Here is a 56634-nt window from a genome sequence, read left to right on the forward strand (position 1 = left end):
ACATCTCGCTATTTGATTCAAGAGTTGGGTCGTGAGCCCACCCCTGAAGAGATCGCGGATAAGATGGACATGCCGGTTGATAAGGTTCGCAAGGTCTTGAAGATCGCTAAAGAACCAATCTCTTTGGAAACTCCAGTGGGTGAAGAAGAAGATTCTCACTTAGGGGACTTTATCGAAGACAAAAAGGTGATCAATCCTGCGGAAGCGATTGTGAACCTGAACTTGGCGGAACAAACTCGCCGTGTTCTTTCGACTTTGACTCCAAGAGAAGAAAAAGTTCTGCGTATGCGTTTTGGTATCGGGGAAGAGTCAGACCATACTTTGGAAGAAGTGGGTCAGGACTTCAACGTGACTCGTGAACGTATCCGTCAGATCGAGGCCAAGGCTTTGAGAAAGCTGCGCCATCCTTCTCGCTCGAACAAACTCAAAGCGTTTGTCGACAGCTAGGATTTAGTAAAAATTGAATGCTAAAAAGGGGTCTTTCAAAGACCCCTTTTTTATTTTATTATATGCGTTCTTGTTTGGTTTTGGCTCTTTAGAGACGAAGGAAGGGTATGAAATCTATGGTTTGGGGTGTTGTCATTATTGTCGTAGGCCTTTGTGTCCTTTTGGGGGCCATCTTTGGAATTAATATTCCGATCATCAAGATTCTTTTCGGTCTTTTCTTAGTTTATTTGGGTGTGAAGGTGATCTTCGGAGCCTTTTCCTGGAATTTTGATTTTAAGGCAGAGAAACGCTCTTCCGATCACGAAGCGGTCTTTGCCAAGGCGCAGTTCCAGTATCCCAATGCCAAAGAGGCGCGGGAGTATGTGACGGTGTTTGGCTCTTCCCAGTTGGATTTATCCGAGGCTGAGGATCTGACCGAACAAAGTCTTGAAACGGTCACTGTGTTTGGGGAGAGCGAGATCGTGGTGAAGAAGGGTCTGCCTCTTCGAGTGGAATCCAATACGGTTTTTGCAAAGTCTGAATTTCCCGGAAAAAATATTTCCGCTTTTGGACAATTCCACTATACGACCCCAGGGCTGAAAGAGGGTGATCCCGCTTTGAACCTTAAGGTGACGGTGGTTTTTGGTTCCTTGAAAGTGACTGAAAAAGACTAATGCAGTGTGATTTGGCTAGAGTCCAAGGTGTTTGGTACTCTGCCTCTGTTTTTCATCTATGGGGAGTTAGCTTAGTTGGTTAAAGCAGCCGGCTCATAACCGGCGGATCGGGGGTTCAAGTCCCTCACTCCCTACCATTTTCGAAGCCACCTATCGGTGGTTTTATCGTAATTAAAATAAGTAGAATAATAACAACAGGTTGAGCCAATAGAGGCTTCTAGCTTCATTTTGTCCAATATCCCGCAAAAACCCGCGAAATAACGGCAGTTGATAGAGTTTTGTAGTAGTCGCTGTAGCAGTCGTCATGATTGCTACAGTTGTCTTTTGCAAGATCTACGGATGTACCCCAGGGGGTGTCCTCGAACGTCTACGAACTTACCCTACCATCGCGACGCAAGCGTGTGTGCGTGTGTGGTGAATTTTGGGGGTATATCCCCTCAGCTTCTTTCTTCTATTTAGCTGCTCGATTTCAAAGAGCGTTTGATCGAAATGGGAGGCAATTTGAACTCAGTCAAACGTCTTGTGAAAATCCGAGTGGCCGTGATTTTTACTATGGTTAAGCGGATTTGTGTATTTCATGACGGATTAAGTCTGCCCTGTCACACAAATCACATTGAGGATGAGTTGTGGAATTAAAATCAATTTTACGAAAACTCATCAAGGAGAAGGGGCTTACAGTTGCAAGCCTTTCGAGAGGTACAAAAGTGCCTGTACAAACACTTCATGGATGGCTTCATGGTGTAGAGCCAAAAAGTGTTCGCCAGTTAAAGATTGTGGCCGATTATCTTGATGTTAATCTGGACTACCTTTGTTTTGGTATTAAACATAAAGTAGATTATCCCAAAATTGAAAAGTTTGAAGATGAAATCAATGCTGGTGTTTTTGAGGTGGTTCTTCGGAGGATAAAGAAGTGAAAGATACACAATTATGGCACTGATTCAATGTAAGGAATGCAGTAAGACTGTTTCTGATGATGCCAAGTCATGTCCTCATTGCGGATATACTGGAATAGTAAAGGATCGAAAACGTGCTGAAGAAGAGGCGATTATGGCTACTACTGGCGGTAAGGTTACTTATGCCGTCATAGTTTTTTTGCTACTTTGGGGAGTTTATAGTTGTGTTAGACCAAGTTCTAAAAATAAGCAGATAAGTTATTCAGCTCTTTCAGAGGTTCATCAGAAACTTGCTGATGATTGCATGAGATGGGTGGACTATAAGAGGGGTGATCCCCTTATCAGAGGTATGGACAACCCAGAAAGCCATGAGACGCGAATTACTCTCAATACTGATCAGGGTTCGTTTACCAGATGTGACTATCAGACAAAATCTGGGGAGCGAGTAAAAGCTGAATGGATTCTGAATGGTGAAATTGTTAAAACATACTGAGGAAAAGTGATGAAAAGTATTCTATTGATTATAATGCTTATGATTTCGGCCTGTGCATTCACCCCTCATCGTGATGCCCGCGAATATCCTGTGAAAATTGAAAATACCCCAGAACCCAAAGGTATTGCAATTAAGGTTTATACTTCCACTCCATTGGATAATGTTGTTGGGAAGATAAAAAATGGTTGGGGTATGGAAACTGCTGATATTTCTATCCCGCAAAAAAGGACAAATGTCTTGCAGCAGGCTCTTGAGGCGGAGTTGAAGTTGACTGGTTATCAAGTGAAAGACGATTCATCAAATGCACTACTATCTCGGATCAATCAATATGAAATCGAGATAGCCCAGGAGGGCGGTGCGGTTGGTTATTACTCGATTTGTGACGTTAATATATATCTGAAGACAAAGTCTGGATTGTTTGAAAGGAACGTCGTTGCCACTGACAAGGTCACATCTTATTGGGCCGTGACAGCAAAAGACGGTGTTGACTCATTTTACAAAGTTACCCAAGAGTGCGCTAAAAGTATTGTGAAGTTGGTTGAGGAGAAAAAACTATGAAGGTGATCGTTTTGCTTCTCGCAGTTTTTACTCTCTGTAGTTGCGTTACCCGAAACAAGGTCTTTTTCAACAAGACAACTGGTTCAAGATGGGTCTCAGTCGATAATCCGAGTGAGTTTCTGACCGATTCAGAGCTACAATTCTTGGGTGAGAGAAAGTCGTCTATGCCAAGCATAAAGAAATGATCTAGCAAAGTTCTCGGATGTTCTCAAAATTAGGCTTATGCGTGTAGGTGATCTGAATTGGTGTTCAAGAGAGGAATTTTTCAAGAACCCATTTAAGATGGCCGAAACAGAATGAACCAATGGGAGCCTGTGTGTCATACGGAAGCGCACCTCAGCACTTAGAGCTAGGTCTTTTCATTGTCAAGCCTTCGGAACTACTTTATTATTCACAAAGTAAGGTTTGAGTATGGTAATTCAAAAGGAAAGAAATTTAGATGCCTTTTTGGCCCGATTCTTTAGTGAATCGACTATTCGCTCTTTTATTAAGAACCAAGATTCAGCTCACCCAATTCTTAAAGAGTTTTATCATCTGATGCGCGAGTCGGAAATTCAATTTGATGGCTCAACATATCGAGATTTATTTGAATTTGCTTTCACTCATTTAAAGAAAAATTATCGTAACGAGTATATCTATAAGAATGCAATCGCCAAAAATATACTTCTTGGTAAGCATTCCTTGAACACATCTTTTATGCTTCAAGAGTTTCGTATTGGAAAATGTAAGGCCGATACTCTTGTATTAAATGGTACAGCGAATGTTTATGAAATTAAGTCAGAACTAGACTCTCTCGATCGACTTCAAAAGCAAATAGATACTTATACTCAAGTCTTTGATATGGTCCATGTTATTACATACCCGGGGCAGGGTGAAAAAATAAAACAGGTCGTGCCGAAAAGCATTGGTGTGATGGAGTTAAGCCGCAAAAATAGTATTTCAATTCTTAGAGAAGCCAAATCGGGAAAGAAGAATATTGTGCCGTCTATGCTATTTGATTCCTTAAGAAAAAGTGAGTATCAGGCGATCATTCGAGATTATTACGGTCATGAACCAATAGTTCCCAACACACAGGCATATCAAGTTTATAAAGATCTTTTCGTGAAGATCAAGCCCAGCGAGGCACATGATTTGGCTGTCACTTATCTTAAAAAGAGGGGCGACAGTATTCTACTTAAGGATTTTATTTCCTCTGTACCTGAATGTTTTAAGTCTCTTTCCATAAGCGCTCATTTCTCAAAAGATGAAATCGATGAGATTTCGAAGCTTTTTAACTCTGATCTACCGATAGCGGGGTAAAAAATGTATTTTCCGTATTTTCGAGGAAAGCAGTACGAGTTAATTACTTTGAGAGAAATGGCCGCAGATCTTGCCGGGAATTCAATTGTTCCAATCTTGGAACCTGTTAGGGAAAATCATGCGGGCCTCCAGCGATGTATCTCTGAGTTGCGAAAGGCAGATGTGCCATTTGTCTTGATAATCAACCCCAAGCATGGTGATTTTAAGAATGATAATCGTGTGTTAGTGGATGATATAGTAAATGGAGAACTCAAGGGGTACGAAAACTTTCAAGTAGGTTACTTAATTCACAGTGATAGTGAGCTGTCTGACATTATTAGTGCCCTGATCCCATTTTCTGATCGAAAACTTGCTCTTGTTCATTATGGTTATCCCGATGGTGCCGTTCTGGCAAATGAGCTAAATACAAAAAAAGTTACTCTCGAGTCGAATATTTTCATAGCTGGTCATTGCGGAACTCTCTATAGAAGACACTTCAAAGGGTCGGCTAAAAGTTCTGTCCTAATCAAAGACGGGTTTAAAAAAGAGAAGAATGCCGATTACCCACAAGATGAAGAGTTTTCAGAATTGCATCTAACCTATGAAGATAAAGGTGTGAACGCCTTTGGAGACTTTTTAACTGTCGGAGATGACTACTCGGAGTCTGGTGGACCAGCGTATGCCGTAGCTCTTCATCTAACCTATTTCAGAAAAGACGAAGTTATAAATATTAAACATTTTGTTTCAGACCGTACAGATTCTCCGGTCGATCCAGCAGGAAAGTTTCTAGAGGCTCTTCAAAAGCTAGTTTATGAAGTCGAATCTCCAGGATCACTTGTTCTCGAAACTTCGTCTGTTAGGGAGTTTAAACAACTATACTCAGATGGACATTTTCCTGGCTTGGGTTATGTTAAAAAGCTTTCTATGAAACATCATCTAGAGTTAATGTTAAGTTTTCTGAAGTAAGCCGATGATCTGCGAAAATTGTTTTAGCGACAGATTTCTATCGAATGAAATTAAATTGAAAGGTAACCTGCTTCAGGGGGCGTGTCAGCATTGCGGGGCCAACAACGTTTATGCTGTGGCAGGGCAAAATTTAGCCGATCTTATTTCTCCTGTATTGAGTTTATATATTCAGACTGATGATGAGGGGGCAAAAAGTCTTTTTGAATATTTTAGGAGAGACTGGAGCCTCTTAACGAAGCCATCTGACATTAGCTGTGCTTTGATTTTGGACGAGATATTTTATGGCGAAAACATATCGCAAAAGAAATTTCGATCCAAACAGTCTCAAACATCACGATTGAGTTTGTGGGATAATTTTCAAGATGAGCTAAAGCACATCAATAGATTTTTTCCGAAAACTAAAATTATTGACACTGAAGATTTGAGAAATCTCTTTAGTTTTTTAATTCTTAAATCACCGCCGAGTAATTTTTATCGAGCAAGAATTAGTGATGGAAAGGAACTGTTTTCGCTAGAGCAGATGGGGCGGCCCCCTGCCAGGATCGCTAAAGGTGGTCGCGCGAATCCAGTAGGCATATCTTATTTATATACTGCATCCGACGAGCAAACGGCCATTTCTGAGGTTCGTCCCAATGTGGCCGACAAAATATGTGTTGCTAAATTTTCCGTAAATTCTTCAGTTACCCTTTTGGATCTCAGGAACCCACGGGAAACAATTTCACCATTTGCTATTGATGCTGACAATTTACTTAAGCTTCTTAATGATCTCGAGTTTTTATGTCATTTGGGAGAGCAGCTATCCAAAGCCATTTTGCCAAGGGAAGCAGACTTAGAGTATCTTGCATGTCAATACCTCTGTGAGATGGTTAAGCATTTTAACTATGATGGAGTTGTTTATAAGAGTTCGGTGGGTCCAGGATTTAATGTAGCATTTTTTGATGATTCAAAAGTTACTGCTATTGAAGAAGTTAATTTGTTTTCAGTGGCAGGTGTAGACTATCGTGCGCAGGTTGTTTAATTAAAGTATACGGTTGAAAGAAAAACAGAGGTTATTAAATTGATGGCTGTTTTTAAAATGAATCAGGTTGGTTAGTTGAAAAGGCAATATAGGGTAAAACAAAAAATTGGTCGTTTTTTGGTATTAACGAATGTTGATGAGTGGATTCCTCGTTCAAAGAATGATCAGTCGATAGCAAAAAAAATAAATGGTCTTTCGGATAAACAATTTGAATCCGTTGTGAATCAGGTATTGCACTATGAATTAACAAGACTGTTTTATTATTACTCTGATCTAGTCCTTTCATTAAAGCTTCGAAATTATATGAATCTTTTAAAATCTGACATAATGAGACTTTCTGGTTTTTCAATCTCATCCCAGAAATCCAAAATACTTGAAGGAATGATTGAGAAAAAATTTTGTGAAGTAGAGAAGGTTGTCAGCTCACTTTGGATCTCAGAGAATTTTCTGATACTTTCTCCGGAACACTATATTTCAACATTCGAAGAGATAGCAGATATTATCGGTGAGCGAGACCCAAAGAGTACAAAAAAGATTCGAGACGACATAAAGTACGAATTTTATAGTGGAATCGAAAAGGTGAGATGGTTGTTTTGTTTCAAATTCAATCGTTCCTATCGATTGCACTTTGAAGCCTTTCTACAACAAAAGATTTTGAATGACTTGAAAATATCCAACTTTTTAAGGGGTGGAAAATCACAAAAAAAGGCAGTGGATATAAAGACGTTTGAAGATGTAAGATATCGATTTCTGAAGTCATATAAGCGTTAACCGACAATAGATAGACAAAAGATGATTGTATTGTCTGGATCATTACATAGGAAATTGTTCTAAAAAGTCTCCAAAATTGGAGGCATAAATGACTAAATCTAAAAATGACGACATTAAAGACTCAGTATTGAGTGATCTGTTGGGTAACCATCTCGCACAGCTATTTTTGGGATCACAAGGAGAGCCTTGTATTTCATTAGTGGAAAATGGAAAGGCAAAAACGATGATTCTTGGCTCGAATCACTGGCGGGGCTGGTTGATTCGATATGTTCGAGCGAATAATTTGTCGATTTCGCAGTATCATAGAGATGAGATAACCGAGGAGCTTTGCGCCCTTTCAGAAGAGGGTGGGAGGAAGAATGTTCAGGTCCGAATTGCTCGTACCGAAGACTCAGTTCAAATTGACTTAAACGATGATTCTTTTGATGTCGTCCACATATCGGATCTACAGCAGGGCTTTAAGTTGGGGCAGCCTGAAAAAGTATTCCTCTTTCGTCCCAACAAACAGAGTTCTCTACCGAAGCCAATTTTGGGTGATAGGGATGAATTCATTGAAAAGTTTCAAGAGCTTATGCCTGAATTTGCACTTGGGCATTGGTTATTAGTTCTTACATTTATTTTGAAATCTTTAAATCGAGATCGTGGAGCGTTTGCTATCCTTCTGGTTAGTGGGCCACAAGGGGCGGGTAAGACAATTCTGTCTCGACGTATTAAAGCGCTAATTGATCCATCAGAGCCTCCTGAGCTTTCCCCTCCAAAGAATTCTGACGATATTGTTATTGCTTCCAGAAATTCATACCTACTGGTTTATGAGAACATGTCTGGCATTTCCCCTGAAATGGCTGACATATTTTGTCGGTTGGCTACTGGAGGTGGTATCTCAAAGAGGCAGCTTTACACTGACCATGAGGAGGTCTTCTACAAAATTCATCGACCGGTGATTATCAATGGGATTGATGAGCCAAGTAATAGACCTGACTTTCTTGATAGGTGCGTGGTGTTGGAGTTAAAGCCTCTGGCTCCAGGTCAAAGAATAGCGGAAACTAATTTAAACTGTGATTTCGAAGCTAACCTACCTTTACTTTTGGGTGGTCTCTACTCACTGTTAGCTGACTGTTTAGCCATTTTACCAAAAATTCATTCTGAAATAAATAGTCTGCCGAGAATGACTGACTTTGCTTTGATGGGTATTGCGATTGAACAAGTATTAAATTTGAAGCCTGGGTTGTTTTTGGATCTTTATGAAAGAAACAGATTCTCTCAGATTGAAAATACCTTTTGGAATGATGATTTGTGTTTAGCAATTTATCAAAATCTTGAAAAGGCTCCCGGTAATAAAATTGAGGGTACTGCAAATGAGCTTATGAAAACTTTGTTTGATAAGCGGAGCGGTTTAGTCGGTCCGCGTAAAGCTAGGGGCTTCACGGGATGGATGAAGCGAATTGAACCGCTGCTTAAGACCATGGGCATAGTAGTAGAGCGTCCCCCGCGGTCAGCACAAAGACGAGTAATTATAATTCGGTCTCTAAGGCCATTAACAAAACCGCCTGGCCAAATAAAGATTGTTAGGTATGGAAATGTGCCTAGAGGTTCAGACAGTGATTTCTTGTAGAAATATTTTATATGGTCACAATCGTCATCAGCGTCATAATGACGATTGTGACCGTTGTGACAGGAGCGCAACTTGCACTTGGTGTTCTTTTATGAGAGATCCAGAAGAAAATCGGGGAGAGAATAAGTCTTTCTCTGAAGGCTCTTTGAAATTTGAGTGGCTGAATAGTGAAGAAGCCGCAAAGTTTTTGCGGATATCGGTGAAGGCCCTGCGTAATATGACTTCAAACGGTCAATTGCCGTATTATAAGTTAGGTCGCAGGAACCGTTATCGAAAAGATGAGCTAGAAACCTTATTGCGCTCCCAGAAAAGGGGCCAATATGGGAATTAAGTTAGAAAGTAAGACCGGGACTTACTCCGTTTCTTATGCAAAAAGACATCCGATTACTCGTCAACCTATGGGACTGATTCGTAAAGGGATTAAATCTAAAGCAGAGGCAAATCGGATCTATGCTGAGTTGATTGTAAAAGTGGAAGAGAAGATAAAAAAAAAGGTCATTCCCACATGGGAGATCTTTTTGGATCAATATTTTGAGGCCATCAAGCTAGCAGGATTGATGAACTCCACGGTTTACAATCGAGAGAAGGTTTTGCGGCACCATACGACGGAAGCTTGGGGAGAAAAGTATGTGGATGAAATCACAACAGAGGAAATCCACAAGCTTCTCAATGAGCGCTTAGGCAGTAATGCTGAAGCCCATAAGAAGTTTTTCATTAAGTGCATACGTGGAGCCTTCCAATATGCTCTTGAGCAGGGGATAATTATCAGAAATCCAACCCCCCTTTTGAAGTTCAAGATTAAGGATAAGATTAAGTCTGTGTTGACCGAGGATCAGATCGTACTTCTTCTTAGGAGTGCCCAGGCAACAAAGTGGGATTGGTATCCCCATTACGCCGTGGCTCTCTATACCGGGATGAGAAATGGTGAGCTATACGCTCTAACATGGGACAAGGTGAGTCTGGAGAAAAGACAGATTCTTGTGAATGTTTCATGGAGCAGTAAGGATGGGTACAAATCCACTAAGTCGGGTGATGATCGAATTGTGGAGATTCCAACGCCGTTATTGCCGACACTGAAAGAGTTGAAACTTCAGTCGGCAGGTAGTGACTTTGTTTTGCCTAGATTAAGTAAGTGGGACAAAGGGGAGCAGGCACGTGAGTTGAGGTTTCTTCTGGCCTCATTGGGTTTACCCCAAATTCGGTTTCATGATCTAAGGGCGTCTTGGGCAACACTGCTATTAAATAAAGGCGTTGCCCCCAGTAAGGTCATGGCAATGGGAGGCTGGAAGGATATGGACACAATGATGATCTATATGCGGAAGGCTGGAATCGACATTAAAAACTCAACCAGTGTCCTTGATAATATGGAAACACATGGTGTTACCATCGGAAAAGTCGTAGAACTCAGGTCGATGTAACATATTGTTCGAGTGGGAGCAAAGAGGCATTGAAATCATTGAAGATTTCTATCCTCCGCACTCCCTACCATCCTCATCGCGGCTCCATAGGAGCAACCACAATAAACGTAGATGACTTTTTTCATAAGCGTCCCTAGCCTAGAGATATGCGGGGTCGTTTGCTTGGATATTTGATACTTACACTGGTCGTCCTGTGGGGCGGCCCACAGATGGCTTGGGCTAATCTAGAGGCTCAGCCTAGACCAAAGGCTAAGAAAGCAACTCCCAAATCCAAGGTTCCTGAGGCGCTTCCTGAAGAAAGTGTTCTTGAGATTGGGGGAACCTATCTTGAAGAGACTCGAAAAACTGTTTCCAATCGTGTGCTTCGCTTGGCGGATAAGGTGGACTCTCTTTTTGGAGATCGCAGAGCGGATGACCGTAAAAACACAAGCACGTTGCGCGTAGGGCAGACGTTTTTTGTGAAAGACGGAACGACGGGGGCTGAGGATATCGAAGCCACCTTGAACCTTTATTTGCCGAACTTTCAAAGAGTTCAGGAAAAAGTTACTGACACCCTGATGTCCGTGGCGCGCGAAGACACTGACGTGACCGAAGTAGATCCTGAAAAATTCAATAAAGAAAGCCAATGGGATCTGAACCAAGAAAGTGGTGTGGTGATCGCCAATCCCATTAATTACTTTGGGCGACTTCGTCTTAGAAGAGACTGGTTGTTGGGAAAATTCGTTCATTCATTCTATGAGCAGGTGGGGTGGTCAAAAAGAAGCGAATGGGAGGAAGTGACGTCCTTAACTTCGGACTATGCCCTCACGCGAGACCTTTTATTCCGTTTTATAAACGAAAAGTATTGGGCCATGACAAATAATGGGCTGAGTTCTGCGCACGGGCCCTCGTTGTTGCAGCAGATTTCTGAAACGAGCGCGATTTCCTACGACCTTCGCTATAATACGATTTATGAGGACTATACGTTCTATAGCAACCGAGTCAGTCTGGCTTCTGTCTATCGTCGAGAATTGCCCGTAAAGTGGGTATTCCTGGAAATTCATCCAGAAATTGCGTGGGAGCGGGAAACAAACTTCCGCGCGCTTTATAATTTGTATATCAAGTTTGAATTCGTCTTCGGCAAAATTTAAGGAATCTAATGAAAATAAGAGCTAGTCACATTTTGGTGCAACACCAATATGAAGCAGAAGATCTTCTGCGCGCATTAAAGGACGGGAAGAGTTTTGAAGAGTTGGCTCGACGCCACTCCAAGTGTTCTTCGGCGTCGCAGGGGGGGGACCTGGGGTCTTTTGCTTCGGGGCGCATGGATGAAAACTTTGAAGAGGCCGCTTTTGCTCTGAAGGTGGGGCAGATCTCGACAAAACCCGTGCGCACGAAGTTTGGTTATCATCTCATCAAAAGAACAGAGTAAAAACTTAAAACTCACCTTTGGTTTGGGTCTCTATTTTTCCAATAGATCTGCTGGCTTTTTATTAGCAAATCCTAAAAACTATCAAGAATAAATTTTTTTGGAGGAGCTATGAGCTTAAAAGGATTGTGGAGCGTTTGTATTTTGTCTTTGTTGGGAGCCATCACCGCACAAGCGGCGGTCGTAAAAGACAATTCTTTTCTGATCGAAGAGGCTTACAATCAAGAGCCCGGAGTGGTTCAGTTCATTCAAACCTATCAGTATCTCGATCCTGTGCATGAGTGGGGGTATTCATTCACGAATGAGATTCCTGTGCCTGATGAAACACATCAGTTTTCCTATGTTATTCCCGTTGCTAAAAAGAATAGTGGCACTGACGATCAAACCCAGGTGGGCGACGTCTTGTTGAACTACCGTTACCAATTGATGAACACCGAGATGATCTCCATTGCACCTCGCTTCTCTTTGATCGTTCCTACGGGGGATTATAAAAAAGGTTTTGGTAACGGCGTTGTGGGGTTTCAATTCAATCAGGCGATTTCGATCGCCCTTAACGAGAAGTGGACCAATCACTGGAATGCGGGATTCACTTACACTCCAGATGCTAAAAACAGCCTTGGTGAAACGGCCTCTTTGTTTGGATTTAATTTTGGTACAAGTGTGATCTACAACGTGACTCCAAAAACAAATTTGATCTGTGAATTTGTTATGAACAACAATGAAAACGTGGCCGCTCAAGACACCAAAGGCAGCAGTTCGACTTACTATGTAGTTCCTGGGATTCGCAGTGCTTTTGCGGTGGGCGAAGAGACCGAGGTGGTTCCTGGTATCGCTGCCATGTTGGGTGCGGGCCCTTCTGCGGAACAACATGAAAGAGGCGTTTTCCTCTATCTTTCTATTGAATCGAAGCTTTGGTAGTTATCCAGACCTAAACAAACACGGTGGAAGATATTTCTATCAAATATTTTTCCACTTGTGGAAAAAGTCCTGATTAGCTTTTGGACAGTCTCAAAGACATTCAATTTCTAATATGAGTCGACCGAAGACTCCTCCATAGCACGGAGGAGTCTTTTTTATGATTCGAACCACATCTTTAAAAAGAACAGTCTTTTTATTCTTTGCTCTGGGATTGGCGGCGTGTGCACGCTCGAACGATTGGCCCAGTATTGATGAATCGGGAAACGAGAGCGCCTCTGTTGTTGAGCCCACTCCTGACGTGACGCCTTCGCCGGTGACAGGGGAGCCCCCAGCGCCGACTCCCACGGAGCCAGGGAGTGATGTTGCCGTTACCAGTCAGAAACTGTTGCTCAATCAAGCGATGACCTTGCGATACGAAAAAGCCGGTGTGTTGGAAGCAAAGATCGAACTGCCTGAAGGCACTCAGATCGAAGTTCCGACAAACTATGATGTGAAACATTTGGATTTCAGAAACTCGAGTGGAAACATTGAAAGATCCAGTACAGGTTTCCTGTATCCAGTGAAGATTGTATCAGTGGCGTCGCAGTATGTGTCCCAGTTTCCCCAGAAGAAAATTGATGAGATCAATCAAACCAGCGGGGGTCTTTTTATTTTTGCCTCCATTGTGGGAAGCCTTGAAGGTTCTGACGGAAACTTTGCGGTGGTGGCCGGCTCCACGCCCGGAGCTGGCTTTTTAAAATACTATGATCCGACCGGAAAGCCTAAGTTCAAGTATACCAATTCGGTCACAAAACGTTTCGGAGCGCGATTAAACAAAGGAGTCAGTCCAAGTTCCTTGTCGGCAGCTCAAAAGCAAAAGTGGGACAGCATCTATAGTGAACTCAAGAAGGCGGTAAATCGGACGGTGGCGACGCCAAAATCCTATTTGATGATGGACAAAGCGAAGGCCACTCAATGGTCGATCAATTTCGAAAAATCAGGTGTGATTTCCCCTTTGGGAGCTTGGACTATTGCGACGCAAGCAACGGCGGTTCGACATGGATTTTCGAATGTGCCATGTGCGGAGTTTCAATCAGAACTTTTACGACAAGCTTATCAGCGCGCGGGATACCGTGTGACGGAGGACTTTAGTAAAGGCAAAGGGAATGAACTTATTTGGTCGAACTCGGCAGCCGTGGTGAATTTCTCTATGGCTCTCTACAAAGCCGGATGGGTGCCCTGGGATTCTACGCTGTATCGCCCTATTCTGGGTTCGTTTCTGATGAATGGCTCTGGGTTGACTCCGGGTCATACTTATATTTCTGCCGGAGACGACGGGATGATTATTGTGGATAACGGAGCACCTCAAGGCCGTGATCTGCGTAAGACCACGGAAAAGACCATCTCGATCATGTATCAAACGGGGGTCTTCTTTCTGCCTCCCGGAATCACGCCGCCCGCTTGGTAAGGGTCAGAATATTTCCAAGAAGGCAAAGAAGGACGCCCACCAAAATATAGGGCGTCCATTTGAAGTTCTCAAAGAAGCTTGAAAGAATAATGGCAATGACCGGAGAGATCACGCTGGTGTAGGCCGCTTTCTCAGCACCAATTTTCCCTGCCAACGAGAGGTAGGCGCCGAAGGCAATGACGGATCCAAAAAGAGATAAATAAAGTAAAGCTCCCAGAAATCTTCCCGTCAGTGGAATGGCGAGAGAGTCTCCGTGGATCAGCGCCACGATCAAAGTAAAAAGACTTCCATAAAACATACCAAAAGTATTTGTGACAACGACGGGAATACGCAGTTGATAACTTTTCTGGGCCACCATATTTCCCGTCGAGGCGGAAAGAGTGGCTAAGAATCCAATCAGCAGACCTAAGATCGTTTTAGAGTTCGGATCAAAATGTAAAATTTCATTGAGAAAGATAAAAATGATTCCTATTCCGCCCAAAGCAGAACCAATAATCACATTTCTGGTGATGGGTTTTTTAAAGAAAAGACGCATCCCAAATATGTTGTAATAGACAAGGACTGTGAAACTTAATGCGACCAGACCCGAGCTGATCATCGTTTCAGCAATATAAGTCAGCATATAATTGACGGAGAACATGAAGACACCTTGAGCTGCAAAGAGCACGTGTTCGCGGCGAGAATATCTCAAGTTCTGTTTTTTAAAGAAACAAAAGGCCGCCAAAATTCCGGCCGCGACTAGGAAGCGCCAAAAAACTGATGTGACCGGAGAAGCGGCATCGACCTGAAAGGTGATGACTAACCAAGTGGATCCCCAAATAAGCGTGCAAATGGAATACAGGATCAGGTTTTCAAATCGTGAAGACATCTTTAGATAAGTCCCATCCGCCGTCGAACGGCATTCGAAGAGAGTACTCACTTTTTACCTGCCAAGCAACACATCAAAAAATTGAGTCTTGTCAGGAACGGCAAAGAAATATGCCGTTCTGTAAGGAGAAGAGGATACTAAAGATGAGTTGAAGGAAAGGAGGTCCCTATGCTTAGAGCCGCTATTACTTTTTTCATTATTGCGATTGTGGCTTTTATTTTTGGTGCCTCGGGAGTTGCCGGTATGTCTATGGAGATTGGTCGACTGCTACTCATGGTATTCTTGGCCTTGGCGATCATCAGTTTTCTTATAAATCTGATGGGCCGTCGCGGGCATCGATAAAAAAAGCCCCGGGATTCCGGGGCTTTTTTAATTAATCTTCATCATCTTCGTAGTCGTCATCGTCCTCATCGTAGTCGTCATCATCATCTTCATCGTCTTCGTCCTCTTCATCGAGGTCTTCATCCGCTTCGATGCGCACAAGCCAGCCCTCTTCATAAGGATCTTCGATGATAAGTGAAGGTTCCTCAATAACCTGACTGTTGATTTCAATAACGGTTCCAGAGACCGGAGAATAGATATCCAAAGGACCGTCATCTGTTTCCAATGTTCCAATGACAACGTCAGCGTCGACTTTTTCCTGCTCTGCAGGAAGCTCGACGGAGCTGATTTCTTCAAAGTCTTCTAAGCCGTCCTCATTGATTCCGATGGTAATAACGCCATCTTCCTGACGAATCCAAAGATAGCCCATAAAATTTCTTACGTCGTCTGATCCCATTTTCTTTCCCTAAGTTTAAGTTACGGTACGAGTAAAAACCCGTACCGCGTCCAGTCTTTTAGCAATCGTAATATAAATGGAACTCGTAGGGAACAGGTCTTTGTTGAATTGGACGTACTTCTTTGTCGATTTTATATTGAATCCAAGTCTCAATGAGGTCCTCACTAAAGACATCGCCCTTTTTCAGGAAGCTGCCATTGGCCTGCAGGTTGCTCAAAGACTCTTCCAAAGTGCCAGGAACAGAAGGAATTGCCGCGGCTTCTTGAGGAGGAAGACCGTAAATATCCTTATCCAATGGATCACCGGGGTGGATCTTATTGATAATACCATCAAGTCCAGCCATTAAAATCGCAGCTTCCGCCAAATAAATATTGGCGGCAGGGTCTGGGGTGCGGAACTCGATACGTTTTGCCTTTGGATTGGGGCCTGAGTTCGGAATTCTCATTGCTGCAGAGCGGTTCTTGAAGCTGTACGCTAGCTTTGTTGGAGCTTCAAAGCCGGGAACCAGACGTTTATAGGAATTTGTTGTCGGATTGATAATTCCGCACAAAGCCGGAGCGTGTTTAAGAACGCCACCGATATAATAAAGAGCCATTTCCGAAAGACCCGCATATTTGTTTCCTGCAAAAAGATTTTTACCGTCTTTCCACAAAGACATATGAATATGCATTCCTGAACCATTATCGCCAAAAAGAGGTTTTGGCATGAACGTGACGGTTTTGCCGTAACGTTTTGCTACGTTTCTAACGATGTACTTAAACCACATCATCTTGTCGCCCATGTTCAGAGCGGTATCAAAACGGAAGTTGATTTCACCTTGACCCGCAGAAGCGACTTCATGGTGATGACGCTCAACCTGCATGCCGCATCTTTCAAGCTCTAGACAAATTTCAGTGCGAAGATCTTGTTGAGAATCCGTAGGAAGTGCCGGGAAGTAACCTTCTTTGCTGCGAATCTTGTAACCAAGATTTCGACCGCCTTCGTCTCGACCGGTGTTCCATGCGGCTTCGTCACTATCGATCATGTAGAACGCAGAATTGCTGGTTTGTTCGTAGCGAACATCATCAAAAATAAAGAACTCAGCCTCAGGACCGAAGTAAGCCGTGTCAGCAATTCCTGTTGATTGCATGTAGGCGATCGCTTTTTTCACGATTTGACGAGGATCTCTGTTGTAAGGTTGCAAAGTCTCAGGCAAACAAACGTCGCAAATCAAAGAAAGGGTGGGCACCTGCATGAAGGGGTCCATCATGGCGGTGGTTGGGTCTGGCATAATGATCATGTCAGACTCTTCAATACCTCTCCAGCCGCGAATGGAGCTTCCATCAAAACCGAAGCCGTCTTCGAAGGCCTCTTCGGTCAGTTGGTGAAGAGGAACGGTGAGATGCTGCCAAGTTCCGATCATGTCACAGAACTTGAGATCGACCATTTTTGCGCCTTTTTCATTGGCGAACTTCAGGACTTCTTTTGCTTTCATTTGTTGGGTCATGGGGCCTCCGAGCCGTTCTATAAAAATATCTACAGTGCCTGTTCGTCCTTCTCACCAGTGCGAATGCGAAGGACGGACTCTACAGGGAGAACGAAAATTTTTCCGTCACCAATTTTGCCTGTGTGAGCCGTTTTACGAATGGCCTCCACAGCGCTTTCGACAAGTGCCGAGGGTAAAACCACTTCGATTTTAATTTTGGGAAGAAAGTCTACGACGTATTCGGCGCCTTTATAAACTTCAGTGCGCCCTTTTTGTCTTCCGAATCCGCGAACTTCTGAGACAGTGATCCCTTCTACGCCGACCTCTGAGAGAGCATCGACCACATCATCGAGTTTGAAGGGTTTTATAATGGCCTCAATTTTTTTCATCTAACTTCTTTGTGCTGAAAGGAAGTCCTCAATCAATTTGCAAAAGGATAACAAAAGGTTTGAAGAAAGCAAAAACAGATAAAGTCATTTTATTTTTTTAATGAGCTCATAACGCGAACCAGTAAGTGTCACCTCTTGGTAAAAAAGATCGACTCCCTTGAAAGCGGCTTGCGGTGCTTTGTGGTTTTTGGTACACACGGGTCCACTTTTTCGAAAAACCATCAATGTTGTCGTACTCGGGGGGGATAATGACTACTGCGCGATTTTTCGTCTATGGATCTTTTTGTGAGGGCATGGTTCACTTTTCAAAGATCCAAAATTTCATGGAATCTTCAATATTTGCAAGGGTTAAGGCCACGGCCTACCGTCTGAAAGTAGGCTTTCCGGCGATGGTCAAGGGGGGCAGTGATTTGGTTCCGGGCCAGCTTGTGGAGCTTAAGGGATCCGATTTATTGGTATCTCTTTTGGATGAGTTCTTTGGCTTTAATCGCCAAGATCCAGAGAGGAGCCTTTATTCTAGAGAAGAAGTGGATGTTTTTCCAGAAGGCGCTTCACAGCCCGTAAAGGCGTGGGTTTATTTTTTGAATCCACTCAAAATGCCGGTCAACGCCTCGGTTATTCCTGGGGGAGACTGGAAAAGATCTTTAGAAGAGCAGCCCTCTTTGACTTCTCGTTTGACGGAAAAACAAGTGACCTATATTCAAAGATTAGGGCGTTCGACTGGCCGAGAGATCGTTCCTATTGATCTGAATCTTTACCGTGAGCTTATGAATTTAGAGCTGATTGTAGATAAAGGTCGCCGTTTGGCTCTTTCTAAACTTGGCCAAGAGGTTTATAAACATCTTGCCTGAGTCTCAAAAGCTTTTTCGTATTGTTCTCATTGAGCCCGAGATTCCTCAAAACACGGGGAACATCGGGCGCAGTTGTGTCGCCACGAACTGTGAGCTCCATCTTGTGGGCAAAATGGGTTTTGAAATCAACGACACAAATCTCAAAAGAGCTGGCCTTGATTACTGGCCTCACCTGACATGGCATCGCCACGAAACATTCGCAGACTGGTGGAAACTCGTAGAAGATCCTTCTCGAGTTTGGCTATTTACGACGAAGACCCAACGCACCTACTTTGAACCCGACTACAAACCCGGAGACTGGCTTGTCTTCGGCAAAGAAACCAAGGGCCTCGATCCCGATCTTCTTCTCAAATATCCCAATCAAACGGTTACAATCCCCATGATCGGCGAAGGCGCAAGAAGCCTCAACCTCGCCACCAGCGTCGCTATTGCCGCCTACGAAGGCGTCAGACAAATCAACTTTAAAAAATAGCCATCCAAGACCTTGCTTCGAGCGACGGATTTGCAGGTAGGTGCTAGGCCCCAAGCTTCGTCGCTGCGGTCGGCACGCCATCCGGGCTCAGTTGCCGCCGCACTGTCGTGCGGTTCGCGCCATCGTGGCGCCGGCAAAGGCCTCCCTCCGGACGAAACTTAGGGCCTAGCACCTACCTGCAAATCTGTACTGGAATCAAAATCATGACGGATATTTTAAAGCCTCTTTGAGATTTGCGTCGTTTCATGAGCTTGAGAGGGGCCGAGTTTGGCTACCCTGTCCGAAGAGAGGCCTTCAGCGGGGCCTGGATGGCCCGAACCGGCGAAGCCGGCGCTGATTGAGCCTGGATGGCGTGCCGATCGTAGCGACAGGGTAGCCAAACTCGGCCCCTCTCAAGCCCCCGATCGAAGCCCATCTTTCGTCGAGGGATTTCAAAATTTTCCTAGTGAATTCGCGTCAATGACGCATCTAGAAATTGACCCCTTGCCTTGCCGCTTTGAGGAATTTAGGGCTATTCTCATAGGCTATGGTTACACAAATTCTGACAAAAATCTTTGGAACAAAACACGACCGTGAAATGAAAAAGATCCAACCACTTGTGGATCGAATTAATTCTTTGGAGCCAAAAATGGCGGCTCTCACGGATGATCAACTCAAAGCCAAGACTCCTGAATTTCAAGAGCGTCTCAAGAAAGGCGAAACTGTCGATGACATTTTGCCTGAGGCCTTTGCGGTTTGTCGGGAAGCTTCAAAACGTGTGTTGGGAATGCGTCACTATGACGTGCAGTTGATCGGTGGGATTGTTCTAAATCGCGGAAATATTGCCGAGATGAGAACCGGGGAAGGTAAGACCCTCGTGGCGACACTGCCTGTGTATCTCAACGCGCTCACTGGCCGTGGTGTTCATGTGGTGACTGTGAATGACTACTTGGCTCGTCGTGATGCGGAGTGGATGGGACGTCTTTACGGATGGTTGGGTCTGACAACAGGGATCATTGTCCATGGTTTGAACGATCAACAGCGTAAGCAAATGTATGCCAGTGACATCACATACTGTACGAACAACGAATTAGGTTTCGATTACCTTCGTGACAATATGAAGTTTGATTTAGCTGATTATGTTCAGCGCGGTCACTACTTTGCCATCGTGGATGAGTGTGACTCCATTTTGGTCGATGAAGCGCGGACGCCGCTTATTATTTCGGGTCCTGCCGAATCATCCACGGAAAAGTACCATGCCGTGAACGCCATCATTCCTCACTTGAAGCGTGATGCGCACTTCACGATGGAGGAAAAAACCAAAACGGCGTCTTTGACAGACGAAGGGAACGCGAAGGTTGAAGAGCTTTTAGGCCTTTCCAATCTTTATGATCCTCAGAATATCGAAATCCTTCATCACGTTTACCAAGGTTTGAAGGCGCACTATCTTTATCGTCTTGATGTTGAGTACATGATTAAAGACGGAGAGATCGTGATCGTCGACGAGTTCACGGGTCGTTTGATGCCGGGACGTCGTTGGAGTGATGGTCTTCACCAGGCGATCGAAGCTAAAGAGGGTGTCGAGGTTAAATCTGAGAACCAAACTTTGGCGACGATTACCTTCCAAAACTATTTCCGCATGTATGACAAGTTGTCGGGTATGACGGGAACTGCTGATACGGAAGCGGTGGAGTTTAAGAAGATTTACAAACTTGATGTGAATGTGATCCCGACGAATCGTCCTATTCAGCGTAAAGACCAAGAAGATGTGGTTTATAAGTCTGAAAAAGCTAAGTTCAAAGCGATCACGACGGACATTAAAGAAAGAACCTCTAAGGGTCAGCCTGTTCTTGTCGGAACGGCATCTATTGAGAAGTCAGAAGCTTTGAGCGCTTTCTTGCGTAAAGAGGGCATCAAACATGAAGTTCTCAATGCCAAACATCACGAGCGCGAAGCGGAAATTGTCGCGCAAGCGGGTCGTAAGGGAGCCGTGACAATCGCCACAAATATGGCCGGTCGTGGAACTGACATCATGTTGGGTGGTAATGCCGAGATGTTAGCGAAGGCGGCCGTGGGGAATGATGATTCTCCAGAATATCTTGAGGCTTTAGCGAAAGTGAAAGCGCAAGTTGAAAAAGAACGTGAAGAAGTGAGAACTTTGGGCGGTCTTTATATCGTGGGTACGGAAAGACATGAGTCTCGTCGTATTGACAATCAGTTGCGTGGTCGTGCTGGTCGTCAGGGAGACCCCGGGGAGTCTCGTTTCTTCCTTTCTTTGGAAGACAACTTGATGAGAATCTTTAACGGTGAACGCATCCAAAAAATCATGGAGATGTTGAACATTCCTGAGGATGAACCGATCACTGCTAAAATGGTTACCAATGCCATCGAAGGCGCACAACGCAAAGTCGAAGGTCACAACTTTGATATTCGTAAAAATCTGATGGAGTACGACTCTGTCATGAACCAACAAAGAAATGCGATCTACGGTATGCGTAGAAAGGTTCTTGAGGGGCAAGAAATCGAAAGAACAACTTTGGATTGGTTGGGTGACGTTGTTTCCAATCTTCTTGATACCTATGTTCCTGAAGAAGGTAAAAAAGAAGAGTGGAGCATCGAGGGACTTAATAATTCTTTGGCGCAGACGTTCGGCTTCAAAGTTGATTTCGAGAAAATGCCGATCAACTCTGACACGGTCACTGAAGCGGTTAAAAATGGCGTAAAAGAAGTTTTTGAGCGTCAGAAGTCTTCAATGGGCCCTTTCTTTGAACAAGTTCAAAAGATGATCTTACTTCAAAGCATCGATCACCACTGGAAGAACCACTTGTACGTGATCGACAAACTCAAAGAAGGTATCGGTCTTCGTGGGTATGCTCAAAAAGATCCTTTAATTGAGTATAAAAAAGAAGCCTTTAAAGCGTTTGAGACTTTGAATAACACAATCAAGAACGACGCGATCGAAAAGGTGATGCGTGTCCAGTTGGTCGCGCAGCAATCCGAAGAGCAAGTTCTTGAAAGCCTTCGTCCTGAAGAGGCTGACTTGGATGAATTGGATTATTCGTCTCCTTCAGAGTCTGACATCGGGCATACGTTGCCTCAGGTGGATGGTTCTGAAGAGCCTGCAAAGCGCAAGATGACTTTCCAAAGTGGCCCTCGCGATGATCGTCCGATGAATCGTGAAGAGCGCCGTCGTTTGGATAAACAGGGTAAAGGAAAAAGATAATTGATTCCATGTCCGAGTTGCCAACAGCCGGTAGAGATTCTGGAAAAACACTTGGGGACCTTATTCACTTGTCCCCATTGCAATGCAGTTTACTTTATTGATTGGAGTGGGCAGCCGGAGACAGCTCAACATGAGTCGGACCCTTCGGAACCGACTCATGATTTTGGGCCGGCGACAGACTTTCAAGGTGGCGCTGATTTTCAAGCGGGCACTGAGTTTCAACCCCCTCCCCAACAAGATTTTTCTAGTTTTGAGGGTTCTCAAGATTATGCAGCTCCCGTGGAGCCTGCTTTCGGTGGGGAGATTCCGCAAGAAGTGCCTGAAGAGATGGCGCCCCAAGAAGATCCTTACTTAGCACCTGCTGATGTTATTCCTCCGGGAACTGAAATTGAGACTCCTGCGGCGAGTGAAGAAGAAGCCCTGGGTGAAGTTCCCTATGATTTTAGCCAGACGCTCGATTCAGTGAATGCTCCAGAGCCCATGTCTTCCGGGACACCAGACACGGCCGACTTTTCTGATGTGACTGATTTTGCCAACGCCAACACGTCGACGGGACCTTTGGCATACTCTGTGGTGATCGAGGGCATTGAGTCCAGTCATCTTTTAATGCAGCTCAAAGAGGCCATGACGGATTCTCGTTTTGGCTGGGATGTGACGAGCCTTCTTTCTGGAGTGGGTGGAGGACGATTGGTTTTGCGAGGTTTATCCCCAGCTAAAGCCTCTGTCCTTATCAACCGAATAAAGTATCTGCCTTGTAAAATTTCTTGGAGGCAAGATGTCCTTTCTGGTTCCTAAGATTTTGTTAATCTTTTTGACGATCACGTCTTTGGCTTTCGCTAATGAGGGCGGGGGCACGGCTAAAGCCCCGGAACAAAAAAAAGAAGTGAAGTCCAGTGAAGAGACCTTTGCCGTCGTACAAGCTCGTGTTCAGGGGTTGGAAGCAAAGATCCGCTCTGCCGAAGGGGAAATTGAGAAGCTGATTGTTGAAAAGCAGCATACGAAGGACACGCAAAAAGTGAATGAGATCATTCGTCAAATGATTTCAATTCATCGTGAACTTGAGCATCATCTCAAAGAGTATGATCAACAAAGAGCTCTTTTGAAATATCGCTATCCAGAAAAGGGACAAGCCGAAAAACGAGAATATGAACGTATTGAGCTCAAATCCATTGAAGAAATGGAAGGGCAGATGTCGCTCACGTCCTCAGTAAAAAGAACGCTTAAAAAGGTGCGCTCGCAGTATGAAACTCCTGAGGCGGAGGGTGGGAAATCCCCCCATGGGGACGAGTCCGTGGTCAAACGGAATAAAAAAGATCCTTCAAGCCCTTCCAGTCTGACAGAGCCGGTGATTCTGAAAAAATGAGTCGAGAGCTCGCTCGTTTGTGTCAAAATGAAACAAAAGAAAGTGGCGGCCTTTCTGAGATCCGAGTAAACTGATAACTTAGAGAGATGGGGGAAGTATGCTCCGATATTTGGCTATTCCTGTCGTTTGTGTGAGCTTATTCACGACAGCGTGTCAGACATCTATGCTAAAGCAATTTGGCGAGGTAAAGCCTGGCATGGAAAAAGATGATGTCTTGGACCTTATGGGAACCCCCATCCGCACTCAGCGTACTCAAGGTAAAGATCGATGGACGTATGTTTTCTACGACAATCGAATTCGTTTTGAAAAAGAAGTGCAGTTCTTTGAAGGTAACGCCATCTATGCCGGCGACATTAAGCAACCTGATGCAGTAAAAACCGCTGCCGCGGTGGATCTGGTTCATGAAGCCAAGAATCGTGAAATTGACGAGCAGATTGCCCGTGACGTTGAGAAATATCGACGTGCTTATGAGGTCTACGAGTCACAAGTTAAGGGCGACGACAAAGTTCGTTATGTCCCTACATTTGAGCCTATTCGTTAGAGGAAGCCTTGACTGTTAAGGGTTCCCCCAAGACGGAAATCACTTCGTATCCATTGATTTGCAAAGTGTCCTCCGGATTTTTTCCGTACAGTTTGACTCCCACCCAAGTCCACTCCGTGGGCCAGAACTCAACGGCATTTCGGAAGTAGATTTGTATTTTTTCCCGAGAGCCAGGGAGTTCCGATTGAAATTCATACTGACTTAAAGGGCTTGCCACAATTTTTGAGAATGGAATTGGCAAAGCCTCGATATGCCTTTGATCGGCGCTAACCTGACAGGGGCCCCGCACCACCATGTGTGGAATTTCCCCAGAGAAGGCCACCCCTTCGGCAGCAAAAATCAGATCTATAAGAGGGTATTCGTCGCAGACAAAAACTTTATTGCCACTTTCATTTTTGGTCAGAAATAAACCAAGAGAAATGCCAGGGCCGACATTGGTTTTCACCAGAGAAGCTTCTTTGAGAAGCTGATACTTAAAAGCTTTTTTAAACTCTTCAGGGCTTGCGTCCGAAAGATCATGATCTGCAGTCAAAGCGATGGGGTCCGTCTCTTGATCCGAGGCCACTTGTCGCTGGGGATTTAATTTCTTCTCAAGAACCGTAACAGCAAACGGAAGAGCTGCCAGCAGAAGAATCAGACTCATCATGCGCGACATTTTCTGTAAAGGCGTTTTTCTTCTCATTTTAATACTCGCACTTTATGGTTTCGCGATCAGCCGTTGTTAAGGTATCTCTTTTGATCGCGCCGCTTAAGACGGACCACATAACACTGGGAATGGTGCTTCGATGTTTGAGTCCAAGCACATGTCCTAACTCGTGAATAAGAAGACTTTCAAGATGGACATCGTAAGGGGTCGTGGGACTTTCGATAAAAAAGTTGAAATACTTATTATTGATAGCCACGTCGGACTCGTAAATCTGCGTCCCTTTCCAATACAGATTTGTCAGACCCTGCATGTTTTTTTGGTTGTCCGACCACTCGCGCAGCCAGTGAACTGTGTTCTGAGTATCTTTTTGTGCCGTCTCTGGCAGAAGGTTTTCTGTGTGAACAAATCGAAACAGGGTCATGCCAGCAGACTCATCCCAATGATGTGCTGCCTTTTTTAAAGTGTCCTCATACTCGGGGGGATAGTCTTTGTGGAGCTGCAGGGTGATGGGAATATTCTTTTTCCAAGAGACGCGTTGGCCATAAGCATTCTGGACAAATCCACAATCATTCTCGGCGGCACTGGCCAGATGTTCCTCATCCCCGGGCCCAACAGAGGGCCCCTTCTGGCATGAACAGAGCGCCAGCAAGGAAAGGGTGAAGATGATGTATTTGTTCATAGAATTTAAGTTTACACGAGTTCGAGTCGTATATGTTGAGGACTTTTTGAAAGCTCGACGAAGGTTTGTGCCTCGACATGGAAATGCAACAAAATTTTGTTTGCACACTTGGGGGGTCTCCTCATAGAGTTGGGAGGATGATTATGGAGCTGGTCTTCTCATTTCTCTTGAATACCTGGAAAGATTTTCCAGAGATGAGCGCGTGGGCGGACGAGCACTTGGGGGGCACTCATTCCTTGATTGAGGGAATTAAGGAAGAAGAGCAAATCTTCTGTATCCTAGAGAAGAACCATCTCTTGTCTTACGATGGGCGACGAAAAAAACAGCTGAAAATCAAAATTCCTAAAGAATGCGAACGTTCCGGCCTCAAGATGGCGGCTTTTGACGAGATCGATTTTACCAGTGAAAGTTTAGCCTCGCAGAACTATCAGGGATCGTGGGATCAAAAAGTGGACGTGCGAATAAAGGGACAGAAGCCTTTTACTTTGTATGTGCGACAGGACAAAAAATACATCGGGGCTCATTCCACAAAAGGCTGGTCGATGTGGATAGAAAGAAAAGCCGGACATCTTCGTTATGAGTTTGTTGATCAAAAAAGGACGACTCATTTTCGACTCAAAGCCAAGGGGGATCTAAATCCTCTCAAAGGCGGTATTGCCCATCTTCACGAACTTGAAGCACTGTATGTATGCCGAGATGGTAAAAAAGTGCAACGGGCCTTGGCGATCTTTGGAGCCGCGAGCGAGGGCTATCGCAAGGTGGCTTACCAACGCCTTGGTGATTCTTGGACGCCATCTTATGAAGAATGCTCCCGAAAGAAGTCTTGCAAGGATCCCTTGCGAATCTCTTTGAGTGAAGAAAAGGTAGAAAAATTCAGTGATATTTCGTCAAAGAGCTATCTGGATTTTATAGAAAGAGGTCAGCCGCTGTCGTTTATGAAAGTGGAACCTGAAGAGCTGGTTCCACCGATGTCCATATTTAGATAGGGAGTTAGAAGTAAGAATCTCCCCAATCAATCAAGGTGCTATTAATCCATGAAATGCGTTCTCGCTGAGTGATTCGTCGACCTTGTTTCAGAAAATTCATCACTTCGTTGCGCAGTTCTTCGGCCGTGGGTTCGTGAAGAATCAATGCTCCACTTTCTGTGTCGTGAATAAAACTTCTTCTATTTAGGTTCACACTGCTGATAAAACTTAGCTTTCTGTCAATCACCAGAATTTTGGCGTGCATGATGGATTTGTCATTCGTCCACTCGTAAATTTCGACATTTTGAAGATGGCGATTGATGCCTTCTTTGTTCACGTCCTCGGCGATCTGTGGTGTACCATCTCCGGCCAAATGAATACGAGTCATCACCTTGACTTTCACTCCTCGCTGAACGGCCCTATCAAGGGCGGCGCTGATTGCGACCGAGGGGCGAAAGTAAGGAGTCGTTAACAACAACTCCGATTGGGCGGAATCGAACATATCAATATAGAATCGCTCCAACTGATATCCGTCGAAATAGGGTAAAGACATAATATGTCGGACCAGAGGCGTCTGACTTGGTAAAGCGCGAAGGCGGGCGATCTGATCCGAGTCGGCCTCGCGGGTGATGTTAACATTGGTAGAACGGAAGCGTTGAGTTTCAGGATCTCGGGTCCAGAACGACAACATTTGGGAAAGGACTGACTTAACGAATGAATATCCTCTCAACTCCACTTCGAAATCATCATAATAGATATAATCCTCTTCGCCTGCGCCGTAGTTCTTAAGGTATTTGTAGGCTTTATAGACGGGGGTATCGCTGAAGATATAAGAGTCGCGAATATTTCTTCCACCCGTGATAAGAAAGTTTGCTTTAGGATTCGACGAGGAGTGGCCGATGATCAACTTGGTATGGTTGACGCGATGAAACTTATCCAGCCATCCGCCATCGGCACGATCAGAGAGGCGGTATTTGTAGTATTGAACTTTCACGTTGGGCATTCCGACCTGAAGCCATTCTAGAATCTGTTTGTCTTTTTTTGTCATGGTGACTTCGGGAACAAGGATTCTTACTTGAGTGCCTTGTTCGGCGTGATAGCGAAGGGCCCGAGCAATGATCATCCCATAAAAATCAGCCGAGAAATTTAGTGAAGACACCCAGATGATATCAAAGCGAGGAGCCTTGGAGAAATCAAGATGAGCCATGGGATTTTTGCTGTTGAAGTCCTTCCTTTGAAGGGGAGAGCCCGTGAGTGAAAGCACTTTTTGATTCATCGAGATATAGGGGTCTCTAAGATTGACCATCTTGTCGAAGCTTTGAGGGCAGGTTGTGAAGCTATAGTCTTGTTGCCAGAAAAAGCTTGTGACGTTGTTGCCAAAGTCTCCTTGGGGACGTGCGCAGATATCAATTTGGTTGGTGAGTTTAATCCACTCTGTAGAGACTCGGGATAGATCTATGAGTTCAAATCCATGGGTCCATGTCGAGGACTTTTCGGGATCAAAGAATTTGAATTGGCAGTGATTTACTCGTGGCGTGAACTGAACACGGACCTTTTGCGCGTTGACGTTGTTGTAGTACCAATTGAATTCATAGACTTGGCCCGTTCGTTCGCCCCCGAAGAAAAGAAATCCTGACTTGTAGATAATGTCCCCGTCGCACTCCAGTCGGGCTTTAAGATACTTTTGGCGTCGTTCATCCTGATCCTGGGCCAAGGGGGTATTTTCCACAGGAAGGAGATTGTCGAATCTAAGAGTGTAGGATTCATAAAAGCGATGTTCTAAAGGGAACGGATTTCGGGGCAGTTTATTGAGTTCAAAATCCTCAAGATTTTTAATCTCCATCACTTCTTCTTTGGCAAACAGACGATTTCGAAAAGTGCCTTCGAACCAGGGTCCCAGTCCGGACCATTCTCGAAGTTGCAGTTTGGAGGATAATTGATTGGCGTGAAATTTTCTTTCGCTGAGAAGGATTTCGATTTGGGATCGAGTCTGGGGGTCTTTCACAAGATTGAAATCGAAAGGGCCCGGAGGGGTGTTGGAGCTGGAGGGGTTTTGAAAGATCTGCTGACGAACCGTCCAGTCATTATTCCAAAATTTAGAAAGCTCAAGGTCAATTTCTTGAATGCGATGCACGCGATCGCTATCGAACATCTCTGAGCTTGGCGATCGTTGGATGTTAGTGCAAGAGGTGAGGGTCATTAAAAATATGAAACAGATAACGAACAAATTCATTATTTTTTAATCGGTATCTAGGCAAAAAAATTTAGCTTTTTGATTCGGGGATCTCATATTGAGACGGAGATTGAAGAGAGTCGTCCGTCGAACATTTCGTGCATGAAGCAGATCGCTATGAAAGTCTGGGGATACAAGAATAAAGAAAGCCTCTCTTGTTTTTGAGAGGCTTTCTTAAGAAGTCGCTTTCAAGGATTCGGTATTAATGGAAATCAGCGATTTCGTCGTTATCACGAATGAAAGTCTTAAAATCGGGCTTTACAAAAGCACTTTCACGAATGACCCCTTCTTGGCAGCCCGCCAAAGTGCCTTCGTTAACGCCATCATATTCACAATCCCCCAAATACCATGCGCGTTCAGAGTAAGTGATCTTATAGGCCACTAAAGTGCTGGAATAAAAAATCCCCACGACACTATCAAGTTGAGTATTTCCTTCAGAGTAAAAGTCCCCTTCAAGAATTGTATCAATCCAGATATTGGCTTGATCAACAGCTACTTTTTGCAAAGCGAGTAAATCACGATGAGAAAGAAGCGCACTTCTTTTGCCATTTTTGTAAATGACAGTTTGATAGAACGGCTTTGTGCATTTTTCTGCGCACGCTACTTTGTAGCTTTCAATCAAATCATAAAACTTACCGGCGCCAACGAAATGGTCGTCAGCTTGGGCACTGAAAGAGAAGGCGAGGGCCAAAAACAGGCCAAGAATTTTGTGAGTCATGGAAATGACCTCCTGTGGCCCCCTATATAGACCTTAGGGGCCGAGATGTATAATTCAAAATACTTATGATGTTATGCATTTCTGAGTCCCTAAGAAGGGATCTCGGCCAACTTTCTTTTAAGGATCTTTCCGCTATCGCCTTTGGGGAGGGCGGCTAAGAACACAAAATGCTTGGGTATTTTGAATTTAGCAAGATTTTGAAGGCAGTGAGATTGAAGTTCCTCCACCGTCAGTGTGTCGCTATGGCGAACCACAAACGCCTTGCCCACTTCGCCCCATTTTTCATCGGGGACACCGATGACGGCCGCTTCTAAAACCCCGGGGTGAGCACGAAGAATCTGCTCCACTTCCGGTGGGTAAACGTTTTCTCCGCCTGAAATGAACATGTCTTTTTTTCGACCGACGACATAGTAGTAGCCCTCGGAATCGCGTCGCACGAGGTCTCCCGTATAGAGCCATCCTTCTTTGATGGTTTCTTGAGTGGCTTTGTCGTTATGCCAATAACCGTTCATGCACATCGGCCCGCGCAAGACCAATTCTCCGACTTCATTGTCCGGAAGTTCTTTTCCGTCATTGTCGACGACTTTGGCTTCAATGTAAAAATTAGGGAAGCCGATGGAGCCAATTTTGCGAATGGCGTCTTCTTCGTTCAAAGAAAACACGTTGGGACCGAATTCAGTCAGGCCATAACCTTGGCGAATCGGAATTCCTTTTTTATCCCAAGTCTTAATAAGTTCTAAAGGCATCGGCTCGCCACCAACAATCGCGTACCGAATGCTTGAAAGATTCGAGTCGTTAAACAGAGGAGATCGAGCCATCATTTCCATGGTTGTCGGCACGCCAAAAAGAATGGTGGCTTTTTCCTGTGCGCTCAAGGCCAAGATTTGATCGGCATCGAACTTCTTAAGGAAAACAACCTTGGCTCCACGATGAATGAAGGGAGTCGTCAAGACGTTCCATCCCCCCGTGTGGAAGAAAGGCAAGAAGATGACGGTGCAATCAGTCTGAGAAATATTCAGGCGCAATGTGGTGTTGATCGAGTTCCAAAAGAGCATTTTGTAAGACAAAATGGCGCCCTTCGGAGCCCCCGTGGTTCCTGAAGTATAAAGCACCATCACCGGGTCGTTTTCAAGGGACGTGAACGGATACTCCTCGTCAGAGCTATTTTCCAGTTGGCTTGCAAAGCTGTTTTCGCCTTGGAAAAGAAGCTGGGTGGGTTTGGAAGAGGCGGGAAGATTCTCAACAATGCCACGATAAGCTTCTTGGAATAAAATCAATTTGGGAGATGAGTCCGTGATGATGTGATCCACTTCCCGTTGGGTGAGGCGGAAGTTCACGGGAACAAGAATCGCTCCCAATCTTTGCAAGGCAAAAAACAAGAAGACGTATTCAAGTTCGTTGGTGGCCAGGACCGCAACGCGATCCCCTTTGCGCACTCCGTACTCGTTGTGAAGGAAATGGGCTCCTTGATTGGCTAGTTTAAAAAGTTTTGCATAAGAAAATTCGCGCCCCGTTTCGCCATCTTTAACGGCGATATTTTGAGGTGAATAAAGTTTCCAGCGTTTTAGCCAATCTAGTTCCATAATACCCTCTTGTTAAGTTCCTATGTATCGTATCCCCACTCTAGGGCGAGAGCAGCCATGCTCATACCACCGCCAGAGCCCAACATAAAGACCAAATCCCCTTTTTTCATTTTCTTCTGTTTGGCGGCGTCAGCGATCGCCATGCCAATAGAAGCGGATCCTGTGTAGCCAAAACGATCCATGATGTAGTGAGCGCGGTCGCGCGGAAGCTCAAGCTTATCCAACGTTTCATAAATGCTTTGAACGTTAAACTGAGTGATGAAGAAATGTTTGATGTCCAAAGGCTTCTTTTGCAAACGTTCGAGCAAAATGTTGGTGAGGCGCGGCCAGTGAATGCCGTTGGTTTCAGGGGGAATGCGTTTTGGGAACGCCAAGAGGTGCCCCTTGTTCTCGATCACTTCATGAGTGACAGGCTGAGCAGTTCCTCCAGCGTAGATGCCCATGTAGTCGTGGTAAACGCCTTCTGTGAACATTTGGCTGTCGATAAAACCTTGAGTGTCTTTAGCAGGCTGCAAGATGACAGCGCCGGCACCATCAGCGAAAAGAGACGCAATCTTGTAGTCGTCAAAATTAAGGTACTTACTCATTCCATAAGCGCCAACAACCAATACGTTTTTGTATTTGCTGTCTGCGGCGATATATTTTGAAGCGATATCGCAGCCAACGACAAAACCAGCGCAAGCTGTGTTGATGTCATAAGTTCCCGCATTCACAGCACCCATGCGATAGGCCACCACGGAGGCGGTGGAGGGGGAAAGATAGTCCGGCGTATCAGTTGAGACGATGATGAGATCAAGGTCTTTCGCGGTGATGCCCGCGTTTTTCATCGCCTCTTCCGCAGCAGGAATAATCAGATCTGACGTGCGTTGGTCTTCTCGCATCCAGCGGCGTTCATGGATATTTCTTTGTTCAACTAAGAACTTACCGATGTCTTTCTTGTAGAGGTCATTAAAGTACTGATTAGAGATTACACGCTCTGGCGCGTACATTCCGGTTCCGACGATTGTCGCTGCTCTTGTTTTCATCGTTTTTCTTCCTTTGAGGCCCATTTTCAGAAAAAGCCTCTGCGATTTGGCTCATCTACAAAGCATTTTTGGCAATTTGGCAAGAAAAGAAATATAGAGTAACAACTCTATTCACAGAGCGAAAAAGTGCGATTTCCTTTGACGGCATCGGGCTGCGCCGATAATCCCACTGTATGAAAAACATTAATTTCAATTTTCAAAATAAAAATGCAGTCGTTACCGGAGGCGCTTCTGGTATCGGTTTTCAAATCACTCAAAGCTTCCTTGAGGCCGGTGGAAATGTTTCTATCTGGGATTACTCTGAGCAAGCATTGCAAAACGCGAAGACAGAGTTGTCAAAGTACGGAGCTCAAGTTCACGTCGCACAAGTGGACGTGACCAATCGTGATTCTGTCGCGAAGGCGGCGGCCTCTTTGCCGTGGGCTGTGGATATTCTTGTGAATAACGCGGGTATCACGCGCGATAAGTCTTTCGCGAAGATGATGCCGGAAGACTGGGATGCTGTGATTAGCACAAACCTCACCGGTCTCTTTAACGTGACTAAAACTTTATTAGAGAAATTCAACCCTGGTTCTAACCACAAGCGGATTATCAACATTTCCTCCGTCGTCGGGTTGTATGGAAACTTCGGCCAAACTAACTACGCCGCAGCAAAATCAGGTGTGATTGGGATGTCTAAGACCTGGGGTAAAGAGTTGGGCCGCAAGGGCTTTACATCGAATGCGATTGCTCCTGGCTTCATTATGACGGCCATGACAAAGGCAATGCCTAAGGAAGTCCTCGAAGGTATGGCAGCCAAAGTTCCTGTGACTCGCCTTGGTGAAACTGAAGATATTGCAAACGCATGTTTGTTCTTGGCAAGCGAACAGGCAAGCTATATTAACGGCACTGTTTTGAGTGTCGACGGTGGTATCGTCCTCTAGGGCGATCCCCAATCCTAAACGGAGGCTTTTATGAAATCACTCATCTTGGCAGTATTCATCGCGTGTTCGGGTCTTTTTGTTTCTATGGAATCTTTGGCGAAGCCTGAAGATTTCCAGGGCTTTGTTCAGGTTTCTGCACAACGCGAACTTTACGTTGATTACGTGGCTCCAGAGCGTGGCCTGCCAACGGTGGTTCTTATCAATGGCCTCACCTACAGCACTCGCCAGTGGGAGAACTTTGTTCAACCATTGATTGCTAAAGGTATCGGCGTTCTTCGTTACGATCCGTTTGGGCAGGGACAAACACTTTTGAAGTATGCTCCGATCGTGGCTCCGATTCCGTACCAAGATCAGATCGCGGATTTAAAAGTTCTTTTAGAGAAAATGAAAGTTAAAGGCCCTTATAATTTAGTTGGGCTCTCTTACGGTGGCGGCATTGCCGCTGGTTTTGCCGCCGCTTATCCATCCCTTATTAAAAACCTTGTCATGATGGCGCCGTTCACGCGTCCTTTGGATGGAACTGACAACTGGATTAAGGCGCAGATTTGGGCGACTCGCCAGATCTTCCCTTTAAACAAAATGTCTGATGATGATCTGTACGACTACTATCTTCACCAGATCGTTTATGCGACTTACCCTCAGGCAGAGCCCATTGTTTTGGAAAATCCATTTAAATTGGAAGCAACCTACCGATTGGTTCAAGGGATTCGCAAAGCTCGTCCGATTGATTTGACTCACACAATTCCAGCTCGCGCATTGCACTTGATGATTGCTCGTCAAGATCAGTACATCAACACCAGCGTTCTTGATGAGTATTGGGATGCGGTTCCTAATGAGGCTCGCGCAAGCCGCCTTTATATCAACGGCTCTGAGCACAAGATGGTTGAAGCTGTTCCTAACTTCACGGCGGCGTGGGTTTATGAAATTGTCACTGGCAATAAAAGACTTTTCAAGGGTCAGGATTTCGAGGGTTATCCCTACCGTGGAGAAGTTCGCGCCGGTGATGAAAATATCAAGGTGGGTCGCGAATGATTAACTTCGAAGTTAAAGAAGGACTTGTCCCCGAGGACGTTTTTTTCATTCACGGAAATCTCTCTTCCAATCGCTGGTGGTATCCCTCTGAAGAAATTTGGAAGAAGAATGCAGCCGGGAAGAACTACAAAGGCGCATTGATCTATGCGGAGTTTCGTGGTTGTGGAAAGAGCTCTGCGCCGAAAGATTCAAGTGAAGTGAACTTGCATACCTTTGCTGAGGACTTTATCGGCGTCATTAAGTCTTTGAATCGCGGACCGGTTCATGTTGTTGGACACTCCACCGGGGGTTTAATTGCAGCTTTGATGATGGCAAAAGAGCCAAGCCTTTTCAAAAAGGGAGTTCTTTTGGATCCTGTCGGTGCAAAGGGAATCACCTTTGATCGCTCCATGATTGCTGCTTTTGAACAAATGAAGCAGGACAAGAACCTCACCGCAGCCGTCATTGGATCTACGATTCATAATAATAATCCAGAAACAGATTTCTTTAAGCAAATCGTTGTTGAAGACGCCTTCCATTCGGTGAAAACCGTTGGGCATTGGGTGCTTGAAGCCCTTGATGGGCTTGATGTTCGCGATGAAGTGTCAAAAGTGAAAAATGATGTTCTGGTGCTTCATGGTGAGCATGATCAGCTTCTTCCTGTGGCCGATTCTCAAGCTTTAGCGGGTCTTCTTGTAAACGGAAAGTTCCAGACGATTGAAGGTCAGGGGCATTGCGCGAACGTTGAGTCGCCAGAAAAATTCGTGAATATCGTTCGTAGTTATCTCTTCTAAATTCTCAGTGCCGCCTTGCGGCACTTTTCGCTATCTCATACGGGACGGCTTAATTTGTTGCCCACCCATGGGTTTTACGTTAGTTATCGAATAATAAATTACAATTTTATGACAAAACTATTTTGCGTCTCCTAGGGAGTGCCAACCTATGTCTGAAAATAGAGATGAGTATAATCGTGCTGGTTTGATCGCGTTTGCCTTTACAATGGCATTCTGTTTCGCGTTCTTCTTCTATCTTGTTGCTGTGAACAAGGGAGTGGATTTGGCGGAAAATGTGGTTGATCCCAATGCCCCAGTTGCTGAAGGTGCCGCTCCGGCCTTCGACATCACTCAAGTGAAAGAACCGTGGGTTTCTACACCTGAGCTTGTAGAATACGGAAAGAAGACATTCGCAGCCAACTGCGCCATGTGTCATGGTGCCGAAGGTAAGGGTGATGGTGCTGCGGGTGCGGGTTTGAATCCTAAGCCTCGTAACCTTGTTGAGGGCAAGTGGACTCAAGGGGAAGGCGTCACTTCTCTTTTCAAAGTTTTGCAAAACGGAATCAAAGGTTCATCCATGGCCTCTTATGCTCACTTTAAGTCGGCAGATCGTTGGGCGTTGGTGATGTACATTGATTCAATCACTCAGAATAAATCTAAAGAAGATCCTGCTAAAGTTGCTGAGTTTGCAAAAACGGCTCAATAATTAAGGATTTAAGAATGCTTTCTGCAAAGCTTGTTTTAAATATGAAAACAATGGGAGTGGCGCTGTCAGCGACCGCTCTTCTTTGTTTTTCAGCGAACACGCAAGCTTATGACGGAAAGCCGGCTCCGATGGTTGCGAATGAGCAGCCTAAAGAGCTTGAGGGTGTCGGTATTGACGAAAAATTGGGTGGAAAGGTCGATCTTTCATTAAAGGTGAAAGATGACAATGGACAAGAAGTGACTTTGGGTTCCTTCTTCGATGGCAAACACCCCGTGATTATTTCTCCGGTGTATTTCTCGTGCCCGGGTCTTTGCAATTTCCATCTGAACGGCCTGACGGATGCCTTGAAGTTGATGGAGAACGAGTGGACGGTGGGTAAGAAGTTTAAAATCTTATCTATGAGTTTTGACTCAAAAGAGACTCCCGACTTGGCGGCCGCTAAGAAAAAGACTTACATGAAAATCTATGGTCGCGAAGGTGCTGAAAAGGAATGGCACTTTTTGACGGCGGATGAAGCGACAGTTCAGGCGATCACGCAGTCTTTAGGATTTAAGTTTAAATGGGATGAGTCCCAGAAAGAGTGGGCCCATGCTTCGGCGGCGGTGATTATCACTCCGGACGGCACGATCTCACGTTATTTGCCTGGGATTTTGTTTAATCCCAAGGACATCAAGTTAGCGCTAAACGAGGCGACCGAAGGAAAGATCGGCAGCATTGTAGATAGCTTGGTGCTTTATTGTTTTAAGTATGACCCACATCAAAGCAAGTACACTCTTGCAGCCTTTAATCTGATGAAGATGGGCGGAGCGGTAATGGTTTTGGTGATGGTTTTATGGTTATTGCCGATTTTGATTCGTTCACGAAAGGCGAAGAAGAAAGAGGCGGGGAGATAAAGGTACATGATGTGGTTTAATATTGCGAAGGCCCAATCCTTCATGCCAACGCAAGCAACCGAGATTGCAAAGCAGGTGGACAATCTGTACGGTTTCTTGCTGATTACAAGTTTTATTGCCTGCGTCCTTGTTATTGGCGGGATGATTTTCTTCGTCTGGAAATACAGACGTAGAACTCCCAACGACAAGACTGCGTATATCTCTCACAATACTTTCCTGGAGTTCTTGTGGTCATTTATTCCACTTGTCATCTTCCTCGGGGTGTTTGCTTGGGGATGGTATATCTATCATCAGATGAGAGCGATGCCTAAAGACGCTCTTGAGATCAATGTCCTTGGTAAACAATGGGCGTGGGAAGTTGAATACAAGAACGGCTTTAAAGCTGTAAATGAAGTTGTTGTGCCGGTCGGTCAGGACGTGAAGCTTCTTTTGACCTCCAATGACGTCATCCACTCCTTCTACGTTCCCTCTTTCCGTATTAAACAAGATGCGGTGCCTGGTCGTTACACCGCTTTGTGGTTCCGCGCTGATAAGCTGGGTGACTTCCATATTTTCTGTACAGAGTATTGCGGGACATCGCACTCGGGAATGATCGGCAAACTGAAGGTCGTTGCTCGCGAAGATTTTGATAAGTATCTGGAGCAAGGACAAGAAGAGCGCAGCCTGCCTCTTGCTAAAAAAGGTGAAAAGCTTTTTGCAGTTAAAGCCTGTGCTTCTTGCCACTCGGTGGATTCACCTGCGGCGAAAGTAGGTCCAAGTCTGTTCCAAAAATTTGGAAGAGAAGAAGAGATGGACGATGGTTCGAAAATCGTATTCGACGAAAACTATATTCGCGAATCTATTCTTCAGCCGAATAAGCACATTGTAAAAGGGTTCCCTAAAGGTGTTATGCCTACCTTCCAGGGTCAGTTGAACGAAAATGAACTCAGCGCACTTGTTGAGTACATCAAGGAATTGAAATAAGGAGCGCACCTCATGGCTACAAAATCAGCTCATCACGGTGACAACTACATTAATTATGAAAAAGGCCTGTGGTCTTGGTTAACAACCGTAGATCATAAGCGTATCGGTCTCATGTACATGATCACCGTTTTGTTCTTCTTCTTCGTCGGCGGGGTCATGGCCCTCTTGCTTCGTTTGGAGCTTTTTGCTCCTAATTCAGCAGCGAACGTCGGGAATGTTTTGAAGAATGGCGACGTGTACAACCAAGTATTGACATATCACGGAGCGATCATGGTTTTCATGGTTATCGTTCCAGGTATTCCGGCGATCTTGGGGAACTTCTTTTTGCCTCTTCATATCGGAGCCAAAGACGTGGCCTTCCCGAAAATCAACTTGGCAAGCTGGTACTGCTTTATGGCAGGGGCTATCTTGGCGATCATGACGTTCTTCTTTAAGAAGATCGACACAGGTTGGACTTTCTATACGCCGTACTCAATCCGCACCGGGACCGCAACGGTTCTGATGGTTTTGGGAGCTTTTGTGATGGGGATGTCTTCCGTTTTGACGGGATTGAACTTCATCGTAACAGTTCACAAATTGAGAGCGCCTGGCATGACTATGCACAGAATGCCTCTTTTTGTGTGGGCTCTTTATTCAACAGCGATTTTGCAAATGCTGGCGACGCCGGTTCTTGCGATCACATTGTTGTTGTTGGCGGCTGAAAAACTTTTCGGTGTGGGAATCTTTGACCCGGCTTTGGGTGGAGATCCAGTTTTGTTCCAGCATTTCTTCTGGTTCTACTCGCATCCTGCGGTTTATATCATGATCATTCCTGCGATGGGTGTTGTGTCTGAATTGATCACGACGTTCTCTCGCAAAGTGATCTTTGGTTATACGGCGATTGCCTACTCTTCGTTGGGTATTGCGGGTGTTTCCTTCTTCGTATGGGGTCACCACATGTTTGTGTCGGGCCAATCTGAAGTGGCTGGCATCATCTTCTCTTTCATCACGATGCTGGTTGGGGTGCCGACAGCGATCAAGATGTTCAACTGGGTGGCGACGATCTATAAAGGATCTGTGACTTTTGATTCTCCGATGTTGTTTGCATTGGGATTCTTGTTCTTGTTCGCGATCGGTGGTGTGACAGGGATTATGCTTGCGACATTGCCAGTGAACGTTCACTTCCATGATACTTACTTCGTGGTAGCGCACTTCCATTACGTGATGGTGGGCGGAACATTGATGGCATTGATGGGTGGACTTTATTACTGGTTCCCGAAGATGTTCGGAAAAATGTTCAACGAAGGCGTGGCTCGTATGTCTTTCGTGTTCATCTTCATCGGTTTCAACGTGACGTTCTTCCCTCAGTTTATTTTGGGCGCGATGGGTATGCCACGTCGTTATTTTGACTACATCCCGGCTTATGAAACTTTGAATAAGGTTTCAACAGTAGGTTCTTGGCTGATTTTGACAGGTTTCTTGTTGGCGCTTTATACGATCGTTCAGGGTCTCAGAAAGGGCGAAAAAGCACCTTTGAATCCTTGGAACTCCAAGACTCTTGAGTGGACGACGACGTCTCCTCCTCCTCACGATAACTTTGCAGTAGAACCAATTGTAACAGCGGGGCCATATGAGTACAGATAGCACTACACACGGCAATATCCGTTCAGCTCACGTTTCTCATCACTTTAAAGATGCGAATCAAGAGTACGATAGCGGTAAGCAAGGTATTTGGTTGTTCATGGTGACCGAGATCCTCATGTTCGGAGCGATCTTGGTGGGCTATGCGATTTTCCATCATATCTATCCTGAGATGTTCGCCGAAGGTGCGAAGACTTTGGATTGGAAAATGGGATTCATCAATACTCTTGTTCTGATCTTCTCTTCATTCACGATGGCGATTTCGATTTCCTTTGTTCAGAAGAATGAAACTAAAAAGGCGGCGATTGCTTTGGCAACGACCATCCTTTGCGGTGCGATCTTCATGGGAATCAAGTACTTCGAGTACACTCATAAGTTCCACTTGGGTCTTTACCCTGGAAGATTCTTGGATGTGGCTAAAGTCGGAGCCGAGCATGCCAACCTTGGTATGTACTTTGGATTCTACTACTGCATGACGGGTCTTCACGGTATTCACGTGTTGATTGGTATGGGCTTGATTGCTTGGCTGTTGTTCAGAACTATTCGCGGTGACTTCCACTCTCAATACTGGCTCCCAGTCGAGGGTGTGGGTATTTTCTGGCATATCGTGGATTTAATCTGGATCTTCTTGTTCCCTCTTCTCTATTTGGTGGGGTAGTAAAAATGGGTAGCAATAATTCTCATAACGACGCAAATGTTCTTCATCCGCATATCACGCCGCTGGCGACTTATATTAAGGTCGCTGGTGCGTTGTTTGCTTTGACGTTCTTGACGGTGATCGCACATCAATTCAACGCTCAGTTAGGGGCTTTTGCGGCTCCGATCGCGTTCTTGATTGCGATGGTCAAAGCGGGATTCGTTCTGCTTTACTTCATGCACTTGAAAGACGATACAAACATGAACCGTTTGATCTTCTCGACAGGTTTCTTTTTCTTAATCGTTCTTTTCCTCTTCAGCGTCGTAGATATCTTTACACGTGTGAAAGAGGTTAGTCCTCTATAAGATCGTGCTTAGAACATTTGCAGATCTTACTAAGTTTGGCATAGTCGTGTTCTCGGTCCTCGCGGGACTGGCCGGCTATGTCACTGGTTTCCAAGTCGAAGAATCTTTTAATTGGAAAGAGTTTCTTGAGGTCTTGCTGGGCATCTATTTTATCAGCTCGGGCTCTTTAGCACTGAATCAGGTGCAAGAGTGGAAGCTGGATCAAAAGATGCCTCGAACGGCCAAGCGTCCGATCGCTTCTGGCAAAATCAAGCCGGCGGCAGCGGGAATTTTATCCGTGAGTTTTATCTTTGTCGGACTCAATTTGCTATTTAACTTAGAGCCAGTTGCGGGTTGGGTGGGACTCTTCTGCATCTTCCTTTATAATGTGGCTTACACGATGTACTGGAAGCCTCGCTGGGTTTTTGCGGCGGTTCCCGGGGCCATTCCTGGGGCTTTGCCTGTGACCATCGGTTATGCGGCAGCGAATTCCAATATCTTTAATTCAGAGTCTTTGTATCTCTTTTTGATTATGTTTTTATGGCAAATGCCGCACTTCTGGGTTTTGGCAGTTCGTTATAAAGAAGACTATGCAAAAGGGGGCATTCCCACGTTGCCTGTGGCATTGGGAATGGAAAAGACGCTTTTTCAAATTGGTCTTTATACTTTTGTATATGTCGGTGTGGCCTTAGCAGCCCCGATGTTTGTTCATGCAAGCTGGATGTTTGTTCTTTTAACGTTCCCGTTTGCTTTTAAAGTCATGCAAGAGTTCTATCGTTACTATAAATCCAACGGCACCGAGAGATGGATGGCCTTCTTTATGTGGCTGAATGTTTCTATGCTTGTGTTTATTGTGATTCCCGTGATCGATAAGTGGAACTTTCTGTTCATCCACTCAAACTAAGGCCCTCAACGAGGGCCACTTTCTTACTTTCTAAACTCTTCAGGTGTGTCGATCTGCTTAAAGGGGTGAGACTTTTGGAATGCCTCAAGTTTTAGGCAGTTCTCATTTATCTTTATCAGTGTCGGGTATTTCGAGATGTCGACATTGAATCGTGTGCAGGTCAGAAGTTGTGGGATAAGAAAGAGGTCGGCCATGGTGATCTGATCGCCAAAACTATAAGTTCCTGAAAATTCCTTGAGAGTTGTCTCCAAGGTTTCCAGTCCTTGGGCGGCCCAATGTTGGACCCAGGCTTCCTTTCGCTCTTGGGAATAGCCGTCATGTTTTTCAAGATACTGAAGCGTCTTTAGATTTCCCAGAGGATGCATGAAAGAGTTGATGACTTCACAAACCTGTCGAACGCGGGCGCGAAGATATGCGTCCTGCGGGAACAGGGCCGGTTTTGGGAAAACCTCATCAAGGTATTCCATGATGGCGAAGGATTCGGGAATTACCTTTCCGTTGTGAACAAGCGTGGGCACGCCTCCCAGAGGATTGATCTTGCGATATTCTGGAGAGTGTTGTTCACCCTTCAGCAGACTGATGGGTTTGTAGTCAAACTCAAGACCCTTGATGTGCAAGGCAAGGCGGGCGCGGTAAGAGGTGGAGCTGCGAAAATAGTTGTAAAGTGTAAGTGAGGACATATACTAATTTCAGTCTGGTTTTGTTACTCAGTCAAAGGACTTTTCTGTGCCTAATAGATTTATCTTTTCACTGCGTTTTTCGTCCAAAGTCTTTGTCAAAATGGCAGTCTTGGCTTTGGCCATGATCTTCTTTATGACTCTTTTCCGATTGAATCTGTATTTTTTGTCAGTGTTTCATGCCACTCCGGATGTGGATTTTATAGAAGTTCTGCACTCCTTCATAGCGGGCTTTCGGTTTGATTTGCTGGTATTTGGGTTTATTTTTATTCCTCTTTTTTTCGTTTTGATAATTCAGGCTTTCACGGAAAGATGGCCGCGGTGGATCTTTGCAGCCTATAAAATCTATTTTGTTGGAGTTTGGTTTCTTATCTGCACGTTGTCCTTTATGGACTACTTTTATTTTGCGCGATACGGGGCGCGGATGCGCTTTGAAAACTATATGTCGTGGTCGCCTCAGGTATGGATGGACCAAGTTCAGATTTTGCCAAAAAATCAGGTGTGGATTTTTTGTGTGATCACAGTTCTGCTTTTCAGTTTGGGCTATATGCTGACAAAAAGCCTGAAGTTCGGCGACTGGAAAGACGAATATTCTCCGCAGAGGGGCTCCAAAGTGGAGGTGTTCTTAAGAGTGTTTGTCCCCTTGATTCTGATTGCCTTGGCGGCTCGTGGCACAGTCGAGCCCCATCATTTAGCGTTGGAACACAGCGAGGTGTCCAGTAATAGGGCTATAAACGAGATGGCACTTAATGCTGTATGGTGTTTTGATAAATAGATCAAATTGTGGGACTATCTCAGGGCTTCTTTTAAGAAGTTTATTAGGAGGATTTACGATGAAAAAGTGGGCTCTATCATTGGTGGCGGCTTTGGGAATGATGTCATCTGCAGCGATGGCAGATATTGATTATGGTTTGGAAGTCGGTATTCGTCAGCAGTCTGGTGATTTTGAGGGCGGATCCACAAAATCTCAGATGGGTCTTCAGTTTGGCGCAACAGCACACTTTCCTATTTCCGGTCCTTTGCATCTCAGAACGGGAATGCTTTATACGCAAAGACCTTTGACTGTTGAGGGAACTCCCGACAATAAAGTCACAATGAACTATCTCGATATCCCTGTGGCCTTGATGTACAAGTTCGAAGAATACGCGGGTGTTTTTGCCGGAGTTTCTTTAGCGATGAACTTGGACAAAACAGCCGATGTGGGAACTGTGACAGATGTAAAGTCTCCTCTTTTACCAATTCTTATCGGTGCTAGCTTCAAGTTTGCTCCTAACTTGGGTGTGGCTTTGTACTATGAAAGTGCTAGCGGTGAGGCGGCAAAAAATCTAAAAGACTATCGTGCTGTTGGCGCGAACCTGTTGATTACTTTCGACTAAGGATTTGACGTGAAGCTTGGTTCTTTAAAATCCCCGCACTCTCGTGACGGGGAGCTTTGTGTAATTAGTAAAGATCTTAAGACGGCTGTTAAGGCCACTCATATTTCTGCGAATTTGCGCGAGGCTTTGGAAAACTGGAAAGACAAAGAAGCCTCTTTGCAGAAGATCTATGCGGATCTGAATGCGGGATCGGTGGCAGATTCTTTTCCTGTGAAAGAAGGGGATTTTCACTCGGCTCTTCCGCGCACGTGGCTTTTTGCGGATGGCTCCGCATTCATCTACCATATTAAGCTTGTGCGTATGGCTCGTAAGGCCGCTTTGCCAGAGACTCTGGAAACCGTTCCTTTGATGTATCAAGGTGAGTGTGGTCAGTTCTTGGCGCCAACGGAAGATATTCCACAACGGGATTTCTCACACGGAACCGATTTCGAGGGTGAGGTCGGGGTGATTACGGACTTCGTACCGATGGGCGTAACTCCCGAGGAAGCTCTTAAGTGTATTCGTCTTTTCGTTCTCATCAATGACGTTTCTTTGCGAGGATTGATTCCTGAGGAATTGGCTCAAGGTTTTGGATTTTTCCAAAGTAAACCGGCGTCGGCTCTGTCACCATTTGCGGTCACAGCTGATGAATTAGGAAGTGGCTGGAAAGAGGGTCGCATTCACTTCCCGTTGCAGGTGAACTACAATGGTCAGTTTTTTGGAAAAGCCAATGCTAGTGCGATGCATTTTCATTTTGGACAACTGATTGCTCACGCGGCAAAAACGCGAAATTTAGCGGCGGGGACAGTGATTGGAAGTGGAACTGTTTCTAATGAGAGTCACGAAAATGGTTCAAGCTGTCTTGCTGAAAAGCGTATGATTGAGCAGATTGAAACGGGTTCGATTAAGACACCCTTTATGAAATCTGGCGATACCATTGAGATTCAGATGCTCGATGATAAGGGTCAGAATATTTTTGGAAGAATCTTTCAAAAGGTGAAGGCTGTTTAAACCTTCACCTTTCTTTTCTTAAAGTGCTTCAATAACACCGCAGGCAATTCTTGGGCCTGAGTTTCCGGCAGGTTGAGATTTCAAGTCGTCTTTATCTTGATGGATGATCACGGCTTTTCCAATAATGCTATCTGTACCAGGTTTCATAGTCAGCCCTTCAACAGTTAAAGATGTTGTGGCTTTTCCTTTATTGTTAGCCATCAAATTTCCAAAATCGCCGGCATGATGGCCATTGACCCCAGGGGCGCCGTGAGTGCTATGGGCAGGGTTGAAATGTCCGCCCGCCGATGAGAAATCGGCCTTAGAGCAGTCTCCTGTTTCATGCAAATGAAAGCCATGGGGTCCCGGCTTAAGGCCTTCAACCATGGTTTCGATTTTCATTTTTCCACCATCTTCGCTGAAGTGAATGATGCCTTTGACTTTAGATCCATTGGCAGCTTTCAAGACGGCTTGGGCCTTTGTGGGGGCGACAGGCGTTGCAATCGCCTCTGCAGCAATCGTTGTTTCAGCTTGTTTTGGTGATTGTGCGCAGGCCATAAAGGTCAATGCCAGAATACTTGTGATGAAGATGTTTTTCATAAGATAGGTCCTTTCATGTTTTAACACTATAGGAGCCATCTTACTTTGTTAAGATGAGATGTCATTACCGATTGGAAATATAGGCCAGAAGTCCAATCACAATAATGGTCGTTAGATAAAACAAAATGACCACACGACCTAAGCGAATTTTTGGGGCGAGAAGCGCTCGGGTAGCTAGAGTTGTCATAACTACCTCCTTCTTTTCTATGTCAATTATCTCACAAGTAGCCAGGGCCCCTCCAATAGATATTATCTAAGTGACATATAGATATAATCTTTTGGAGGAGCTATGAATACGAACTCGAATAGGACGGTGCAGGCCTTATCTAAAACTTTGTCTGAAGAATATGTTCTTATGCTAAAAACGCAAAATTTCCATTGGAATGTCGAAGGGCCTTTGTTCTTTTCTTTACATCATCTATTTGAGTCGCAGTACAAGAGTCTAGGGGAAAAAGTGGATGTCGTGGCGGAAACGATCCGCACCTATGGCGTTAAATCCCCGGGGAGCTTTCGCGACTTTCTAAAGACATCTCTGATCGACGAGGCTCCTGCGGATGCGATCTCGTCTCATCAGATGGTGGAAATTCTTAATAAGGATCATCTATCAATGGCCGCGCGTTTGAAGGAACATCACGAGCTAGCGGAAAAGGCAGGGGATGTGAATGCCATGGTTATTTACGAAGATCTGATTTTGTTCCATGAAAAGTCCGCCTGGATGATTCGTAGTCATAGGGCATAAACAGATGACAGAGAAGTCTATGCCCAGGGAAGCTGAAGGAGAAACAAGGAGACTTCGATATGTTCACTATGCTTGGCGCACTCTTCTTCTCTATGGCCATGGCTCAAGAAAAAGTACAGGTACAAAACTTAACGCCTCAAGGGTTTGTAAAGTCTGTTGAGCAGGTGCGGATTGAGTTTTCTCACCCGATGGTTCGTTTTGGAGACATTAAGCTAGAGGCGCCGGCGCAAAGCTCTTGTTTTAAAGATGGCCAAGGTCGTTGGATAGATACAAAGAATTGGGTCTATGACTTTAAGCAGGCTCTTCCTGGGGGAAGTGCGTGTTCGGTGACGGTAATGGGGAAGAGTTACCATTTTAATACCGGTGGTCCCCATATCAAAGAAACCTTTCCCATGCGATACCGCCCGATCGATCCTTTGCAGAATTTTGTGCTGATGTTGGATGCCCCGGTAAAAATACCTTCTTTGCTCGAAGGAGCTTATTTTGTTGTTGAAGGGTTGGGGGATCGTATCCCGATCGAGGTGCTGGAGGGAAGTTCGGCTCAGAAAATTAAAACAGCGGCCGAAGATGAATATCGATATGAGAAAGAAAGCTTTAAGGGGGACTTTGTCGTTATCAAGGCGCAAAGAGCTTTGCCTCCCGGGGCTCGCGTCAGTTTTATTTGGGGAAAGAAAGTACAGTCTGTTTCGGGGTTTTCTTCTCCTGTGGACGAGGTGTTAGAATTTACGGTGGCTGAACCCTTTAAGGCTGACTTTAGCTGCGATCGCGAAGACCCAGGAAAACCCTGTGTGCCATTGTTGGGAATGCGTCTTTCATTTACCTCGGCGATTTCTCTAAAAGACGCAAAAAATATTTATCTAGAAACCAAAGACAAAAAGAGAATGGCCCCGTCGGGGCTTGAGGATTTGGCGACTCAAGACAGTATTTCTTACCTGGAGTTTAAGGGTCCTTTTTTGCCCAACGCGGAATTCAAGTTGTTCCTGCCGTCAGACCTTAAAGACGAGGAGGGACGAACTCTTTCTAATAAGAATCAGTTTCCTTTGATTGTCAAAACGGGAGAACAGCCATCTCTTTTAAAATTTGCCTCGGACTTTGGACTTATTGAGGCCGGGCCGGAAGCGGCGTTGCCTGTCACCCTAAGACGAGTTGAAAAAACTCTTCAGACACAATTCATAGGATGGACGGGGCAATGGAAGGCCTCACAGTTTAAAGAGATTCTAAATAGTCTGAGTGAAGTTCAAAGAAGTCCTTATGATGTGACAAGGCTTGCGACTTTGAAGAAGCTTCCATCTCAAAAAATTCAAGTGCAAAAACCTTTGAAGGCGTCAGACACAGAAGTCGTGGGTATTCCTCTAAAGAAAACCGGTTTCTACATTGTCGAAATGGAAAGCGCTCTTTTGGGGGAAAGTTTATTGGCACGGAAAACGCCTTATTATGTACGGGCGGCGGCTTTAGTTACAAATTTAGCAGTGCATCTGAAACACACCAACCAGGAAGCCTGGGTGTGGGTGACAGAATTAAAGAACGCACAAACTGTTTCACAGGCTCAGGTAAAACTTTATGATGTTCAAGGTAACGAGGTGTCTCGAGGTGTCACTGACAACAAGGGTTTGGTTCACTTTCAATTTAAGAAGCCTCTCAATGAATGGTCTACGCGCAGTGAGTCCTCATTTTATGATGGTTTTTTTGCGATTGCTGAAAAAGACCAGGATTTTAGTTTCACGCACTCTTCTTGGAATCGTGGAATTGAGTCGTGGCGATATCAACTTGGGACAGCAGATTACGCCTCACCCCTTATTGCTCATGCGATTCTAGATCGAACTCTTTTTAAACCGGAAGAAGTTCTTTCGGCAAAAATTATCCTAAGAAAAACTCAAAGTCAGGGCCTGGTATTGCCGTCCGAGATGGAGTGGCCTGCAAATATCCTGTTGTCTCATGATTCGGGTTTGCAGTCTTTCAAAGTGCCTCTGAAGTGGAACAAACAAAAAGGGACCGCTTTGCTTAAGTGGAATTTACCTCCTGCCATTAAAATGGGTCATTGGAGTTTAGTTTTGGAAAAGGAGAAGCCCGCCCTGTCTCTTCCCGTTGGTGGATTTTCTGTGGAAAGCTTTCGAGTTCCTTTGATTCAAGTGCGCTTGAACTCTCAATCTCCTTCCTATGTTTTGGAAAAAACGGTGCCTGTTCAAGTTTCGGGGACTTACTTTGCCGGAGGACCGGCGTCTCGTCTTGCGATGAAGATGAGATGGAGTGTGGAGCCCAGCAGCTTCTTTGCGCAAGATGAGGAGCTGCAAGATTTTTCATTTGCTAACGGAACGGTCAAGGAGGGTCTTTTTAGATCAGGCGAAGATGAAGGGGCTCGTTATATTCCTCAAAGTGGTGTGGAAAACTTTGAGTTGGATCAAAAAGGGGGCGCAGAGATTCCCCTTAAAAACTTAAAATATGGAACAGGTCCGCAGAAGTTAAGAACGGAAGTCGAATTCAAAGATCCCAATGGAGAGATTCAGACGGCTATTCGCTCGTTTGCGATGTGGCCGTCCTCTGTTGTTCTGGGTATCAAATCAAAATCTTGGTGGGCCACCCCAGATCTCGTCGAATTTGAGGTTGTGGCTTTAGACCTCAATCAGAACCCGGTTAAAAATCAAAAAGTTCAGGTGGATCTCTATACCAGCCGCTACTACTCTCACAGAAAGCGCCTGGTGGGAGGCTTTTATGCCTACGAGGATTTTAGAGAGTTTCGCAAAGTGGGTGAACTGTGCCGTGGTGAAACCAATGCCCAGGGTCTATTTAGCTGTATGGGTAAGTCGAAAATCGCAGGGTCCGTATTAGCAGTGGTTTCAACAAAAGATTCTCAAGGTCATGAGAGTTATGCAAACGTGAATCAATGGATTGTGAAGCCGGGAGAACGTCAGTGGTTTGGTTCTGAAGACAATGATCGCGCCGATTTGATCCCCTTCAAGAAGGCCTATGAGCCCGGAGATGTGGCGGAGTTGCAGTTGCGAACTCCCTTCCCAACCTCGAAAGTTCTGGTGACTGTCGAGAGGGACTCGGTGCTGTCGTCAGAAATTGTCGACGTTCAGGGAGACCGTCCGGTCATCAAGGTGCCAATTAAAAAAGAGTACGCACCCAATGTTGTCATCTCAGCCTTTGCGATTCGGGGTCGCCTCAGTGACCCCAAGCCGACAGCCTTGGTTGATCTAGGTAAGCCGGCATTTAAGTTGGGAATGGCCAATCTCAAGGTCGGTTGGAAAGAGAATGCACTTAAGGTCTCAGTTAATACGGATCGCAAAACATATAAAGCTCGACAACGGGCCGTCGTCACAGTGAGTGTGAGCGATGCCCTCGGTCGTCCCGCGGCGCGAGGCGAAGTTACCCTGGTGGCTGTCGATGAGGGTCTTTTGGAGCTTCGTGAAAATGAGTCCTGGGATCTTCTTAGGGCGATGATGAGACTTCGTCCTCACACTGTGGAAATGGCGACGGCTCAAGCCTTGGTGATAGGTAAGCGTCACTTTGGTTTAAAGGCTCTGCCTATCGGAGGTGATGGGGGAGGCGCTCTTCGTCGGGAACTTTTTGATACTCTTTTATACTGGAATCCTTCCATCACCTTAGATAGCCGCGGAGAGGCTCGCGTGGAGATTCCTTTGAATGACTCAACGACCAGCTTTCGGATCGTTGCGATTGCTCAACAAGGGGCGGATCAATTTGGAAATGGTTGGACTTCGATACAAAGTTCTCAAGACCTGATGATTTTGCCGGGACTTTCCAAGGTGGTTCGTGAAGGGGATGTTTTTATGGCTGGATTCACAGTCAGAAATGCCTCTGCCCAAACTCAAGAGGTGCAGTTGAGTTTAAGAATGAATCCAAAAATGGCAGGTCAAGAAGATCAGAAGATTCGTTTGAATCCTGGAGAGGCCAAAGAGATTCAATGGAGAGTTCAAGTTCCCTCGGTCGATGTTTTGGAATATGTTCTGACCGCAAAAAATAACCAAGGAAAGGTTCTGGACGAGATCAAGAAGGTGCAGACAGTTTTACCTCTGCGCGTGGCGCGCGTTTATCAAAGCGAATGGGGCTCCTGGCCTGATTTTAAAAGCCTGTCGCTGACAGCGCCAAAGGACGCGGAACCCAATAAAAGTTCTGTGGTGTTCGAACTGAGCACGGGACTTGGAGGATCTCAGGTCGGGATGAAAGAGTTCTGGAAAAATTACGATTACACTTGTCTTGAGCAGCTTGTCTCTAGAGCGATCTCTCTTCAGGACAAAAAAATGTGGTTGCGATTGGAAGAAAAACTGAGCACTTACATGGACGGAAATGGGTTGCTTCGCTATTTCCCAAATTCTAACTCAGTGGGCAATGTCAATCTCACCGCCTACGTTCTAAATATCGCCCATGAAGCAGGTTTTCAGTTCCGGGAAGAAAATGAGAGTCGTTTGCTTGAGGCTTTAAGTCTTTATGCCGAAGGTAAACTTAAAGAAGAAGTCGACGTGAGTCGGGTTGATGAAACCCTTAAAAAGGTGACCGTCTTTGAGACGCTTTCAAGATATCGTCGCTTGAATATCGATTTATTAACGTCATTGGATTTTCAGGGGACTCAGTGGCCGCTCTACTCTTTGGTGGAGTGGTATCAGATTCATCTTTGGGAAAAAAATATTCCACAGAGAGAAAAAAAGATTTCCGAGATCGAAACTCATTTACGAAGTCGCTTCTATTTTTCCGCCAAACGTTTGCAGCTGAAAGATGAAAAGATGGAGACGATGCCTTGGATGATGAGAGACTCAGAAGGAGCCATTCTTCGTTTAATTCTGGCGACTCTGAATCAGACTCAATGGAAAAATGATACACCTCGATTGTATCAAGGGGTTCTAGCGCGGCAACATAATGGGTCATGGTATCTAACGACGGACAACGCTTGGGGCAGTATTGTCATGAAGAAAGTGCAAGAGGCTTACGAAAAAGAGAAGGTACAAGGTACTTTCGTGGCAGAGCTCGGAGCCAAAACAGTGCAACATGACTGGGCTAAGGGATCCTCTGCGGTCATGGCGTTACCGTGGTCGTCACCAGAGAGTCAGTTGAAATGGCGCCAAGAGGGTGAGGGAAAGCCGTGGATCACAGTTTCGGCGAAGGTCTCAGTCCCTGTTACAAAACCAACCTTTGCCGGATTTTCAATTGAGAAAACCGTGACTCCTGTCGAACAAAAGAAAGCGGGCGTTTGGAGTGTGGGAGACGTAGCGAAAGTGCAACTAAAAATTAAAACCGCGGCTCCGCAGGCCTGGGTTGCCATTGAAGATCCTATTCCTGTCGGGGCCAGCGTTCTACAAAGCAGCTGGTCGACGGCCGTGGAAAGAAAAGAAGAACTGATTCGGTTTTATTACTCTTGGTTTCGCGGTGAAGAGGTGGTCGAGTATACAATTCGTTTTAATCAGGCTGGAACTTATGTTTTACCAGTTTCCCGCGTTGAAGCGATGTACAGTCCCGATCTTTTTGGTGAACTGCCCGAAAGCAAATGGACGGTTTTTTAATGATAAGAAAGACAAGTCTTGCGCTGGCATGTTTTGTTGCTTGGGGAGGGTTCGCCGGAGGCTATTTGCACGGTTCCCTTCCAGAGGTGCCCTCTTATGAGCAGACGCAAAGATCTTATAGAACGTCAGAACTGTTTCTCTTGGATCGCGAGGGGAAACCGCTTCATCAGTGGCGACAAAATAGTCACGAACGATCTTTTTCTTGGGTGAGTCTGCGCGAGGTGTCTCCCGCATTCATTGAAGCCCTCCTTAAATCAGAGGATAAAAATTTCTTTAATCATGCGGGAGTGGATGTCTCAGCTTTAGGAGCTAGCGTCTATCAAAGATTTTTCAGGGATTCCCCCCGAGGCGGCAGTACTTTGTCGATGCAGCTTTTGAAGCTTCTGCATGAGGACAAGGTGCTCTATCAAGGTTGGGTGGGAAAGCTTCGGCAGATTCTTGCGGTATCTCGTTTGGAGTCAAGTTGGACGAAGTCGCAAATCTTAGAGGCATATTTCAATTTAGCACCCTTTCGCGGAGAGCATCTGGGACTGGCCAGCGCCTCATGGTCTTTGTTTGATAAGATGCCCTCTGGTTTGACCTTGAAAGAGTCGACTCTTCTGGCGGTTCTTATTCGTTCACCGAATGCAAATAGACAAGAGTGGAGTGAGCGAGCCTGTTGGCAGGAACCGTCCTTTTGTGAAGACTTCAAAGTGTCATCAAAGGAGCTTGTAAACAAAAGATTGAACCCTCTGATAGATCAAAGGGCTTTGCATTTAGCACAGAGACTGAGCAAGACGGGATTGACGGGCTCTCTGCGAACGAGTCTTGATCGGAGTTTGCAGATTTATACTCAAGAGCTGGTGCAATCTCAGATTCGCAGTCTTGAGTCTCAGAATGTTCATGAGGCAGCCGTGTTGGTAATAGAGAATCAAACCGGCGAGGTCTGGGCTTATGTGACGGGAACCTCTCAAGAGAAGAATCGTTATGTTGATGGTGTTCAAGCATTTCGACAAGCCGGTTCGACGCTCAAACCTTTTTTGTATGCGACGGCGTTTGAGAAAAACATATTGCATGCCAATTCGTGGATTGAAGATTCGGCCGTTGATATCGTTTTTGATCGAGGTGTTTATAAACCTCAGAATCATGATCGTCAGTTTTATGGATGGATTCCGGTAAAAACGGCCTTAGCCTCGTCTTTAAATGTGCCGGCGGTGAAGGTGTTTAAGCTTCTGAACGATGATTCGTTCTGGGGTAAACTTAAAGAATTGAATTTTCAAAATTTGCGAGATCCTGACTACTACGGCCCCGCTTTGGCATTGGGTGTAGCAGATGTGACTTTAGAAGACCTAACCCAAGGCTATCGGGCGTTGGCTTTGAATGGAAAGTATTCAGCTCTCCGTTTTCAGGAGGAGGCATCGCCACCACAGTTTCGACAGGTTTTCAGTGAACAGAGCGCGCAGGAAGTGGCGCAAATTTTATCCGAAGGGCAGAATCGATCTTTGGGTTTTGGTTTGGATTCGTCATTGTCTTTAAGCGGAACTTCGGTGAAGACGGGCACCAGCAAAGACATGCGCGACAATTGGTGCGTTGGATTTAACGAAAAGTTTACTGTGGGTGTTTGGGTTGGAAATTTCTCTGGCGAACCAATGTGGAATGTTATGGGGATAACCGGGGCGGCTCCGATTTGGAAGAAGGTGATGGAGAGATTGCAGGAGCGGTTTCCTGTGAAAATGCCCGCTCGCGATCTGTTGGCCTCGTCGCCGGGGGAGGCGACCCCAGAGACATATCCCCAAGCACGGGTGTTGTATCCTCAAGATGGAATGATTTTAGCCTTGGACCCGGCGATCCCCGAGGAACATCAAAGAATGCCTTTACTTGTCGAAGTTCCCAGATCTTCAGGTTGGTCGTGGCAGATTGATAAAAAAAAGAAGATTGCTGTGCAAGGCCCGTATTTGTGGACGCCCACTTTGGGGCGCCATACTTTTGAGCTTTATCAAGAAGACAAGCTGATGAAGAGCATCCAGGTGTTGGTAAAGTAATTAAATATCGTAGTGGAAAACGATGGGCATTTGAATGTCCGGATGAAGACTTAATTTCACCGGGCAAGTCAGAGCAATTCCCTCAATCTTTTTGCGATAGTCGTGAGGGACATTCTGAGGAAGGTGCAAAACCACGGTGAGCTTGCTGATGCGGCGAGGATTTATGGTCATTTCCTTTTCAACCGTCACTCGAGAGCCTTTAAGTTGAACGCCGTCTTTTTCTGCGGCAATAGCCATCACGGTCAACATACAGCTTCCGGTTGCCGCGCCGACAAGATCGGTGGGGGAAAAGAGTTCCCCTTTGCCATTGTTATCTTTGGGCGCATCTGTAGCAATGTGAGCCCCTGAGGGCCCATGAGTGATTTCGCAGTGTTTTTCGCCTTGATAGAGGGCAGACATTTTGACCATGGACAGCTCCTACTGTCATACCATGGCCTCAAAAAACAAAGTCGTCAATATTAGGACGACAGGCCTTCAATAATTTTCCGCAAGCGCATCTCAGAAGACTTCGACATATCTGCATAGACTTTGCGCAGATGAGTTGAGCGCACGGGGTCGTTCTTTGAGGATTTCATTTCTCGACCGAACTTAAGAGCTGCACAGACACTTTCAATGACCACTTTTCTTTTTGAGTCTTTAGTAATGAAATCAAAGGCACCCAGGGAAAGTGCTTCAAGCGCACGTGAGTGATCGCCATGAGCCGTGAGAACCACGAAGGGCGTCATTTGCCCCAAAGAACGAACATAAGCAAGGAACTTAAGGCCGTTCATCTGAGGCATTTCAATATCTGAAAGAATAGTGTCAAACTCTTGCTCTTTAACGTACTCAAGGGCGGCCGCCCCATTTTCGGCTTCGACAATCTCATCGACGAATTCTTTGAGGAAGTGTTTTAACAGCTCTCGAATATCAGAGTCGTCTTCCACTATCAGTAGACGGCTTTTCTCTTCTTGCAGTGGCATCTAACTTCTCCCTACAACGAGTATTTGTTAATCACTCCAACCAACGTGTCTTTCTTAAAGGGTTTTGCGATATGATCGTTACACCCTGACTTTAAAGACTTCTGTCGATCCTCAGAAAGAGCATGGGCGGTTAAAGCTATAATCGGAGTGGGCTCCTTATGATTTTCAACTTCCCACTTGCGAATACTATCTGTGGCCGAGTATCCATCCATTTCTGGCATTTGAACATCCATGAAGACGATATCAAACTGTCCCGACTTTACCTTATTTACCGCTTCAAGTCCATTCTCAGCTTCAACAATTTCGTAAGGTCCGTTTTTTAGATAGTGAGTAAAGAGCGTGCGGTTGTCCTCAGTATCATCTGCAACCAGAATGCGGATTTTCTTGTCAGGATCTCGTACTTTTGGGGGGGTGAAGCTGAGTTCAGACTTTTGCATAATGAGGGGTCTGTGTGTGACCGGATTGTAGATTTGCTCACGATAGGGAATTGTGAAGAAGAAAGTTGTCCCCAATCCTTCACGACTCTTAAACCAAATTTGTCCACCCATAAGGTCAATCAGACTTTTGGAGATCGCAAGGCCTAAGCCGGTACCTCCAAAGCGACGAGTGATGGAGGTATCCGCTTGGGAGAACTTTTGGAAAATAAGATGCTGCTTATTCGTGGGAATTCCGACCCCTGAGTCACTGATACTGATCATGAGACTGTCTTTTTTGGAGGGATTCTTTCCGACAGTGACTTTGATATACCCATGCTCCGTGAACTTCAGGGAGTTGCTGACGAGGTTGATAAGAACTTGGCGCAACTTCGTCGGATCCCCCATCAAAAAGGGGGATAGGCCGGGATTGATCTCAAAAGAATAGCTGAGACCTTTTTCAAGCGCGCGCGGCTTCATGATTTCTTCCACATCGTTCAGAATTTTTTTGAGATCAAAGGGGATATTTTCAATAGAGACTTCCCCGGCTTCAATCTTAGAGAAGTCCAGAATATCGTTGATCAGCGACATCAGCGATTCGCCCGCTTTGCAGAAAATTGTTACGTAGTATTGTTGTTCGGGATCGAGTTTAGTTTCCTTTAGAAGGTCCGCCATGCCCATGATCGCGTTCATCGGGGTGCGAATTTCGTGACTCATATGAGCCAAAAAATCTGATTTTGCCTTGGAAGATCTAAGCGCATCCTCTTTTTCCGAGATAAGGGCCTGTTCGGTACGACGAAATTCGGTGATATCTTGAGTTGTTCCATACATGAAGAGGGCATTTCCGTAGCTGTCATACTCCATGCGCCCGTGGGCTCGTATCCAAACGATCTCATGGGTGGTTTTCTTTTTTATACGAAAATCCAAGTTGAAGGGGCGGATGTCTTTTTGGGCCTCTTGAAAAGTATGATCAAAAAGTGACAGATCGTCCTTAAAAATCAAAGAACGGAAGAGATCATATGTCGGGAGAGTTGTTTCTGGGTCCAACCCAAAAAGTTGAAATTCTTGTTCAGACCAGAGGCATTTTCCGGTCCCTATTTCCCAGCGGAAAGAACCTGTTTTAGAAAGAGCTTCGGACTCTTTTAGAAGATTCTCTTTGAGTTTAAGTTCATGTTCGATTTTCTTCTTCCAACGAACGTCCCATCCAATGAGTACCAGAACAACTTTTGAAGAGTGAGGTATCTTGATTCTTGTCCAAGACAACTCAAGGGGGATGCGTTCTCCAGTAATTTTTTTTAGAACGGCATCGAGTGGCCCGGGAGGTGAGGTCTGGGTTTCTTCTTGGAGTGAGGAGGAAATCTTTGTAAAGTCCGTTTCAATCCACATTTGCAGATCTGTTCCACCTAAAGCGGATCGAGCCATGCCTGTCATGGTCGCGGCGTAGGGATTGATCCCTCGAATTTGAAAAAGGGTCTTTTGTTCAGAACTGTCTTGCACCACTTCCACCACAAACAAGGCTTCGTGAATCGATTCAAAAGTTTGCTCCAAGAAGTCTTTGGTGGCCTTCGTTTTTAAGAAGTTCTCAGAAAGGGCATTAAAATTTTCAAAAATGGGGTGGAATTCCCCCTTTTCGGGGATTTCTAGCTTTGTTGAAAAATCATTCTCTTTAAGTTTGGCAAGTCCCAAAGAAAGATTCAAAAGAGGGTCGAACAGTCTTCGCGCAAGCCAATAGGTAAGACCAATGGCCACAGAGATGATAAACAGAGTCGCCAGAGAGAGAGCCAACACGTTCTCGCGAAAAGGGACCAACGATTCTTTGACGTTCATCTTTGCGATCAAAATCCATTGAGTGTTCCCGGGAAGAGTGAGGGTGCCGATGGATTGAAGAGCTTTTTCCCCCATATAGTCGTTGGAGATCTCCAGAAGCTGATCGCTCAGAAGATAGCGTTTAATCTGTTCTTGCGAAATGCCCAGGTTTAAGGCGGTGGTACGAGCGATTTTTATTTGCTCCAAGTTGGCCGAAGATTCAGGGAGGCGCGAATAGGATTTAAGAAATTTGTCGGGATTTTCAGAAAAGAGACGTGAATTATTTCTAAGATAGCCATCGACGCCGAAGACGACAATCTCGCCACTTTTTTTTAAACCCAGTTGATCCCAGTGTTGTTGGTTACTCAGAAGGTTGTCCAATCGGTCGATTGGAATCTGATAAAGCAAAGTGCCAAGAAAATTCACTTTATCAAAAATGGGAGTTGCCAGATAAGCCACGGGATACTTTCTTAACCGTGACTCCGGGGCAAAATCAAAAAACTTTGTGGTGCCGATCGGCGCATTTAATGACCATCTAAAAATTTGAGTCATCCGAGAGTTGTTAAAAGGGCTGATTCTAACATTGGCTCCAAAGTTAATACCTTTGTTGACGGAATAGGCGACGTTGCCATCCGGATCAATCAGTAAAACGTCGCTAAGATTTAGCTGTTTCAGCGTGTGAGACAAGAAGGGGTGTAAAGTTTGATGGCTTTTAAAGTAGGCCAGGGCCGACATTGCGGATCGCCCCTCAGAAAGGGCCTCTTTTTGAAATTGATCTTGAAGAAAGGCGGCAACGGAAGATATTTGTGTCAGGGTTCGAATGATCTCGGAAGGATCGGGCTGTGTCGTCGCCTGGGCAATTAGCGATTCTCTTGATTTATGGTCGGGGTGAGCATCCAACCATTGTTTTATTTGCTGTCGCTCTTGTGGATATCTTCGCAAAAATCCTTTGAGCTCATTGAGCTCTGAGGTCATCTTCAAAGAGCTATTTAGATATTCAATATCACGCTGCAATTCTTCAGATTTGAAAACTCGAGCTTGCTGAAGTTTTTCGCGAGAAATTTCTTGAAGGGTCGTTGCGCCGATTTTATACCCGATCGTGCCTGTCAGAAGAAGGGTGCCAAGAACA

Annotated in this window: 56 protein-coding genes and 1 tRNA gene (2 of these 57 running past the window's edge); 41 read left to right on the plus strand and 16 right to left on the minus strand. The window is 45.2% G+C overall.

What is annotated here, in order from left to right; all coding sequences use genetic code 11:
* The 17 genes from rpoD to ACM64D_RS00895 all read left to right on the plus strand — a co-directional run.
* On the plus strand, nt 1–447 hold the final stretch of the coding sequence (gene rpoD, locus ACM64D_RS00815; protein ID WP_415061278.1) for an RNA polymerase sigma factor RpoD. 1383 nt of this gene lie to the left of the window's left edge; 447 of the gene's 1830 nt are visible here — the last part of the coding sequence; its start codon lies off the left edge, out of view; its stop codon occupies nt 445–447.
* A gap of 107 nt (nt 448–554) precedes the next feature.
* Complete coding sequence (locus ACM64D_RS00820) at nt 555–1100, plus strand: hypothetical protein (protein ID WP_415061279.1); 546 nt, start codon at nt 555–557, stop codon at nt 1098–1100.
* 60 nt (nt 1101–1160) lie between these two features.
* Nucleotides 1161–1237: transfer RNA gene (locus ACM64D_RS00825), tRNA-Met, on the plus strand.
* Between the two features lie 489 nt (nt 1238–1726).
* Nucleotides 1727–2014 (plus strand): helix-turn-helix domain-containing protein, encoded by a 288-nt coding sequence (locus tag ACM64D_RS00830; protein ID WP_415061280.1) that lies wholly within the window; start codon nt 1727–1729, stop codon nt 2012–2014.
* Between the two features lie 13 nt (nt 2015–2027).
* Nucleotides 2028–2486: a zinc ribbon domain-containing protein gene (locus ACM64D_RS00835; protein ID WP_415061281.1), complete on the plus strand. Its 459-nt coding sequence runs from the start codon at nt 2028–2030 to the stop codon at nt 2484–2486.
* A 9-nt stretch (nt 2487–2495) separates the two neighbouring features.
* Nucleotides 2496–3044: a hypothetical protein gene (locus tag ACM64D_RS00840; protein ID WP_415061282.1), complete on the plus strand. Its 549-nt coding sequence runs from the start codon at nt 2496–2498 to the stop codon at nt 3042–3044.
* 411 nt (nt 3045–3455) lie between these two features.
* Nucleotides 3456–4343 (plus strand): sce7726 family protein, encoded by an 888-nt coding sequence (locus ACM64D_RS00845; protein WP_415061283.1) that lies wholly within the window; start codon nt 3456–3458, stop codon nt 4341–4343.
* 3 nt (nt 4344–4346) lie between these two features.
* Nucleotides 4347–5288: a sce7725 family protein gene (locus tag ACM64D_RS00850; protein WP_415061284.1), complete on the plus strand. Its 942-nt coding sequence runs from the start codon at nt 4347–4349 to the stop codon at nt 5286–5288.
* 4 nt (nt 5289–5292) lie between these two features.
* Nucleotides 5293–6306 carry an RES family NAD+ phosphorylase gene (locus ACM64D_RS00855; RefSeq protein ID WP_415061285.1) on the plus strand — a complete coding sequence of 338 codons (1014 nt, stop codon included), beginning with the start codon at nt 5293–5295 and terminating at the stop codon, nt 6304–6306.
* Between the two features lie 75 nt (nt 6307–6381).
* Nucleotides 6382–7077 carry a hypothetical protein gene (locus ACM64D_RS00860; protein WP_415061286.1) on the plus strand — a complete coding sequence of 232 codons (696 nt, stop codon included), beginning with the start codon at nt 6382–6384 and terminating at the stop codon, nt 7075–7077.
* Nucleotides 7078–7165: 88 nt separating this feature from the next.
* On the plus strand, nt 7166–8689 hold the full coding sequence (locus tag ACM64D_RS00865) for a hypothetical protein (protein WP_415061287.1): 1524 nt from the start codon (nt 7166–7168) through the stop codon (nt 8687–8689).
* 91 nt (nt 8690–8780) lie between these two features.
* Nucleotides 8781–9020, plus strand: a complete 240-nt coding sequence (locus tag ACM64D_RS00870) for a helix-turn-helix domain-containing protein (RefSeq protein WP_415061288.1) — start codon at nt 8781–8783, stop codon at nt 9018–9020.
* Nucleotides 9010–10107 carry a tyrosine-type recombinase/integrase gene (locus tag ACM64D_RS00875; protein ID WP_415061289.1) on the plus strand — a complete coding sequence of 366 codons (1098 nt, stop codon included), beginning with the start codon at nt 9010–9012 and terminating at the stop codon, nt 10105–10107. Before ACM64D_RS00870 ends, ACM64D_RS00875 begins: the two co-directional genes overlap by 11 nt.
* A 146-nt stretch (nt 10108–10253) precedes the next feature.
* A complete protein-coding gene (locus ACM64D_RS00880) occupies nt 10254–11237 on the plus strand; it encodes a hypothetical protein (RefSeq protein ID WP_415061290.1) in 984 nt (327 codons plus the stop codon).
* Between the two features lie 8 nt (nt 11238–11245).
* Nucleotides 11246–11518: a peptidylprolyl isomerase gene (locus ACM64D_RS00885; protein WP_415061291.1), complete on the plus strand. Its 273-nt coding sequence runs from the start codon at nt 11246–11248 to the stop codon at nt 11516–11518.
* 108 nt (nt 11519–11626) lie between these two features.
* Complete coding sequence (locus tag ACM64D_RS00890; RefSeq protein WP_415061292.1) at nt 11627–12433, plus strand: transporter; 807 nt, start codon at nt 11627–11629, stop codon at nt 12431–12433.
* 157 nt (nt 12434–12590) lie between these two features.
* Nucleotides 12591–13880: a hypothetical protein gene (locus ACM64D_RS00895; protein ID WP_415061293.1), complete on the plus strand. Its 1290-nt coding sequence runs from the start codon at nt 12591–12593 to the stop codon at nt 13878–13880.
* On the opposite strand, the gene ACM64D_RS00900 is transcribed toward ACM64D_RS00895, so the two are convergent.
* Entirely contained in the window at nt 13861–14799 is a 939-nt protein-coding gene (locus tag ACM64D_RS00900) for a DMT family transporter (RefSeq protein ID WP_415061294.1), read from the minus strand. The two genes, ACM64D_RS00895 and ACM64D_RS00900, sit on opposite strands and share 20 nt — an antisense overlap.
* A 117-nt stretch (nt 14800–14916) precedes the next feature.
* Between ACM64D_RS00900 and ACM64D_RS00905 the strand changes: the two genes are divergently transcribed.
* Nucleotides 14917–15090 (plus strand): DUF1328 domain-containing protein, encoded by a 174-nt coding sequence (locus ACM64D_RS00905; protein WP_415061295.1) that lies wholly within the window; start codon nt 14917–14919, stop codon nt 15088–15090.
* 31 nt (nt 15091–15121) lie between these two features.
* On the opposite strand, the gene ACM64D_RS00910 is transcribed toward ACM64D_RS00905, so the two are convergent.
* Genes ACM64D_RS00910 through ACM64D_RS00920 form a run of 3 tightly spaced genes read right to left on the minus strand, consistent with a single transcriptional unit; the run spans nt 15122 to nt 17380 of the window.
* Nucleotides 15122–15526, minus strand: a complete 405-nt coding sequence (locus tag ACM64D_RS00910) for a glycine cleavage system protein H (protein ID WP_415061296.1) — start codon at nt 15524–15526, stop codon at nt 15122–15124.
* 58 nt (nt 15527–15584) lie between these two features.
* Nucleotides 15585–17000 (minus strand): type I glutamate--ammonia ligase, encoded by a 1416-nt coding sequence (gene glnA, locus ACM64D_RS00915; protein WP_415061344.1) that lies wholly within the window; start codon nt 16998–17000, stop codon nt 15585–15587.
* 41 nt (nt 17001–17041) lie between these two features.
* A complete protein-coding gene (locus ACM64D_RS00920) occupies nt 17042–17380 on the minus strand; it encodes a P-II family nitrogen regulator (RefSeq protein WP_415061297.1) in 339 nt (112 codons plus the stop codon).
* 248 nt (nt 17381–17628) lie between these two features.
* Between ACM64D_RS00920 and ACM64D_RS00925 the strand changes: the two genes are divergently transcribed.
* The 6 genes from ACM64D_RS00925 to bamE all read left to right on the plus strand — a co-directional run bounded on the left by ACM64D_RS00925 (nt 17629) and on the right by bamE (nt 23809).
* Nucleotides 17629–18231, plus strand: coding sequence for a gamma-glutamylcyclotransferase family protein (locus ACM64D_RS00925; protein ID WP_415061298.1), 603 nt, complete (start codon nt 17629–17631; stop codon nt 18229–18231).
* Nucleotides 18224–18703 (plus strand): tRNA (cytidine(34)-2'-O)-methyltransferase, encoded by a 480-nt coding sequence (locus ACM64D_RS00930; RefSeq protein WP_415061299.1) that lies wholly within the window; start codon nt 18224–18226, stop codon nt 18701–18703. Before ACM64D_RS00925 ends, ACM64D_RS00930 begins: the two co-directional genes overlap by 8 nt.
* A 526-nt stretch (nt 18704–19229) precedes the next feature.
* Nucleotides 19230–21905: a preprotein translocase subunit SecA gene (secA, locus tag ACM64D_RS00935; RefSeq protein ID WP_415061300.1), complete on the plus strand. Its 2676-nt coding sequence runs from the start codon at nt 19230–19232 to the stop codon at nt 21903–21905.
* Entirely contained in the window at nt 21906–22700 is a 795-nt protein-coding gene (locus ACM64D_RS00940; protein WP_415061301.1) for a hypothetical protein, read from the plus strand. It abuts the gene before it with no gap.
* Complete coding sequence (locus ACM64D_RS00945; protein WP_415061302.1) at nt 22681–23268, plus strand: hypothetical protein; 588 nt, start codon at nt 22681–22683, stop codon at nt 23266–23268. The genes ACM64D_RS00940 and ACM64D_RS00945 overlap by 20 nt, the downstream gene beginning before the upstream one ends.
* 163 nt (nt 23269–23431) lie before the next feature.
* Entirely contained in the window at nt 23432–23809 is a 378-nt protein-coding gene (gene bamE / locus ACM64D_RS00950) for an outer membrane protein assembly factor BamE (protein ID WP_415061303.1), read from the plus strand.
* Here bamE and ACM64D_RS00955 read toward each other — a convergent pair.
* Both ACM64D_RS00955 and ACM64D_RS00960 read right to left on the minus strand, forming a co-directional pair.
* Entirely contained in the window at nt 23799–24491 is a 693-nt protein-coding gene (locus ACM64D_RS00955; protein WP_415061304.1) for a hypothetical protein, read from the minus strand. The two genes, bamE and ACM64D_RS00955, sit on opposite strands and share 11 nt — an antisense overlap.
* 1 nt (nt 24492) lies before the next feature.
* On the minus strand, nt 24493–25134 hold the full coding sequence (locus tag ACM64D_RS00960; RefSeq protein ID WP_415061305.1) for a matrixin family metalloprotease: 642 nt from the start codon (nt 25132–25134) through the stop codon (nt 24493–24495).
* Nucleotides 25135–25277: 143 nt separating this feature from the next.
* Here ACM64D_RS00960 and ACM64D_RS00965 point away from each other — a divergent pair, with 143 nt between their 5' ends.
* Entirely contained in the window at nt 25278–26120 is an 843-nt protein-coding gene (locus ACM64D_RS00965) for a hypothetical protein (protein ID WP_415061306.1), read from the plus strand.
* A gap of 4 nt (nt 26121–26124) precedes the next feature.
* On the opposite strand, the gene ACM64D_RS00970 is transcribed toward ACM64D_RS00965, so the two are convergent.
* The 4 genes from ACM64D_RS00970 to ACM64D_RS00985 form a co-directional block, all read right to left on the minus strand.
* Nucleotides 26125–28332 carry a phospholipase D-like domain-containing protein gene (locus tag ACM64D_RS00970; RefSeq protein ID WP_415061307.1) on the minus strand — a complete coding sequence of 736 codons (2208 nt, stop codon included), beginning with the start codon at nt 28330–28332 and terminating at the stop codon, nt 26125–26127.
* A 202-nt stretch (nt 28333–28534) separates the two neighbouring features.
* The gene (locus tag ACM64D_RS00975) at nt 28535–29050 is read right to left on the minus strand and encodes a hypothetical protein (RefSeq protein ID WP_415061308.1); all 516 of its coding nucleotides are present in this window, start codon (nt 29048–29050) and stop codon (nt 28535–28537) included.
* Nucleotides 29051–29139: 89 nt separating this feature from the next.
* The gene (locus tag ACM64D_RS00980; RefSeq protein WP_415061309.1) at nt 29140–30633 is read right to left on the minus strand and encodes an acyl-CoA synthetase; all 1494 of its coding nucleotides are present in this window, start codon (nt 30631–30633) and stop codon (nt 29140–29142) included.
* Nucleotides 30634–30653: 20 nt separating this feature from the next.
* On the minus strand, nt 30654–31658 hold the full coding sequence (locus tag ACM64D_RS00985; protein WP_415061310.1) for a ketoacyl-ACP synthase III: 1005 nt from the start codon (nt 31656–31658) through the stop codon (nt 30654–30656).
* A gap of 173 nt (nt 31659–31831) precedes the next feature.
* Here ACM64D_RS00985 and fabG point away from each other — a divergent pair, with 173 nt between their 5' ends.
* The 10 genes from fabG (at nt 31832) to ACM64D_RS01035 (ending at nt 40432) form a co-directional block, all read left to right on the plus strand.
* The gene (gene fabG, locus ACM64D_RS00990; protein ID WP_415061311.1) at nt 31832–32581 is read left to right on the plus strand and encodes a 3-oxoacyl-ACP reductase FabG; all 750 of its coding nucleotides are present in this window, start codon (nt 31832–31834) and stop codon (nt 32579–32581) included.
* A 30-nt stretch (nt 32582–32611) separates the two neighbouring features.
* Entirely contained in the window at nt 32612–33613 is a 1002-nt protein-coding gene (locus ACM64D_RS00995) for an alpha/beta fold hydrolase (RefSeq protein WP_415061312.1), read from the plus strand.
* On the plus strand, nt 33610–34386 hold the full coding sequence (locus ACM64D_RS01000; protein WP_415061313.1) for an alpha/beta fold hydrolase: 777 nt from the start codon (nt 33610–33612) through the stop codon (nt 34384–34386). The genes ACM64D_RS00995 and ACM64D_RS01000 overlap by 4 nt, the downstream gene beginning before the upstream one ends.
* 148 nt (nt 34387–34534) lie before the next feature.
* The gene (locus ACM64D_RS01005; RefSeq protein WP_415061314.1) at nt 34535–35071 is read left to right on the plus strand and encodes a c-type cytochrome; all 537 of its coding nucleotides are present in this window, start codon (nt 34535–34537) and stop codon (nt 35069–35071) included.
* A gap of 14 nt (nt 35072–35085) precedes the next feature.
* On the plus strand, nt 35086–35964 hold the full coding sequence (locus tag ACM64D_RS01010; protein WP_415061315.1) for an SCO family protein: 879 nt from the start codon (nt 35086–35088) through the stop codon (nt 35962–35964).
* A gap of 6 nt (nt 35965–35970) precedes the next feature.
* On the plus strand, nt 35971–36927 hold the full coding sequence (gene coxB, locus ACM64D_RS01015) for a cytochrome c oxidase subunit II (RefSeq protein ID WP_415061316.1): 957 nt from the start codon (nt 35971–35973) through the stop codon (nt 36925–36927).
* 12 nt (nt 36928–36939) lie between these two features.
* The gene (ctaD, locus tag ACM64D_RS01020) at nt 36940–38550 is read left to right on the plus strand and encodes a cytochrome c oxidase subunit I (protein WP_415061317.1); all 1611 of its coding nucleotides are present in this window, start codon (nt 36940–36942) and stop codon (nt 38548–38550) included.
* Nucleotides 38537–39205: a cytochrome c oxidase subunit 3 family protein gene (locus tag ACM64D_RS01025; RefSeq protein WP_415061318.1), complete on the plus strand. Its 669-nt coding sequence runs from the start codon at nt 38537–38539 to the stop codon at nt 39203–39205. The genes ctaD and ACM64D_RS01025 overlap by 14 nt, the downstream gene beginning before the upstream one ends.
* 5 nt (nt 39206–39210) lie before the next feature.
* Nucleotides 39211–39549 (plus strand): cytochrome C oxidase subunit IV family protein, encoded by a 339-nt coding sequence (locus tag ACM64D_RS01030; protein ID WP_415061319.1) that lies wholly within the window; start codon nt 39211–39213, stop codon nt 39547–39549.
* A gap of 4 nt (nt 39550–39553) precedes the next feature.
* On the plus strand, nt 39554–40432 hold the full coding sequence (locus tag ACM64D_RS01035) for a protoheme IX farnesyltransferase (protein WP_415061320.1): 879 nt from the start codon (nt 39554–39556) through the stop codon (nt 40430–40432).
* Between the two features lie 23 nt (nt 40433–40455).
* Here ACM64D_RS01035 and maiA read toward each other — a convergent pair whose 3' ends face one another.
* Nucleotides 40456–41112, minus strand: coding sequence for a maleylacetoacetate isomerase (maiA, locus tag ACM64D_RS01040; protein ID WP_415061321.1), 657 nt, complete (start codon nt 41110–41112; stop codon nt 40456–40458).
* A 100-nt stretch (nt 41113–41212) separates the two neighbouring features.
* Between maiA and ACM64D_RS01045 the strand changes: the two genes are divergently transcribed.
* Genes ACM64D_RS01045 through ACM64D_RS01055 form a run of 3 tightly spaced genes read left to right on the plus strand, consistent with a single transcriptional unit; the run spans nt 41213 to nt 43475 of the window.
* Complete coding sequence (locus ACM64D_RS01045) at nt 41213–41884, plus strand: hypothetical protein (RefSeq protein ID WP_415061322.1); 672 nt, start codon at nt 41213–41215, stop codon at nt 41882–41884.
* A 58-nt stretch (nt 41885–41942) separates the two neighbouring features.
* A complete protein-coding gene (locus ACM64D_RS01050; RefSeq protein WP_415061323.1) occupies nt 41943–42485 on the plus strand; it encodes an outer membrane beta-barrel protein in 543 nt (180 codons plus the stop codon).
* Nucleotides 42486–42494: 9 nt separating this feature from the next.
* Complete coding sequence (locus tag ACM64D_RS01055) at nt 42495–43475, plus strand: fumarylacetoacetate hydrolase family protein (RefSeq protein ID WP_415061324.1); 981 nt, start codon at nt 42495–42497, stop codon at nt 43473–43475.
* Between the two features lie 18 nt (nt 43476–43493).
* On the opposite strand, the gene ACM64D_RS01060 is transcribed toward ACM64D_RS01055, so the two are convergent.
* On the minus strand, nt 43494–44054 hold the full coding sequence (locus ACM64D_RS01060; RefSeq protein WP_415061325.1) for a superoxide dismutase family protein: 561 nt from the start codon (nt 44052–44054) through the stop codon (nt 43494–43496).
* Nucleotides 44055–44118: 64 nt separating this feature from the next.
* Nucleotides 44119–44241: a hypothetical protein gene (locus ACM64D_RS01065; protein WP_415061326.1), complete on the minus strand. Its 123-nt coding sequence runs from the start codon at nt 44239–44241 to the stop codon at nt 44119–44121.
* Nucleotides 44242–44343: 102 nt separating this feature from the next.
* Between ACM64D_RS01065 and ACM64D_RS01070 the strand changes: the two genes are divergently transcribed.
* The 3 genes from ACM64D_RS01070 to pbpC are packed head-to-tail and all read left to right on the plus strand — an operon-like array spanning nt 44344 to nt 52327.
* The gene (locus tag ACM64D_RS01070) at nt 44344–44793 is read left to right on the plus strand and encodes a Dps family protein (protein ID WP_415061327.1); all 450 of its coding nucleotides are present in this window, start codon (nt 44344–44346) and stop codon (nt 44791–44793) included.
* Nucleotides 44794–44852: 59 nt separating this feature from the next.
* Nucleotides 44853–50306 carry an alpha-2-macroglobulin family protein gene (locus tag ACM64D_RS01075; RefSeq protein WP_415061328.1) on the plus strand — a complete coding sequence of 1818 codons (5454 nt, stop codon included), beginning with the start codon at nt 44853–44855 and terminating at the stop codon, nt 50304–50306.
* Nucleotides 50306–52327, plus strand: a complete 2022-nt coding sequence (gene pbpC, locus ACM64D_RS01080; protein ID WP_415061329.1) for a penicillin-binding protein 1C — start codon at nt 50306–50308, stop codon at nt 52325–52327. Before ACM64D_RS01075 ends, pbpC begins: the two co-directional genes overlap by 1 nt.
* Here the strand turns inward: pbpC and ACM64D_RS01085 are convergent, their stop codons facing one another.
* The 3 genes in view from ACM64D_RS01085 to ACM64D_RS01095 are tightly spaced (at most 50 nt apart) and all read right to left on the minus strand, a layout consistent with a single transcriptional unit that may run on beyond the window.
* Nucleotides 52328–52735: an OsmC family protein gene (locus ACM64D_RS01085; RefSeq protein ID WP_415061330.1), complete on the minus strand. Its 408-nt coding sequence runs from the start codon at nt 52733–52735 to the stop codon at nt 52328–52330.
* Between the two features lie 50 nt (nt 52736–52785).
* The gene (locus ACM64D_RS01090) at nt 52786–53286 is read right to left on the minus strand and encodes a response regulator (protein WP_415061331.1); all 501 of its coding nucleotides are present in this window, start codon (nt 53284–53286) and stop codon (nt 52786–52788) included.
* A gap of 11 nt (nt 53287–53297) precedes the next feature.
* Nucleotides 53298–56634, minus strand: partial view of an ATP-binding protein gene (locus ACM64D_RS01095; RefSeq protein WP_415061332.1) — the 3' portion only. Its footprint extends 41 nt past the window's final position; 3337 of the gene's 3378 nt are visible here — the last part of the coding sequence; its start codon lies beyond the right edge, outside the window; the stop codon is at nt 53298–53300.

The sequence above is a fragment of the Bdellovibrio sp. genome (assembly GCF_047637665.1).
Classification (GTDB): Bacteria; Bdellovibrionota; Bdellovibrionia; order Bdellovibrionales; family Bdellovibrionaceae; genus Bdellovibrio.

What these genes read in the sequence shown, in the direction of transcription:
- ACM64D_RS00820 (WP_415061279.1), top strand. Translation starts at nt 555, where the DNA reads ATGAAATCTATGGTTTGGGGTGTTGTCATTATTGTCGTAGGCCTTTGT.
- ACM64D_RS00835 (WP_415061281.1), top strand. Translation starts at nt 2,028, where the DNA reads ATGGCACTGATTCAATGTAAGGAATGCAGTAAGACTGTTTCTGATGAT.
- ACM64D_RS00840 (WP_415061282.1), top strand. Translation starts at nt 2,496, where the DNA reads ATGAAAAGTATTCTATTGATTATAATGCTTATGATTTCGGCCTGTGCA.
- ACM64D_RS00845 (WP_415061283.1), top strand. Translation starts at nt 3,456, where the DNA reads ATGGTAATTCAAAAGGAAAGAAATTTAGATGCCTTTTTGGCCCGATTC.
- ACM64D_RS00850 (WP_415061284.1), top strand. Translation starts at nt 4,347, where the DNA reads ATGTATTTTCCGTATTTTCGAGGAAAGCAGTACGAGTTAATTACTTTG.
- ACM64D_RS00855 (WP_415061285.1), top strand. Translation starts at nt 5,293, where the DNA reads ATGATCTGCGAAAATTGTTTTAGCGACAGATTTCTATCGAATGAAATT.
- ACM64D_RS00865 (WP_415061287.1), top strand. Translation starts at nt 7,166, where the DNA reads ATGACTAAATCTAAAAATGACGACATTAAAGACTCAGTATTGAGTGAT.
- ACM64D_RS00870 (WP_415061288.1), top strand. Translation starts at nt 8,781, where the DNA reads ATGAGAGATCCAGAAGAAAATCGGGGAGAGAATAAGTCTTTCTCTGAA.
- ACM64D_RS00875 (WP_415061289.1), top strand. Translation starts at nt 9,010, where the DNA reads ATGGGAATTAAGTTAGAAAGTAAGACCGGGACTTACTCCGTTTCTTAT.
- ACM64D_RS00880 (WP_415061290.1), top strand. Translation starts at nt 10,254, where the DNA reads ATGCGGGGTCGTTTGCTTGGATATTTGATACTTACACTGGTCGTCCTG.
- ACM64D_RS00885 (WP_415061291.1), top strand. Translation starts at nt 11,246, where the DNA reads ATGAAAATAAGAGCTAGTCACATTTTGGTGCAACACCAATATGAAGCA.
- ACM64D_RS00890 (WP_415061292.1), top strand. Translation starts at nt 11,627, where the DNA reads ATGAGCTTAAAAGGATTGTGGAGCGTTTGTATTTTGTCTTTGTTGGGA.
- ACM64D_RS00895 (WP_415061293.1), top strand. Translation starts at nt 12,591, where the DNA reads ATGATTCGAACCACATCTTTAAAAAGAACAGTCTTTTTATTCTTTGCT.
- ACM64D_RS00905 (WP_415061295.1), top strand. Translation starts at nt 14,917, where the DNA reads ATGCTTAGAGCCGCTATTACTTTTTTCATTATTGCGATTGTGGCTTTT.
- ACM64D_RS00910 (WP_415061296.1), bottom strand. Translation starts at nt 15,526, where the DNA reads ATGGGATCAGACGACGTAAGAAATTTTATGGGCTATCTTTGGATTCGT.
- glnA (WP_415061344.1), bottom strand. Translation starts at nt 17,000, where the DNA reads ATGAAAGCAAAAGAAGTCCTGAAGTTCGCCAATGAAAAAGGCGCAAAA.
- ACM64D_RS00920 (WP_415061297.1), bottom strand. Translation starts at nt 17,380, where the DNA reads ATGAAAAAAATTGAGGCCATTATAAAACCCTTCAAACTCGATGATGTG.
- ACM64D_RS00925 (WP_415061298.1), top strand. Translation starts at nt 17,629, where the DNA reads ATGACTACTGCGCGATTTTTCGTCTATGGATCTTTTTGTGAGGGCATG.
- secA (WP_415061300.1), top strand. Translation starts at nt 19,230, where the DNA reads ATGGTTACACAAATTCTGACAAAAATCTTTGGAACAAAACACGACCGT.
- ACM64D_RS00945 (WP_415061302.1), top strand. Translation starts at nt 22,681, where the DNA reads ATGTCCTTTCTGGTTCCTAAGATTTTGTTAATCTTTTTGACGATCACG.
- bamE (WP_415061303.1), top strand. Translation starts at nt 23,432, where the DNA reads ATGCTAAAGCAATTTGGCGAGGTAAAGCCTGGCATGGAAAAAGATGAT.
- ACM64D_RS00955 (WP_415061304.1), bottom strand. Translation starts at nt 24,491, where the DNA reads ATGAGAAGAAAAACGCCTTTACAGAAAATGTCGCGCATGATGAGTCTG.
- ACM64D_RS00960 (WP_415061305.1), bottom strand. Translation starts at nt 25,134, where the DNA reads ATGAACAAATACATCATCTTCACCCTTTCCTTGCTGGCGCTCTGTTCA.
- ACM64D_RS00965 (WP_415061306.1), top strand. Translation starts at nt 25,278, where the DNA reads ATGGAGCTGGTCTTCTCATTTCTCTTGAATACCTGGAAAGATTTTCCA.
- ACM64D_RS00970 (WP_415061307.1), bottom strand. Translation starts at nt 28,332, where the DNA reads ATGAATTTGTTCGTTATCTGTTTCATATTTTTAATGACCCTCACCTCT.
- ACM64D_RS00975 (WP_415061308.1), bottom strand. Translation starts at nt 29,050, where the DNA reads ATGACTCACAAAATTCTTGGCCTGTTTTTGGCCCTCGCCTTCTCTTTC.
- ACM64D_RS00980 (WP_415061309.1), bottom strand. Translation starts at nt 30,633, where the DNA reads ATGGAACTAGATTGGCTAAAACGCTGGAAACTTTATTCACCTCAAAAT.
- ACM64D_RS00985 (WP_415061310.1), bottom strand. Translation starts at nt 31,658, where the DNA reads ATGAAAACAAGAGCAGCGACAATCGTCGGAACCGGAATGTACGCGCCA.
- fabG (WP_415061311.1), top strand. Translation starts at nt 31,832, where the DNA reads ATGAAAAACATTAATTTCAATTTTCAAAATAAAAATGCAGTCGTTACC.
- ACM64D_RS00995 (WP_415061312.1), top strand. Translation starts at nt 32,612, where the DNA reads ATGAAATCACTCATCTTGGCAGTATTCATCGCGTGTTCGGGTCTTTTT.
- ACM64D_RS01000 (WP_415061313.1), top strand. Translation starts at nt 33,610, where the DNA reads ATGATTAACTTCGAAGTTAAAGAAGGACTTGTCCCCGAGGACGTTTTT.
- ACM64D_RS01005 (WP_415061314.1), top strand. Translation starts at nt 34,535, where the DNA reads ATGTCTGAAAATAGAGATGAGTATAATCGTGCTGGTTTGATCGCGTTT.
- ACM64D_RS01010 (WP_415061315.1), top strand. Translation starts at nt 35,086, where the DNA reads ATGCTTTCTGCAAAGCTTGTTTTAAATATGAAAACAATGGGAGTGGCG.
- coxB (WP_415061316.1), top strand. Translation starts at nt 35,971, where the DNA reads ATGATGTGGTTTAATATTGCGAAGGCCCAATCCTTCATGCCAACGCAA.
- ctaD (WP_415061317.1), top strand. Translation starts at nt 36,940, where the DNA reads ATGGCTACAAAATCAGCTCATCACGGTGACAACTACATTAATTATGAA.
- ACM64D_RS01025 (WP_415061318.1), top strand. Translation starts at nt 38,537, where the DNA reads ATGAGTACAGATAGCACTACACACGGCAATATCCGTTCAGCTCACGTT.
- ACM64D_RS01030 (WP_415061319.1), top strand. Translation starts at nt 39,211, where the DNA reads ATGGGTAGCAATAATTCTCATAACGACGCAAATGTTCTTCATCCGCAT.
- maiA (WP_415061321.1), bottom strand. Translation starts at nt 41,112, where the DNA reads ATGTCCTCACTTACACTTTACAACTATTTTCGCAGCTCCACCTCTTAC.
- ACM64D_RS01045 (WP_415061322.1), top strand. Translation starts at nt 41,213, where the DNA reads ATGGCAGTCTTGGCTTTGGCCATGATCTTCTTTATGACTCTTTTCCGA.
- ACM64D_RS01050 (WP_415061323.1), top strand. Translation starts at nt 41,943, where the DNA reads ATGAAAAAGTGGGCTCTATCATTGGTGGCGGCTTTGGGAATGATGTCA.
- ACM64D_RS01060 (WP_415061325.1), bottom strand. Translation starts at nt 44,054, where the DNA reads ATGAAAAACATCTTCATCACAAGTATTCTGGCATTGACCTTTATGGCC.
- ACM64D_RS01065 (WP_415061326.1), bottom strand. Translation starts at nt 44,241, where the DNA reads ATGACAACTCTAGCTACCCGAGCGCTTCTCGCCCCAAAAATTCGCTTA.
- ACM64D_RS01070 (WP_415061327.1), top strand. Translation starts at nt 44,344, where the DNA reads ATGAATACGAACTCGAATAGGACGGTGCAGGCCTTATCTAAAACTTTG.
- ACM64D_RS01075 (WP_415061328.1), top strand. Translation starts at nt 44,853, where the DNA reads ATGTTCACTATGCTTGGCGCACTCTTCTTCTCTATGGCCATGGCTCAA.
- pbpC (WP_415061329.1), top strand. Translation starts at nt 50,306, where the DNA reads ATGATAAGAAAGACAAGTCTTGCGCTGGCATGTTTTGTTGCTTGGGGA.
- ACM64D_RS01085 (WP_415061330.1), bottom strand. Translation starts at nt 52,735, where the DNA reads ATGGTCAAAATGTCTGCCCTCTATCAAGGCGAAAAACACTGCGAAATC.
- ACM64D_RS01090 (WP_415061331.1), bottom strand. Translation starts at nt 53,286, where the DNA reads ATGCCACTGCAAGAAGAGAAAAGCCGTCTACTGATAGTGGAAGACGAC.